Source organism: Longimicrobium sp. (assembly GCA_036377595.1).
Lineage (GTDB): Bacteria > Gemmatimonadota > Gemmatimonadetes > Longimicrobiales > Longimicrobiaceae > Longimicrobium.
The window spans coordinates 1-44,083 of the sequence record DASUYB010000018.1 but is presented as its reverse complement, the minus strand read 5'-3'; the positions used below and the strand labels follow the sequence as shown (position 1 = coordinate 44,083).

The window sequence follows — 44,083 nt, the reverse complement described above, 5'->3', positions numbered from 1 at the left end:
GGCGCTGCCGACGGAGAGCACCCCGGGCGGCTCGGGGCCGCGTCACCCTTGTTTAAAGGGCCGCGGCGACCGCACGGCCGGCCGTCCGCCCGCTGAACAGGCAGCCGCCGAGGAACGTACCCTCCAGCGCGCGGTAGCCGTGCATCCCGCCGCCGCCGAAGCCGGCCACCTCGCCGGCGGCGTACAGGCCGGGGAGCGGGTCGCCGTCCGCGCGGAGGACGCGGGCGTCGAGGTCCGTCTCCAGTCCCCCCAGCGTTTTGCGGGTGAGGATGGAAAGGCGCACCGCGATCAGCGGCCCCGCCTTCGGGTCGAGGATGCGGTGCGGCCTGGCGACGCGGATCAGCTTGTCGCCCAGGTAGGCGCGGGCGCCGCGCAGGGCCGTCACCTGCAGGTCCTTGCCGAACGGGTTGTCGAGCTGGCGGTCGCGCGCGACGATCTCGCGCTCCAGCGCGTCGGCGTCCAGCAGCGGCTCCGGCGTCAGCGCGTTCATCCCCCGCACCAGCTCGGGGAGGGTAGCGGCGACGACGAAGTCCTCCCCCTTCTGCTTGAACGCCTCCACCGGCGGCGGCGCGCCGGGAAGGACGCGGCCGGCCACCCTGCGGATGCTCTTCCCCGTCAGGTCGGGGTTCTGCTCGCTGCCGCTGAGCGCGAACTCCTTCTCGATGATCTTCTGCGTCAGCACGAACCAGGTGTAGTCGTAGCCCGTGCGGACGATGTGCTCCAGCGTGCCCAGCGTGTCGAAGCCGGGAAAGAGCGGCGGCGGCAGTCGCCTCCCCAGCGCGTCGAACCAGAGCGACGACGGGCCGGGGAGAATGCGGATCCCGTGCAGGGGCCAGATCGGCGCCCAGTTCGCGATCCCCTCGGTGTAGTGCCACATCCGGTCGGGGTTGATGAGGTTGCCGCCCGCCTGCTGGGTGATGGCGATCATCCGCCCGTCCACGTGCGCGGGAACGCCGCTCAGCATCCGCGCCGGGGGATCGCCCATGCGCGGGGGCCAGTTGCGGCGCACCAGCTCGTGGTTGCCGCCGATCCCCCCGCTGGTGACGATCACCGCCTGCGCGCGCAGGGTGAAGTCGCCCACCGCCGTGCGCGAGCTGGACTGGCCGCGCTCGACGGCGCTCGGCTCCAGCACCGTGCCGTGGACGCCGTCCACCACGCCGCCGGTGACGGTGAGGCCGTCCACCCGGTGGCGGAAGCGGAGCGTGAGCCGTCCGCGCGCCTCGGCCTCGCGGACGCGGGCGATGAACGGCGCCAGCACCGCGGGCCCCGTCCCCCAGGTCACGTGGAAGCGGGGGACGGAGTTGCCGTGCCCCGTGGCGAGGTATCCCCCCCGCTCCGCCCAGCCGACGACCGGGAAGAAGCGGATGCCGCGCTCGTACAGCCACGCGCGCTTCTCGCCGGCGGCGAAGTCGACGTAGGCCTCGGCCCAGCGGCGCGGCCAGCGGTCCTCCTCGCGGTCGAAGCCGGCGGACCCCAGCCAGTCCTGCAGCGCCAGGTCGCGCGAGTCACGGATGCGCATCCGGCGCTGCTCGGGGCTGTCGACCAGGAAGATGCCGCCGAACGACCAGAACGCCTGCCCGCCCAGCGACTGCTCGGGCTCCTGGTCCAGCACGATCACGCGCCGGCCCGCCTCGGCCAGCTCGGCCGCGGCAACGAGCCCGGCCAGGCCGGCGCCGACGACGATCACGTCCGCGTCGTGGGTCATGGATGCGTCACGGGTTGCGGTGGGACTGCGCGGGAGATGCGGCTCGCTCGCAGACCAGAATACGGCCCGGACGCCATTCTGCCTACATCGGGAGATGATGACCGCGGGATAGGCCTGCCGCGCGTCTGTGCGGGCTGCGCTCACATCCGGCGCGTGATGACCGGCGAAGATGCGTCCGCGATATCGCTAACTGCGTCATCAGGGGGGATGGTGCGCAGGCCGCCGGGCGTGCGCGTCCCACACCCTCGGCGCGGCCGAGCCGAGGGTGATCCCTCACTCCATCCCTCGCGACCGTCGGTGGGATGACGCGCGAATGGTTGGGCGGGACCGATCCCCCCGATGACGCAGTTGACGATGGTTCGGTGTGCGCCGGGCTCGCGATGAAGAGCCGAGGAGCGGTCTGCGATCGCCGTGCAGTCGGTCAGCCAGTGCCGATCATTCCTCCGGGGGATTTGATCGGAGACGGGAGGGGATTCAATCGCAGTGATGGATTGCAATCAGTCTGGTGATCCGTTCATCGTGCCGAAAGTCTACCATTCCACGAATTCCGCCGTTCCATCGCGACAATGCGATGCGGCTCCGCTCCAAGATCTGGAGCGGGGCCGCATCACTCAGGACTTAGGACTCAGGACTCAGGACTTGGCGCTCAGCACTCAGCACTGATCAGTGCGACACCGCCACCGGCGAATTCCGGTTCGTCGTCGAGCCGTCGCCCAGCTGGCCCCAGGGGTTGCGGCCCCAGCACCAGGTCTGGCCGTTGCCGTCGAGCCCGCAGGCGCCGGCCTGCTCCGCCTTCAGGCTGGAGAAGGTGACGCCCGCCGGCTGCGAGACTGCCGTCGGCGAGGTGCGGTTGGTGTTGGTGCCGTCGCCGATCTGGCCGTACTGGTTGTTCCCCCAGCAGTACGCCTGTCCGCCCGACGTCAGCCCGCAGGAGAAGTTCGTCCCCAGCGCCAGCGTGGCGAAGGTGACGCCCACCGGCTGCGACACCGCCACCGGCGTCTTGCGCGTTGTGGTGGTGCCGTCGCCCAGCTGCGCGTTGGCGTTGTTCCCCCAGCAGTACGCCTGGCCGCCGGAGTCGAGCGCGCAGGTGTGGTCGTACTCGGTGAACACGGCCGTGTAGCTCACGCCGCCCTGCTGCACCGTCACGGGGATCCTGCTTCCCAGCAGCGAGTTGTGCCCCAGCGCGCCGCTGCCACCGTAGCCCCAGCAGTACGCTTGGCCGCTGCCGCCGTCCAGCGCGCAGGAGTGGTTGTTCCCCGCCGCGATCTGCGTGTAGGTGACGCCGCTCTGGTGCGTCGCCGTCGGAATGACGGCATAGGTCACGGTGCTGTCGCCGATCTGGCCCCACGCGTTGTTGCCCCAGCAGTACGCCTGGCCGCCGGAGTTCAGCCCGCAGGTGTGCGCGCCGCCCGCGCTGACGGTGGTGAACGCCACGCCGCCCAGCGGCAGCACCGCCACCGGGATCAGTGGCATCACCAGCGTGCTGTCGCCCAGGCGGCCATCGGCGTTGTAGCCCCAGCAGTACGCCTGGCCCGACGAGGTCAGCGCGCAGTTGTGCTGCGAGCCCGAGGAAAGGTAGGTGAAGCTCAGCCCCGGCTGGAACACGTTCACCGGGACGGACGAGTTGGCGGCCGTGCTGTCGCCCAGCGTGCCGGCGGCGTTGCGCCCCCAGCAGTGCGCCTGTCCGCCGGAATCCAGCGCGCACGCGTGCGACTGCCCGCCGTCGATGAGCGTGTACGGCGTGCTGGGGATGACGGTCAGCCGCGGCCGGTTCGGGCCGAGCGGGCCGGCGTCGCTGGTCAGCCGGTCCGCGCAGGCGGAGAGGACGGCCACCGCCGCCGCGATCGCGAGCGGGGTGGAACGGAGGATGGTTCGCGGTCTCATCGGGGCGCCTCGGGACGTGAGGGAGTGAGCCAGCCGTGGATGCTGCAGGGGACATGGAAATTGGTCCCGCCCGACGATGGGGTCAACGGAAATCATGTCCGCATTCAAAAGGATACGGAGTTGTAAATTGTTATTTCCCCATCGGGTATGAAGATCAAATGTTCAGGCGCGTGGCGGATAAGGCGCGGGGCGGAGTTGACGCGGAGAGCCCCGGCCGCGGCGCGTCGAGAGAGGATCGCGGCCGCCGGATCGAGGCGCGACCAAGGCCGTCCAATTCCGTCGGCCGTCCCGATGGCGAACATCGTTACATGGGCGGACTGGCCGGCGTTACATCGGGCGTTTATCCATTGCAACGACGCCGTAACGGCATCGTCACGCCGCCGTGAGAAGAAGGTCACGGCTAATTCCAAGGGAGATGGGAGATCGGCGATGATCTCGACGAGGTTGCGGGCGTGCAGCGCGGCGGGGCTGCTGGCGGCGGCGGGATGCGCCTCGGCCGGCGGGGGCTCGCGCGCGGAGCTGCTGGCGGGCGGGCGGCTGATCGACGGCCGCCAGTGCGCGGTGGCGGCCGATCCCGAGCGTCTTCCCGCCGCCGCCGAGCTGGTGGACGCCGGCGCCTTCGGCGCGGACGCCGCGCGGCTGTGGGTGGATGCAGGCCGGCCGGCGGGATACGTGCTCTTCGCCCTGCGCCACGACGGCGAAGGCACGCAGGTGCGGCGCGCGGTGATCGAGTCCACGCTGCCGCCCGCGCTGACGGACACGCTGCAGAAGCTCGTCTACGCCTATCGCCGCCAAGCGCCGGCGGCGCGCGGCGAGTGGGGCGTGCGCCTGCGCGTGGAGGCGGGCGAGCCGGTCGGATTCCAGGTCGCCCGGCGGATGGAGTGCACCGCGCGCCCGCGCGACGCGGCGTACCGCATCGCCGATTCGGGCTTCGACGTGCGCGACACCGGCGTGGACGCGACGCGCACCGACGGGGCGCTGGCATGGGTGCACGTGCGGCTGACCGCGCAGGGGAACGTGACCGACGCGCGCATCGAGCGCGGGGTGTGGGTTCGCGGCGCGTGGGAGCAGCAGCGCCTGCTGAGCTACGTGCGCGGGATGAGCTTCTGGCCCGCGCTGGACGACGGCGTCCCCGTGCCCAGCGAGACCACCATTCCCGTGCGGCTGTCGCAGACGCGCTGAGGGCGATGATTGGGTGACGGGCGGGTAAACCCGCAGGCCGGAACCTCGGGAAGCCTGCTGCGCAGGCTGCGCGGCAGGCTTCCACACGTCAGGCGGAGGTTCGCGCCTCCGGATCGCCCGCATGCCGTTGAATGAAGCCTCGCGCGGTTTGCGAGGCTTTCCAAGGTTCCAGCCGCGGGTTCACCCGCCCGTCGCCGGCACCGCCCGTCCGAACACCTCCCATCTCCCATCTCCCGCCCTCCCTTTTCTTTTCGCCCTGCACCGCCTATCCTGCATCGGTATCACCTGTTCCGCCGAATGCTGCTCTCCCCGTGCACCCCCCCGTGGCATGACGCACGTTCCCGCGCGCCCTCGCCCGGTTTTCCGGATGCTCGCCGCGCTCGCGATCGCGGGCGTGGCGGCGTGCGTGCCGCACGTGGGGTCGGGGCCGGGGCCGGCGGGGCGGCCCGAGGCCCGGTCGCTGATGGGGCAGCCGCTGTATCCCCCCGAGCTCCCGCTCGAGGCCCGCCAGCGCGCCGAGGCCCAGCTCGACTCGGCGCGGCAGGCGTACGACGTGAACCCCGACAACGCCGACGTCATCCTCACCTACGGCCGGCGCCTGGCCGCGCTGGGGCGCTACACCGAGGCCATCGGGATGTGGTCCGAGGGGATCGACAAGCATTCCCGCGACCCGCGCTTCTACCGCTACCGCGGGCACCGCTACATCACCGTGCGCAAGTTCGACCGCGCGGTGAGCGACCTGGAGAAGGCCGAGCGCCTGCTGCGCGGCCGCCCCGACCAGACGGAGCCCGACGGCTCGCCGGGGACCACGCTGCAGCAGAGCGTATGGTACCACCTGGGGATCGGCTGGTACCTGCGCGGCGACTTCGCGCGCGCGGCGAACGCCTTCCGCTTCGCCCTGAACGCCTCGCGCGGCGACGACCAGCGGGTGGCCAGCACCGACTGGCTGTACATGTCGCTGCGCCGCGCCGGCCGCCACGACGAGGCGCGCGCCGTGCTCGACGCCCTCCCGCGCGACGTGAAGGTGACGGAGAGCCAGTCGTACCTGCGGCGCCTGCGCCTGTACCGCGGCGAACTGCCGGCCGACTCGCTGCTGAATCCCACGGGGAAGACGAACGTCGAAGTTGCCACGCAGTCGTACGGGGCGGGGAACTGGTACCTGTACAACGGCCGCGTGGGCGACGCGGAGCAGGTGTTCTGGAAGATCACCCAGGCGGAGAACTGGGCGCCGTTCGGCTACATCGCCGCCGAGGCGGACCTGCGCCGCCTGACGCGCGCCGACGCCCGCCGCGTCCGCCGCCGCTGACGCGTGGCAGCGCGGCTCACACCGGCGTCCGATCCGCATCGGGCGCCATTTTCTTGCGACTCGATGAGAGGGGGGATGCCGATGCGTTTCTTTGCCGCGCCGCTGCTCGCGCTGGTCCTGGGGATGTCTGCCTGCACGTCGTGGCGCGCGCAGACGGCGCCCGCGCCGGAGGTGGTGTCTGCCCATGCCGATGACGCGGTGCGCCTGCGCCGTCACGACGGGAGCGTGGTGGTGCTCACGCATCCGCAGGTGGCGGGCGACAGCATCGTGGGCGAGCTCGGCGACCCGCCCCGCCGCGTGGCCGTGGCCACGGCCGACGTGGAGCGCGTGGACGTGCGGGGCCTAAACGCCGCGCGCACCGGCGGGCTCACGCTCGGCATCTTCGCCGTGGTGGTGGCGGTCGCCGCGGCTGCCACGCTGGCCGCGGTGCTGACCGACTGGCACTGACGCGCTCGAGCCCAACGCCGGGCCACGGCGACGGGTATCATCACCGCGACGGGAACTCATCGCCCCGTCGCGGTGTTCTCTTGCGCTCGCGACCAATCCCCGTTGCAACAACGAACCGCATCTCCCGAGGGCTCCCGATGGCCGCAGGCACGCTCGCTACGCTCCTCCTTGCACCCGCGCTGCTGCTGGGCGGCGGCACTCCCGCGCCCGTCGCGGCGGAGAAGCCGCCGGTCACGTGGGAGATCGACGTGACGCACTCGGAGCTGTCGTTCCGCATCCGCCACCTGGTGAGCCGGGTGAGCGGCACCTTCGGCGAGTGGAAGGGCACCATCGTGGCCGACCCGGCGAACCTGTCCGCCGGCACGGTGAACGTGGAGATCCAGACGGCCAGCATCGACACGCGCAACGCGCGGCGCGACACACACCTGCGCTCGGGCGACTTCTTCGACGCGGCGAGCCATCCCACCATCACCTTCCGCAGCACGCGCGTGCAGCCCGGCCGCAACGGCGCGCTGAAGATCTACGGCAACCTCACCATCCGCGGGGTGACGAAGCCGGTGGTGCTGGATGGTCGGATGCTGGAGGTGGGCGGCACGCCCGGGCGGCGCCGCATCGGCTTCGAGGCGTCGACCACCATCAACCGTATGGACTACAACGTGGCGTGGAACCGCGCGGCCGAGGGCGGCGGCGTGGTGCTGGGCGATGACGTGGAGATCACCATCGCCGTGGAAGCCGCCGAGCAGCCGGCGTCCTGACTCAATCCCCAAAGAATTTCTCTCACGCAGAGTCAGCAGAGAACTGCAGTTTCTCTCTGCTGACCCTGCTGACTCTGCGTGAGACTTTCAGTTTCCGGCCTGCGGCGTGGCGATGACCCCGCAGGCGATGCGCGCGCCGGAGTTGCCGGACGGGTCCGTCATCATGTCGTCGGCCGACGCGTGGACGACGAGGGCGGTGCCGTCGACGTCGTAGATCGGCGGCGTGCCGGGCGTCAGCGAGGCGACGATGGTGGCCTCCACGTGCCCGCGCCCGTCCGCGCCGACGACGAGGTTGGGCAGGTCGCCCAGGTGCGGGCCCTGCGGGTTGCGCAGGCCGTGCCTGCGCGCCAGCGGGTTCATGTGCGCGCCCGCGGTGGTGAACTGCGGCGCGTCGCAGCGCCCGGCCTCGTGCAGGTGCGTGCCGTGCGTGCCCGCGGGCAGCCGCGTGGCGTCCACGCTCAGGCGGACGCTGTCGCGGCTGGCGCGCACCAGCGTTGCCCGCGCCACCTCCTGTCCCTGCGTGTCGTACAGCGGCACGGTGAAGGTGAGTGGCGTCGGCGTGCCGCTCGCCCCCGTCCCCGCCGCGCCGCCGCACGCCGCCAGCACCGCCACCGCCGTGCCACCGAGTGCCAGCCGGATCGTCGTCTTCATCGTCCTCCTCCTCCTCCCGTTCCCGTGCGTTTCGCTGTCGATCGGCCGCACACGCGAGCAACTATCGTGCAGCCTCGGATCGGTACGGGCGCCTGAAGGCGCGGCTGGAACATTGGAAAGCCTCGCAAACCGCGCGAGGCTTCAATTCGACTGTGTGCGATCACGGCGGCGGCGCGGATGGCGGCCGATCCGCACGGCAATCGACCCGCAGCCTGCGCAGCAGGCTTCGCAATGTTCCAGCCTGCGGGTTTACCCGCCCGTCCGAATCTTGCCCGCCTCTCCTCTCTCATCCTTGCGGCCCAATCTCTCCTTCCGAAGGTCCCACTTTATCCATCTACTAAATTTCTAGTTGACAGCCTTCTTTCCGTCGATTAGCATCTACTACAACTCTAGTAGGTCGGCGGACGGGCACTCTGGATCGACGGGCCATGATCGCTTACTGGATGCTGTACTGCGCGGCGGTGGGCGTGCTGCTGGGGCTCGGGGCGATGGCGCTGGAGCGCGCGCTCCGCCCCATCGGCCGGGCCACGCGGTGGGTGTGGGCGGCCGCGCTGCTGCTCACCCTGGCCGTGCCCGCGGCGACGCGCTTCCTGCCGCAGATGCGCCCGGCCACGCCCGCGCCGTCCTCCGGCGCCTGGCAGGCGACGGTGAGCGCGACGACGGAGTCGCTGCCGCGCAAGCGTCAGCAGCCGTGGCTCGATGCCGCGCGGCTGGACGCGCCGCTGGCGGTGGTCTGGGGCGCATCGTCCGCCGGGGTCGCGCTGGCGCTGGCGGGAATGGCCGGGGTGCTGGAGCGCCGCCGCCGCCGCTGGCCGCGCACGGAGGTCGACGGCGTGCCCGTCCTCGTCTCGGGCGACACCGGGCCCGCCGTCGTGGGCCTCCTGCGCAGCCGCATCGTGCTGCCGCGCTGGGCGGTGGACGCCGACCCCGAGGCGCGCCGGCTGGTGCTGGAGCACGAGCAGGAGCACGTGCGCGCCGGCGATCCCCGTCTCCTTGCCCTGGGGCTGCTGGCGGCCGCGCTGATGCCGTGGAACCCCGCCGTGTGGTGGCAGCTGCGCCGCCTGCGCCTGGCGGTGGAGGTGGACTGCGACGCCCGCGTGCTGCGCCGCCGCCGCGACGTCCTGGCCTATGGCGCGGTGCTGCTGGAGGTGGGCCGCCGCACCGTGCATTCCCGGCTGGCCGCGGCGGCGTTCGCCGAGCCGGTATCGTCCCTCGAACGGAGAATCCGCATCATGACCGCACCCCGTGTACGCCGTCCGTTCCTGAGCGCCGCCGCGTTCGGCGCCATCGCCGCCGCGCTCGTCTTTGCCGCCTGCGAGACGCCCGCGCCCACGCAGCCCTCCGCGGGCACCTCGCGCGCGCTCTACCGTGCCCCGGGCGAGGAGATGAGCTTCGTCCGCACGCCGCTGACGCCGCAGACTGCCGTCGCCACTTTCTTCCCGCAGGTGATGCAGCACGGGATGGGTGCCAACGAGCTCCTCCTGTTCGTCATCTCCAGCGACGGCGGCGTGCTGCGCCACGAGCAGCTGGCCGGCAGCGACGACCGCCAGACGCTGGCCGCCGCCACCGCCGACATTCCCGTCTCCACCATCCGCTCCGTGGACGTGATGAAGCGCCCCGCCGGCGAGCTCGGGCCGTCGCGCGTGAACATCGTGTGGGTGCAGCTCAAGACGGCGGGGGACGATCGGTCCACCATGACCATGTCGCGCCAGGTACCCAGCGGCACCGACCGCGAAGGCTCGTGGAACGCCGTCAGAACGCGCGCGCCCGGCGTCTCGGTGGTGACGGGCGTGGAAGGTGTGGCGTCGCCGGCGGGTGCCCCGGACGCGGCCAGCCTCCGCGCCGCCATGCAGCGGTTCTACACGCCGCAGATGGCCGCGGCCGGCCTGGTCGGGCAGGCGGAAATCAGCTACGTGGTGGGTGCGGACGGGAGGGCCCGCGACGTGGAAGTCTACGCCAAGCCGGCCACGTTGGAGCCGGCTGCGCGAAGCATCGTCGCCGCGCTCACCTTTGGCCCCGAAGCCGCGAACCACGAAGGCGCGATGCGTCTCGACTTCGGGCCCGAGAAGGTGACGGACGCCCGCACTCCCGCACCCTGACGACGAGGACGGACGTGGAGATCGCATTCACCGACCGCGAGCTGGACGTGATGGGCGTGCTGTGGGACCTGGGCGGCGCGTCGGTGGCCGAGGTCCGCGACCGGCTGCCGGACGACCTGGCCTACACCACGGTGCTCACGGTGCTGCGCACGCTCGAGGAGAAGGGGTACGTCGGCCACACCGAGGCCGGGAAGGCGTACCGCTACCACCCGCTGGTCGAGCGGCAGGACGCCGGCACCAGCGTGCTGCGCCGCATCACCCGCAAGCTGTTCAAGGACTCTCCGGAGCTGCTGCTGACCCAGCTGGTGTCCGACCGCGGGCTGAGCGACGAGGAGCTGCGGCGGATGCAGAAGCTGCTGGAAGACCGCCTGCGCGGAGGAGGCGAAGGATGACCGCCTGGATGCTCTTCTCTGCGGCCGTGTCCGCGCTCGCGGGCCTCGCCGCGCTGGCGGCCGAGCGCGCGCTCCGCCTCCACCGCCTCCCCACGCGCTGGGTGTGGGCGATGGCGATCGTGGCCTCGCTCGCGCTCCCCGTCGTCCTCCCCGCGCCGCCGTCGAATCTCGCGGGTGGGGGGATGCTGGAGATGACGGGTGCGGCGCCGTCTCCCATCTCCAATCCCGATCTATCGACGGTGGAGATGCGCCCCGCCGCGGGGGCGACGCTCCGCGCGCGGATCGACGGGATGCTGCCGTGGGCGTGGGGGATGGCGAGCGCGGCGGTCGCGGGCGCCCTCGCCGTCGCGGCCCTGCGGCTGGCGCGGCGGCGGCGGACGTGGGCGCAGGACACCGTCGCCGGCGAGCGCGTGTGGGTGTCGGACGCGGTGGGTCCCGCCGTCGTGGGCTTCGTGCGGCCGCGGATCGTGCTGCCGCGCTGGACGCTGGCCTGGGCGGAGCCGCTGCAGCGCCTGATCCTGCGCCACGAGCGCGAGCACGTCCGCGCGGGCGACCCGCGGCTGCTGCTGGGCGGACTGGTCTCCGTCGCGCTGATGCCGTGGAGCCCGGCGCTCTGGTGGCAGCTGCGGCGGCTGCGGCTGGCGGTGGAGGTGGACTGCGACGCCCGCACCCTTCGCGGCGAGGCCGACGTGCTGGCCTACGGACGCCTCCTGCTGGAAGTCGGACGGCTGGGCGGCGGCTCGCCCGCGCCGCTGGTGGCCTTCTCGGAACCCCGTTCCTTTCTCGAGCAGAGGATCGACGCCATGACCTCTCGAATCCCCCGCGACCGCGCGCGCCGCGTGCTGGCGTGGACCACGCTCGGCGCCCTGGCGGCGGTGACCGGCGCCGCGCTCCCCGTCCCCACGCAGCCCAGGGTTCCCCTGATCGCCCGCCGCGCACCGGCGGCGCTTCCCGCCGCCGTCGCCCGCCGAGCGCCCGAGACGCGTCCCGCCGTCTCCCAACGCGCGTCCGCGACGCTCCCCGCCGCCCCCGCGCGGCCGGAGCGGGTGGACACCTCGCGGGTGATGGAGCTGCGCGAGGTCGACCGGCAGCCCGCGCTGTCCAACTCCGACGAGGTGCAGCAGATCCTAGAGCGCGCCTATCCCCCGCTCCTGCGCGACGCGGGCGTGCAGGGATCGGTGACGATGGACGTGATCGTCGGCGCGGACGGCGCGGTCCGCAGCGCCCGCGTCTCCACCACCTCGCACGACGGCTTCCGCGAGCCCGCGCTCTTCGCGACGAACGCGATGCGCTTCCGCCCCGCCGCGAAGGATGGGCGCGCGGTGCCGGTGCGCTTCACCCTTCCCATCGCCTTCCGGCTGCAGACCGGCCCCCCGTTCACCGGTGGTGTTGCCCGGCCCGACGAGGTGGCGGGGATGCGCCAGTCCGAGGCGTGGATCCGCCGCGAGCTGGCGGCGCGCTACCCGCGCATCGCCAGCGAGGGCACCGCCGGCCGCCAGTACGTCTGGTTCCTCGTCGACCCCGCCGGCCGCGTGCTGCAGAGCGGGACGGGGGCGAAGGCATCGGAGGGGAGCTGGGACCTGGGCGAGCTGGAGCCGCAGATCCGGCAGCGCTTTCCGGACGTGAAGGTGCAGTCCGTCTTCTGGGGCGCCGTCCACGTCGCCGGCGACGGCTCGCCCACCGCGAACGTCGCCTGGATCACCACCGAGCGCTGATCTCCGTCAAACAGAAATCTCACGCAGAGGGCGCAGAGGGCGCAGAGGAAACCGCGTGATGCGGTGAAGTCCTCCGCGGCCTCTGCGCCCTCTGCGTGAGACCTTCTCTTCATCTCCATCTCCAGCCCCAAGCCTCTGCCACCCGCGCAGTTGCGTCTGCCGGAATTTACGGCCGGTTTGTCGTTTTGACTGAAATTGGCTGGTCTGCGGCTTGCCTTTTTCACGGGGCAGCCGGCGGAGCAGGGAATGCATCCGCCAGATGCGAACCCCCCGTGTCAGCGGCCATGCAGGGCCGATGAACCGTCAACACAGGAGATGAAGACCATGGCCATCACTCCCACCACCCACCGCTGGTCCCAGGCCGATCCGTTCGGGCTGCTCGACCAGGTGTTCGGCAACGTGGGCGCCCGCACCCACGGCAACCTGATGCGCGCGCCCGAGACCGACGTGGTCGAGAACGAGCGCGAGATCCTGGTGCACGTGGAGATGCCGGGGCTGAAGCGCGAGAACATCGAGGTCGACGTCGAGAACAACGTGCTGACCATCCGCGGCGAGAAGCGCGAGGAGCGCACCGAAGGGCAGGAGGGGCGCTACCACCTGGCCGAGCGGCGCTACGGCACCTTCGCGCGCTCGTTCGTCCTCCCGCGCGACGTGGACCCCGACGGCATCCAGGCCGCGTTCGAGGACGGCGTGCTCACCGTGCGCATCCCCAAGAGCGAGAAGGCCCGCCGCCGCAAGATCGACGTGGGCAGCACCCCCAACGCCACCCAGGTCGGCGACGGCAGCGAGAACGGGCAGCAGTCCGAGGGTCACGGCGTCGGCAACGGCTGATTCTCGAACGATAGACGGTAGAACGGGGCCGGTGGCAATCGCCACCGGCCCCGTTCTCCATCCCGACACCTGTATCAAACCTGAGCCGCTCGCTGCAGCAACTCGTGGAAGTGATGCGTCCCCACCTCCCGCCGGGGTGAGTACCTCCCGCGGTGGTAAAGGCGCGACTTGACGCCCTTCTGCACCGCCTCGACCACCTCCTCGTCCTCCATCTCCACGCGGTGGAGGTCGGCGCCGGCGCCGCTGGCGCGCTTGGCCGCGTCCCACACGTAGCTGAGGAACGAGACGCGGGTGCGCTCCGGGCCCAGCGGCTGCACCAGGTTCACCGACAGTCCCCACGGATAGAAGTTCAGCATCAGGTTGGGGAAGAGCCACCAGTAGTACGCCGCCACCAGCGTCCCCTCGTCCGGGTGCCCGGGCGGAAGCGCGAACGCCTCGGCGGCGTGCTTCGTGGTGCCCAGCTGCAGGCTGCACCAGTCGAACGTCTCCGTGCGATACGTCGAGTAGTCCAGCGCGTCGCTCAGCGAGGCGTGCACGTAGGGGATGTGGAACTCCTCCAGGTAGTTGTCCACGTACAGCGCCCAGTGGGCCCCGATCAGGTAGTCGCGGCTCGTCGCCGCGTCGAAGACGAACTGGTCGAGCGGGAGGAAGCCCACGCGCTCGCGCACCGGCGCGATCCACTCTTCGAACGGGCACGCCGGGTCCAGCGCGGTGAAGTGCAGCGGCCCCCAGCGCTCCAGCGGCAGCCGCGGCAGGTCGTCGGCGGGCGAGGGGAAGTCCTGCACGCCGTCGAACTCGGGCATGAACGTCATCTTCCCGTCCAGCGCGAAACGGCGGCCGTGGTAGCGGCAGCGCAGCCCGTGCGCGTGCGTCTCGCCCTCGCAGACGACGGTGCCGCGGTGCGTGCAGACGTTACTGAGGCAGCGCAGCACAGAATCGTCGCCGCACGCCAGCACCAGCGGCTCGTCCAGGCACCCCTCCAGCAGCGTGAAGGGGAGAAGGTGACCGGGCGCCTTCACCCGCTCGGCGCCGCGCACCAGCTGCCAGCTGCGCGCGAACACCCGCTCCTTCTGCAGCGAGTACCACGCGGGGTCGTGGTACACCTCCGCCGGCAGCGTCTGCGCGCGGGTGATGTCGGGATCGATCGTGAATGGGCGCATGGGAGGATGGAGATGGGGATCAGGGAGACGTCGGCCTCGTGGCGAATGTAGGCTCCCGCGGCGCGGAGGCAAATCGGCGCGTGCGCTCCGGCATCTTCGTCGGTGATCGATGATGGGGAGATGGACGACCGTGCAGGCAAGGGCGCACCGTTCTTGCAGCCCGATTCCAGGCTGGATCAACCTCTGTGCGACCTCACCCACCTGAAGTCGGACGAATCCCCGATGCGACAGACTCGAGCCACATCGCTCCTTCTCGCGTGCGCCGTGGCGGCGTGCGCGCCGCAGCCCCGCGCCTCCGTCGAGGCCGCGCCGGGCGAGGCGGTGTCCACCGGGTCCGGGCAGGCCGCCGGACAGGAATGCCGCCCGCTGGAAACGCGCCCGCCCAACGGCGAAGGCCAGCAGCCGGCGTCCCCCGGCCAGACGCGCACCTGCGGCGTCCGCTCGAGCGTCGCCTTCGACGTGCAGGTGGTGGCGCGGGGGATCGAAAAGCCGTGGTCGGTGGAGCCGCTGCCGGACGGCCGCTTCCTCGTCACCGAGAAGGCCGGCCGCCTGCGCATCGTCAGCGCCTCGGGGGAGATCGGCGCGCCGATCGCGGGCGACGCGCGGGCAGGGCGGGTTGCTGGACGTGGCGCTCAGCCCCGGATTCGCCACCGACCGCACCGTCTTCTGGAGCTTCACCGAGCCGCGCGAGGGCGGCAACGGCACCAGCGTGGCCCGCGGCACGCTCTCGGCCGACGGCACGCGGCTGGAGCAGGTGCGCGTGATCCTCCACACGCGGCCCACCTACGGCAACAACATGCACTTCGGCTCGCGGCTGGCGTTCGGGCCCGACGGGATGCTGTACGTGACCATGGGCGAGCGCTCCGACAACGCCACGCGGCCGCAGGCGCAGGACCGGGGGAGCCACCTGGGGAAGACGCTCCGCATCGCGCCGGACGGCTCGGTGCCGCGCGACAACCCGTTCGCGGGGGAGTCGGGCGCGCTGCCGGAGATCTGGTCCATCGGCCACCGCAACATCCAGGCGTCCGCCTTCGACCCGCAGGGCCGCTTCTGGATCATCGAGCACGGCACGCGCGGCGGCGACGAGCTGAACCGCATCGAGAAGGGCAGGAACTACGGCTGGCCGGTGCAGGCGTACGGCATCGAGTACCGCGGCGGCACCATCTCCTCCGCCCTGGGCCAGGCGCAGACGCAGCGCCCGGGGATGGAGCAGCCGGTCTACTACTGGGACCCGGTGATCGCGCCGTCGGGCGCGCAGTTCTACACGGGGAGCGCGTTCCCCGCGTGGCGCGGGAGCCTGTTCGTGGGCGGGCTGGCCAGCCAGCGCCTGGTGCGGCTGGTGATCCGCGACAACCGCGTCACCGGCGAGGAGCACCTGCTGACGGACCGCGGCAAGCGTATCCGCGACGTGCGCCAGGGGCCCGACGGCAACCTCTACCTGGTGACCGACGAGCAGAACGGCGAGCTCTGGCGCATCGCCCCGTCGCGGTAGCGCAGGGGCGGGTGGAAACAACGGCGGGCGCGGCTACAGTCCCGCGCCCGCCGTCGTTCCGCGGTGATGCGGCGTGCTCAGCAGGCGAGCGGGCAGCTGAGGATGCAGGAGCGGTCGTAGGTCGGCGGCACTTCCGCCATCGGGGCCTCGGCGGCGGCGGTGCCGAACGACTCCACGCACAGGCTGTCCAGGTCCAGGCGAAGCATCTTCATGGGGTCTCCTTTGAGTGAGAGATCCGAAACCGACGAAGTGATGCTCCCATTTTACGCAACAACTTGCGTTTCGTCTACTGTGAGGTGGAGGAGCGGTTTTTGAGCGCATCGCGCCGCACGTCACGTTCAGGGAATGGGGCTTCACTGCCGATCGGGCGCCCGCCCGTGCACCGGAGGTCCGCGCCGCCGGGCATGCGCGGACGGGCGCCGCCGCGTCAGCCGCGGCTCAGCAGGCGCACGGCGAGCGGGTGGTGCAGTAGGTCTTGCCGCAGTTGGTGTCCTCGCAGGTCAGCAGGCTCGACGCATACATCTCCTGGCCCTTCACGGTCCCGAGCGACTCGTCCGTATCGCTGGCCTCGAACGTCTCCACGACCAGCGTCTCCGCATCCAGCGTCAGCTTCTTCATGCGATTCCTCCAGGGTGATGCGATGTCGGCGGCGCGGCCTCCGGCACATCGAGAGTATCACAAACCGACACGAATTTCAATCACTGAATGGCGTATGCGCACCGCTGCTGGATCGACCTGACGTTCGTCAAGGCGAACGAGGGCGATGGAGGTCGTGTCCCCCACCCGAAAGGGATCGCCCGCGCGAAAGAGGCCGCCGGATCGCGGCTCTGCGTGGCCACCACAGCGCGATGACAGTCACCCGCTTGACAACCCCGTCAATCGCAACTAATCTGGTTACAGTTTCGGGAGCCCGGGAGCGAAGCAGCGAAGATGATCAGCAGCAGGGTCGCGGTCGCGGTGCACGTGCTGGCCTACATGGCGTGGAAGCGCTCCGAGGCGCAGACCTCGGAGCGCCTGGCGTCGAGCGTCAACACGCACCCCGTGGTCGTGCGCCGCATCATCGGCGCGCTGCGCAACGCGGGGATGGTGAGCGTGCAGCCCGGCGTGGGCGGCGGCGCCACCCTGGCCCGCGAGCCCGGCGAGATCACCCTGCTGGATGTGTACCGGGCGGTGGAGGACGACGAGGAGCTGTTCTCGCTGCACCCGTCGGAGCCGTCGCGTAGCTGCAACGTGGGCGGCAACATCCGCGACGTGCTGCGTCCCATCTTCTGCCGCGCGCACCGGGCCATGGAGGGCGTGCTGGCCGAGGTCACCATCGACGACGTGGGACGCGAGGTGCTGAGCCGCGCGCGGGCCGAGGGGTGCTGCGGCGAGACGTTCGCCGCGGAGGTGGAGGAAGTCGTCCGCCAGCGAGCCTGAGCGGTCACGGCGGACGCGGTTCGATCGTCATCTATCTGTAACCAAAGCAGTTGCGGTTGCCGGGAGATGCGGGAACGCGGGACCAGGGAGAGGAGGGCGCGATGCGGAAGTTCTTCGTTCGGTCTGGCGGGGCCGGGGCGGCGGTGGTGGTGGCCGGGGCCCTCCTCTCCCTCCTGGCGCTCGCCGCGCCGGCCGCGGCGCAGGCGGGGCGCGTGATCGGGCGGGTGACCGACGCGGCGGGGAACGCCGTCGCCAACGCGCAGGTGATTCTGGTCGCGGCCGACAGCGCCGCCGCGCCGCGCACCGCGGTCACGGGGGAGACGGGCGGCTTCGACTTCGCCGCCGTGCCGCCGGGGCGCTACACGCTGCGGGCGGCCGCCCAGGGGTTCCGTGCCCGCGAGCTGCGCGTCGAGCTGGCGCCGGCGGAGCTGGAGACGCTGATCGCGCGCCTGGGGACGCAGCGCGGGGTCCCGCGCCTGGTCTCCCAGCGGCGGGTGCCCACGCCGCAGCCGGCGCCTTCACCGTAATCCGGACGCAGGCGGTGTGAAGCAGTATCTCCCGTGAGAATCGGGAGAGGGGGATCGGTGTGTCCGTATCTGCAACTGTAACGATTACGGTTGCGCTTTTGACAACGTGGGGATGGGGAAAGGACGAGGAGCGAATGAGCAGCAACAGCGAGCGGAACCTGTTCGCGCCGTTTCAGCTCGGGCCGTACGAGCTGCGCAACCGGCTGGTGATGGCGCCCATGACCCGCAGCCGCGCGGCCGAGGGGAACGTGGTGACGGACCTGACCGTGGAGTACTACCGCCAGCGCTCGACCGCCGGGCTGATCGTGAGCGAGGGGACGCAGGTGTCGCCGCAGGGGGTGGGCTACACCAGCACGCCGGGGATCCACGCCGACGCGCAGGTGGCGGCGTGGCGCAGGGTGACGGATGCGGTGCACGAGGAGGGCGGGCGGATCTTCGCGCAGCTGTGGCACACGGGCCGGGTGTCGCACCCGTCCTTCCACGGCGGCGAGCTCCCCGTCGCCCCGTCGGCCATCGGCTTCGAGGGGCAGGTGCTGACCTACGAGGGCATGCAGCCGTACGTCACCCCGCGCGCGCTGGAGACGGACGAGATCGCGGGCGTCGTCGAGCAGTTCGCCGAGGGCGCGCGGCGCGCGTACGACGCCGGGTTCGACGGGGTCGAGCTGCACGGCGCCAACGGCTACCTCATCGACCAGTTCCTGCGCGACGGCTCCAACCGGCGCACCGACCGCTACGGCGGCAGCCTCAACAACCGCGTGCGCTTCCTGCTCGAGGCCACGCAGGCCGCGGTGGACGTCTGGGGCGGCGACCGCGTGGGCGTGCGGCTGTCGCCGAAGGTGGCGGCGAACGGGATGTCCGACTCGGACCCCGGGTCGACGTTCTCCTACGCGGCGTCGGCGCTGAGCCCGTTCGGGCTGGCGTACCTGCACGTGATCGAGGCCGTCGGCGGCCCGTTCGCCGCGCCCGGGCCGCGGGTGACGCCCGCGATGCGCGCCGCCTTCCGCGGCCCGCTGATCGCCAACGGCGGCTACGACGCGGACGCCGCCAACGCGGCCCTCGCACGCGGCGAGGCGGACCTGGTGTCGTTCGCGGTGGCGTTCCTGGCCAACCCGGACCTGCCGCGCCGCCTCCGCGAGGGCGCGCCGCTGAACGCGCCCGACCGCGCCACCTTCTACGGCGGCGACGCGCGTGGCTACACCGACTATCCCACGCTGGACGAGGTGGCCGCGCGCTGAGGCGGCCGGCGGGCCGCCCCGGCCTCCCGCGCCGGGGCGGCGTTCCTTCAATCGTGGACGGATGACCGATGTACTCGCTGCTCACCCTTCCCCGCGGGGCGCCGGACGGCCCCGATCTCCCCGCCCGCGCCGGCGCGGCCGATCTCCCCGCGGGGATCGTGATCCGCCCCGGCCCGGTGCCCGCGCGCGTGCCGCTGCGCGACCTGTTCGCCGGCGCGCGGGCCGCCGCGGCGGCGTGACCCCGGGCCGGGCGCGCGGCGGATTTCTCGCCGAGGGGAGCGGATCGGGCGATGCGGTGTATCCATCTCCTTCCCACCCTTCCACTGGCGACGGATTCCGCCCGGCGCGGCTTCCCGCGCCCCCCGAGCTGCGACGAACGCCGGCCCCCGCGCGGGCCCGCGCACGAGAGGATTGGCATTCTTGGCGACCGTGACGAAGACGGACGAAACGGCGAAGAAAAAGAAGAAGGCGATGGGCTCGCCCGAGGCGTGGCGCGAGGCGCGCAGGCTGGTGTGGCACCATCGGCGCTACCTGGCGCTGGGGCTGCTGCTGACGGTGCTGAGCCGCGTGTCGGGGCTGGTGCTGCCCGCCGCGCCCAAGTTCGTCATCGACCGCGTGATCGACGGCGGCGAGACGCGGCTGCTGGTGCCGCTGGCGCTGGCGGTGGCCGGCGCCACGCTCATCCAGGCGGCGGGCTCGTTCGCGCTCGGACAGATCATCAGCATCACGGCGCAGCGCGCCATCACGGACATGCGCCGCCGGGTGATGGAGCACATCACCCGGCTGCCGGTGCGCTACTACGACTCCACGCAGACCGGCATCCTCATCTCCCGCATCATGACCGACGCGGAGGGGATCCGGAACCTGGTGGGCACCGGGCTGGTGCAGCTGGTGGGCGGCGCCATCACCGCCGTGTTCGCCGTGGCCGCGCTGCTGTACCTCAACTGGCAGCTCACGCTGTGGATCGTGGGCATCCTGATCGCCTTCGGCGCGGTGATGGGCTACACCTTCACCCGGCTGCGGCCGATCTTCCGCGAGCGCGGCCAGATCACCGCCGAGGTCACCGGCCGGCTGAACGAGACGCTGGGCGGGATCCGCGTGGTGAAGGCGTACAGCACCGAGAAGCGCGAGCAGCGCGTGTTCACCCGCGGCGCGCACCGGCTGTTCCGCAACGTGGCGCGCTCCATCACCGGCATCTCGTCGGTCCAGTCCATCGCCACGGTGGTGATCGGGCTGGTCGCGGTGGTCGTGATCCTGGTCGGCGGGCGGGCCATCCTGGGCGGGCGGATGACGGTGGGCGACCTGTTCAGCTACCTGGCCTTCACCGCCGTGCTGGCGGCGCCAGTGATGTCCATCGCCAGCGTCGGCACGCAGCTCACCGAGGCGTTCGCGGGGCTGGACCGCATCCGCGAGATCCTGGGGATGAAGACCGAGGACCAGGAGGACGCGCTGCGCGACCACCTGGGCGTGATCCGCGGCGACGTGCGGCTGGAGCAGGTCTGGTACGAGTACAACGAGGGCCAGCCCGTGCTGCGCGAGGTGACGGTCGACGCGCCCGCGGGATCGACCACGGCGCTGGTCGGCTCCAGCGGCTCGGGAAAGAGCACGCTGGCCAGCCTGGTGATGGCCTTCAACCGCCCCACCCGGGGGCGCGTGCTGGTGGACGGCCGCGACCTGGAAGAGGTGAAGCTGGCCGACTACCGCGCGCAACTGGGCGTGGTGCTGCAGGAGAACTTCCTGTTCGACGGCACCGTGGCCGACAACATCCGGTTCGCGCGGCCCGACGCCACGCGCGCCGAGATCGAGGAGGTGGCGGAGCTGGCCAACGCCGACGAGTTCATCCGCGGCCTCCCCGAGGGCTACGACACCATCGTGGGCGAGCGGGGGATCAAGCTCTCGGGCGGGCAGCGGCAGCGCATCGCCATCGCCCGCGCGCTCCTGGCCGACCCGCGCATCCTGATCCTCGACGAGGCCACTTCGAGCCTGGACAGCGAGAGCGAGTACAAGATCCAGGAAGGGCTCCGGCTCCTGCGCCAGGGGCGCACCGCGTTCGTCATCGCGCACCGCCTGTCCACCATCCGCAGCGCCGACCAGATCCTGGTGCTGGAGAAGGGCGAGGTGGTGGAGCGCGGCACGCACGCCGAGCTGATGGCGCTCCGCGGCCGCTACCGCGAGCTGCACGACCGCCAGTACGCGCTCGAGAGCGACCGCTTCATCAACCCCGGCGAGGACTTCACCCCCGAGCCCGAGCTCCCCACGCCGAAGGTGCAGGTCGCGGCGACCTGAGCGTTTTCGCACCGATGACCTAACATGATCCGGAGGCGCCCCGAAAGGAGCGCCTCCGTTCACGTTGGGAAGCGTTTGCACCTCTTGTGAGCGGCGGCGTCCATGTTTACCATGTGCGCCGCCGCTGTTTTCTCCGCTCACCCGGGAGCAGGGGCAAAAAAAGACCCCGGGATCATGCTTGCGCAGAGGATTAACCCGGGGACAGTGCCACCATGATAACCCCGGCCGACCCATGAGTCAACCCCTTCTCTACCTGCCCGCGGTCTCGCGCGCCCTCTCGGCCGAGCGCCTGGGCGCGTACCGCTACCGTGGCGACGACGACGTCGGCGCGGTCTCCACCTACCTGTGGAGCATGCGCCTGTGCGAGACGCTGTATCCCGCGCTGCACGGGCTGGAGGTGGCGCTGCGCAACAGCCTGTTCAACGCGGGCCAGCAGCGCTTCGCCGGGGTGGCGTGCCGCGACGTGCCCTGCTGGCTCGACGCGCACCCGCCGATCCTGGCGCCCGACGAGTGGAGCCGCGTGCAGGAGGCCAAGGCGCGGCTGCGCGGGCGGGGGAAGCCGCTGGACCCGCCGCACCTGGTGGCCGAGCTCACCTTCGGCTTCTGGACGGCGCTGCTGGACGTGCGCTACGAGCACCGGCAGGTCCTCTGGCCGCGCCTGCTCTCCGCCGTCTTCCCGGCCATCCCGCCGCAGCTGCGCAAGCGGAAGGTGATCTCCGGGCGGCTGAACCGCGTGCGGCTGCTGCGGAACCGCGCCTTCTACCACGAGCCGATCTGGCACTGGGGCAACCTGAAGGCGCAGCACGCGGAGATCCGCGAGCTGCTGGCGTGGATCGACCCGTCGTTCGACGCCACCGTGTCGCTCGTCGACCGCTTCCCCGAGACGTACGCAGCGGGGAGGTCCGCCTTCCGCGCCGAGGTCGCGGAGCTGCAGGCGGAGAGGGACGGAAAGGTGCGCGTGGTGCGGATCGCGCCCGCCTCGCCGCCGGAGACGAATTGAGAAACGCGGGAGGCGAGGCGCCTCCCGCGTTCGTGCTCGATCGATCCGCTCGCGCTCAGCCGGCGTCTCCCTGTGGCGGGGGTGGAGGCTGCGGCTGCGGCGGCTGCGGCGGCTGCGGTTGCGGGGGCTGGCCCTGGTCCCGGACGGCGCCCAGGTGCGGCGGAGGGGTGCCGCCGCCGCGCGGCTGCCGGTCTTCCGAGCCCTCCTCGGGGCTCTTCTCGTGCGGCTTCACCGTGGAGCGCACCACGATGAACTTGTTCAGCACGTCGAACCAGAACGGCGCGCCCAGCGTCACCGCGAACGCGGTCAGCAGCCACCCCAGGATCGGCGACGCCCAGTCCCACCACGCCACGCCCGACCGGCCCTCGATGGGCCCTCGCATCCCCTCGGCCCAGCCGATGGGCAGGTCGAGGCTGTTGATGGCCGCCACCTGCCGCCGGATGTTCGTGGTGACGAGCGAGTCGGCGGTGCGGCTGGTGTCGGCGGCCAGCCGCTGCGCGAGCGCCGTGTCGGCCGCGAGCGTCTGCGCCTGGGCCACCACCGCGTCGCGCAGTGCCGGGCTGCGGATGAGCGCGGTGGCGATGCCGATGCTGTTGACGTTCATCACCACCGTCACGCCCAGCCCGACGAAGAAGAGGATGCTCTGCGTGCGCCGCTTGTACCAGCCCGAGACGCGGTCCATGCTGCCGTTGAACCACGCCTCCACGTTCTTCTGCGCCGCAGCGAGCTCGCCGTTGGCGGTGTCGAGCGCCGTCAGCAGCGCGCGCTGCACGTAGATGTTGCCGATGTTGGCGATCCCCGCGCGCATGCTGTCGAGCGACAGCCGGGTGCTGTCGGCGGAGGCGGAGCTCGCGTCCGTGGCTTTCCCGCGCGCGGCCACGTCCATCAGCGCCAGCGCGAAGTTGGCCGCGGGGATGTAGGACGGGAGCTTCACGTCCTTGTGCACCTGTCCCGCGTCCTTCCCCCCGGTCTGCAGCTTGTAGTCGCCGTGGTAGAGGCTGGAGATCAGCGGATGCTTGTAGACCGCCTCGACCAGGCCAGGGCTCTCGCGCTCGTGCAGCAGCTCGCGGATGCCGCGCTCCAGGTCGCTGGCGCGGGTCTTCATGAAGGACTCGATCCCCTCGCGGATGGCCGAGCACAGCAGGCTCATCAGCAGGTAGACCATGATCAGGCCGATGGCCACGTCGATGATGGTGGAGCCGAACACGGTCGCGCTTCCTGTGGGGGGTGGGGGATGATTTTGATGTCGGATTCAGCGGGCCGCCGCACCGGGAGGAGGAGATCGGCGGGCGGGCGGACGGGGTGGTGCCCCGTGCCGGGTGGGTGGCCGCCCGGGATGGACAGACGCTCTCCGGGGCGTATGATTGATTCGCGGACGGTGGCGTGTAAAGGATTTCGTGCGCCGCGCGGCGAGTGGCGCGGAAGGTGCTGCGATTCACCTCCTGCACCGGCGCGCGACGGACATCTCCGCGCCCCGCCAACCCTTCCTCCCCAGCCTGTCATGGCACATCGCAACCACATCTCCCGCAAGCTGTTGATCACCCTTCTCCCCGTGCTTTCGGTGATCGCCGGCGCGGTGCCGGCGAAGGCGCAGGGGGCGGAGCGCGTCGTCGTGCGGGGACAGCTGCTCGACCGCGCGAACGGACACCCGCTGGCCGCCGCGCGCGTGGCCATCCCCTCGCGGCGGATCGTGGTGTACACCGACGCGCAGGGCGGCTTCGTCCTTCCCGCCATCCCCCCAGGGACGTACGACGTGGAGATGGAGCGGCTGGGCTACCGCGCCGTCCGCGCGAACCTGACGCTGGAGAAGGACGACTCGGTGGTGGTGCGGCTGGCGCCGGAGCCGGTGATGCTCGACGAGCTGGTGGTGTTCGGCAACAGCCTGCTCGCGCGCACCGAGCGTGCATCGGTGAGCGCGCGCTCGTTCGACGTGAAGATGTTCGACACCTTCTCCGGCGGGAACGCGCTGGCGTTCCTGGAGGAGTATGCCCAGCTGCATCCGATGCCCTGCAGCAGCACCACGGCGTCGGCCGACTGCGCCACGGTGCGCGGGCTGCCGGAGTACGTGGGCGTGTGGATCGACGGCCTGCCGTCGACGATGGGGCTGGAGGAGCTGCGCATCATGCCCGCGCAGGAGATCTTCCATATCAACGTCTACCAGGGCGGAACGATGGTGGAGGTCATCACCAAGGACTACGCCCGCCAGGAGGCGCACCACGTCATCAAGCACCCGCTGCCGCCCTTCACCACCATGCGGGCGGTGCAGTACCAGGGGCTGATCCAGACCATGTCGCAGTGACGCGCTGAGCGGGGGCGGAACATCCGCCCGCGGAGACGCGCCGTTGGCGTCGACGATCAGAGGGAATGGTCTCACGCAGAGGCCGCAGAGGTCGCAGAGGAGCCGAGTGACGGTCCTCTGCGGCCTCTGCGGCCTCTGCGTGAGAAATCCTGGATGTTTGCCGCGCGTCCCGACCCCGTCCACCGCGTGAGCGCAACTGGCGGAAACACGCGCGGGAGCATAGGTTGCCCGGTCCCTCACGCGCGCACGCGCACGGGCACGAAGCCCTCCCTCCGGGGTACTATTCCGGTCCCGCGCAACCGCGCCGGACGCAGGCACATCCGACGCTCCCAGACCCGCTGAATGGCCGACGAAACCACGCCTCCCGAGACGCCCGAGAACGGCGACGAAGGCAACGTCCCCGGACCGGTCGCCAAGGTCCTGCCGCGCCTGATCGAAGACGAGATGCGCGAGTCGTTCATCGACTACTCGATGAGCGTGATCGTGCAGCGCGCCCTTCCCGACGTGCGCGACGGGCTGAAGCCGGTGCACCGGCGCATCCTCTTCGCCATGCACGAGGCGGGGCTGGCCCCCAACCGCGCCTACAAGAAGAGCGCGACCGTGGTCGGCGACGTGCTGGGCAAGTACCACCCGCACGGCGACAGCGCGGTGTACGACTCGCTCGTGCGCATGGTGCAGGACTTCTCGCTGCGCTACCCGCTGGTCGACGGGCAGGGGAACTTCGGCTCCATCGACGGCGACAGCGCGGCCGCCTACCGCTACACCGAGGCCAGGCTCGCGCCGCTGGCCACGGAGATGCTGGCCGACATCGACAAGGCCACCGTCGACTTCTCGCCCAACTTCGACGACCGGCTGCAGGAGCCGCGCGTCCTTCCCGCGCGCGCGCCCAACCTCCTGGTCAACGGCTCCAGCGGGATCGCGGTGGGGATGGCCACCAACATCCCGCCGCACAACCTGCGGGAAGTCGTCGCCGCATGCGTCCACCTGGTCGACCATCCGGAGGCGGAGACCGAGACGCTGATGCAGTTCGTGCGCGGGCCCGACTTCCCCACCGGCGGGGTGATCTACGGGCGCGACGGGATCCGCGAGGCGTACGAGACCGGCCGCGGGCGCGTGATCGTGCGCGCGCGGGCCGAGATCGAAGAGAAGGAGGGGGGGAAGGGCGAGCGGATCATCGTCACCGAGATCCCCTTCATGGTCAACAAGTCGCGCCTGATCGAGCACATCGCCGAGCTGGTGCGCGACCGCAAGCTCGAGGGGATCAGCGACCTGCGCGACGAGAGCGACAAGAAGATCCGCATCGTCATCGACCTCAAGCGCGACGCCATCCCCCACATCGTGCTGAACCAGCTGTTCAAGCACACGCAGATGCAGAGCACCTTCGGCGTGATCATGCTGGCGCTGCACAACGGTGAGCCGAAGGTGATGGGGCTGAAGGAGATGCTGAAGCACTTCGTGGCGCACCGCCACGACGTGGTGGTGCGGCGGACCGAGTTCGAGCTGGGGAAGGCCCGCGAGCGCGAGCACATCCTGGAAGGGCTCAAGATCGCCGTCGACAACATCGACGAGGTGATCGGCATCATCCGCTCCTCGGCCACGACGGACGAGGCGGGCGAGCGGCTGCGCGGGCGCTTCGCGCTGTCGCAGCGGCAGAGCGACGCCATCCTCAACATGCGGCTGGCGCGCCTCACCGGGCTGGAGATCGAGCAGCTCGAGGCCGAGCTGGCCGAGATCCGCGCGCAGATCGCCGACCTGCAGGACATCCTCGACAGCCTCGAGCGGCGGAACACCATCGTCAAGGAAGAGCTGCTCGAGGTGGCCGACAAGTACGGCGACGAGCGGCGCACCGACATCCTGGGCGACACGGCGGGGCTCTCCATCGAGGACCTGATCCCCGACGAGGAGATGGTGATCACCGTCTCCCACGCCGGCTACATCAAGCGCATCCCCGCCGACACCTACCGGGCGCAGGCGCGCGGCGGGCGGGGGATCAGCGGGATGGCCACGAAGGAGGAGGACTGGGTGGAGCAGGTGTTCCTGGCGAGCACCCACGACTACCTGATGTTCTTCACCCAGCAGGGGCAGTGCTACTGGCTGAAGGTGCACGAGATCCCGCAGGGGACGCGGATCAGCCGGGGGAAGCCGGTGGTGAACCTCATCAACATCGACTCCGACGACAAGATCGCGGCGCTGGTGCCGGTGCGCGAGTTCAGCCACGACCGCTTCCTGATCTTCGCCACGCGCAACGGCACGGTGAAGAAGACGGTGCTCAGCGCCTACGGCAACCCGCGGCGCGTGGGGCTGAACGCCATCAACGTGCTGGAGGGCGACGCGCTGATCGACGTGCAGCTCTCCGACGGGGGGTGCCAGGTGGTCCTGGCCACGCACGACGGGATGGCCATCCGCTTCCCCGAGCAGCACGTGCGCGAGATGGGCCGGGCCACCACCGGCGTGCGCGGGATCACGCTGGAAGAGGGCGACTACGTGGTGGGGATGGTGGTGGTGAAGGAGGCCAACCACCTCCTCGTGGTGACGGAGCAGGGGCTGGGCAAGCGCTCGCTGGTGGAGAGCTACCGGCTGCAGCGGCGCGGCGGCAAGGGCGTGATCAACGTGAAGATGACGGATCGTACCGGCCACGTGGTCGCCATCAAGGACGTGCATCCCAACGACGAGCTGGTGCTGATCACCCGGCAGGGGATCGTGAACCGGCAGGCGGTGGACAGCATCCGCATCATCGGCCGCAACACCCAGGGGGTGAAGCTGATCAACCTGGGCGAGGGCGACTGCGTGATGGACGTGGCGCGCGTGGCCAACGAGGACGAGGAGCCGCGCCCGATCGAGACGGGCGACATCGATGGCGTGCAGGAGATCGTCGATTCCACCGCGCTGGAGGAGATGCTGGACGTGGACGGTGACGATGGCGACGAGCTGGACGACGTGCCGCCGCCGGTGGAGGACATCGTCGACGAGCTGACCGACGACGACGGCCCCGAGCCGTTCGACGTGGACGACCAGTATCGCGGCGAGGACGAAAGCTGATCCTTTGGGCTCACGCAGAGTCAGCAGGGTCAGCAGTTGAACCGCAGAAGAGCGGAGCGCCGCGAGGTGCTCCGCCCTTCCTGCATTTATCTGAACAGATAATCTCATATCACGCAGAGCAGCGGAGGAAGCAGAGGACTACGGTGAGTTCTCTGCTTCCTCTGCTGCTCTGCGTGAGGTTGCCGTTTAGATTGACTGCCTCACGCAGATGAAGGGGAGGTGGGGGATGCCGGTGGATCTGATTCTGGTGCCGTACGATTCTGGCCACCGCGGGGTGCGGATGGGCGCGGGGCCGATGCACTTCCGCGACGCGGGCGCGGCGGAGCGGCTGCGCGTGGTCGCCGGGAGCGTGCGCGAGACGACTGTGGGCGTGGAGCCGGAGCTGGCGACGGAGATCGCGACCGCGTTCGACGTGGCGCGCGCGACGGCGTTCGCGGTGAGGGCGGCGCTCGGGCGCAGCTCGTTCCCGCTGGTGCTGGCGGGGAACTGCATCACCTCGCTGGGGATCCTGGCGTCGCTGGGGCCGGGCACCGGCGTGGTGTGGCTGGACGCGCACGGCGACCTGAACACGCCGGAGACGACGGTCAGCGGAATGCTGGACGGGATGGCGCTGGCGGTGGCGCTCGGCCGCTGCTGGAGCGAGCTGTCGCGCCGCGTGGACGGCTTCGAGCCGGTGCCCGAGGAGCACGTGCTGCTCGCCGGCGCGCGCGACCTCGATCCCGCGGAGCAGTACTACCTCGACCGCTCGCGCATCCTGGCGCTCACGCCCGATGCCGTGCGCGATCCGGCCGAGCTGGCGTGGCGGCTGGATGCGCTCGCGGGGCGCGTGCAGCGCATCTATCTGCACGTGGATCTCGACGTGCACGACCCGGACGACGGCCGCGCCAACACCTTACAGCCACCCGCCGGCCTCACCGCGGACGAGGTGCGCGCGCTCATCGGCGAAGTCGCCGCGCGGATGCCCATCGCCGCCGCCGCCATCACCGCGTACGACCCGGCGGTGGATGCGGACGGGCGGATGCTCGCCGTCGGGCTGGAGTTGATGGAGCACATCGCCGCGCTTGCCGCGCCGCTGCAGGACGAATCCTGAGGGAGCCATCCTGCGATGCCTCTCGATGTCATCCTGAGGGAGGCGCCGCGCCCAACTCGCGTCTGGACTGAAGGCGGGCGCCGACCGAAGGATCTACTCATCCCCGCGGAGATGCCGGCTCGTCCGGCCTGACCTCCAGCCGCGTCGAGTAGATCCTTCGGGCGCGCAGACATCTGCGCGGACGACGCTCCGGTCGCCGCGCCCTCAGGATGACATCTCGGGGTGTCGCCGACCGCTCTACGCTTGCCGCGGCGCGCATCCTGCTTTGCGGCGCGCGCATGACCGACGCCCCACCGCCGCCGATCGCTCCGCCGTCCGCGCCGCGCCCCATCGTGCGCGTCGTCCTGCTCGGCTACATGACGTCGGGGAAGAGCACCGTGGGGCAGGCGCTGGCACGGCGGCTGGAGTGGCGGTTCCTGGACTTCGACGTGGAGATCGAGCGGCGGGAGGGGCGCACCATCGGCGACCTGGTGCTCGACGACGGGCAGGAGCGGCTGCGCGAGCTGGAGGCGGCGCTCACCGCGGAGGTGGCGGAGACGCCGTTCGTGGTGCTGGCGCCGGGCGGCGGCTGGATCACCCGCCCCGAGCTGCTGCGGATGCTGGGCGGCGACACGCTGGCGGTATGGCTGAAGGTGTCGCCCGAGGAGACGGCGCGGCGGCTCAAGGCCGACATCATCGACCGCCCGTTCCGCGAGCTGGACGATCCCGTGCCGCGCATCGCGGAGATGATCGCCGCGCGCGAGGATCTTTATCGTCTCGCCGATCTCTCCATCCCCACCGACGGGCGCTCGACCGAGTCCATCGCGTACGAGATCGAGACGATCGTGCGGATGCGCGCGCTGGCGGCGTTCGCGCCGCCGTGAGCAAGTGCGAGAGTGCGAGAGTGCGAGAGTGCGAAAGTGCGAAAGTGCGAAAGCATGGAGCGCACTCCTGGCACTCTCGCACCTTCGCACTCTCGCACTTTCGCACCTCGCTCAGTCCCACTCCTCCAGCACGTCCTCGAACTCGCCCGCCATGGTGGGATGGCCGTGACGGTAGGCGGCGTCGACGCCCTGGCGGTACGCCTCCCTGGCCTCGTCGTCGCGGCCGAGCTGGCGCAGCGCCTTCCCCAGGCGGCCGTACGCGTTCCCCTCGTCGTCGGTGAGGGCCAGGTACGCGCGCAACTCGGCGACGGCCTCCTCCCATCGCTCCGCCTTCTCGAATTCCATCGCCAGCCCGAAGCGCGGCCGCGGGTCGTCCGGCTTCGACTCCGCCATCTTCCGCAGCGCCGCGATGCGCGCGTCTTCCTGCACGTCCGATCTCCTGTCGATCCGTGAAGCAGAGTCCGCGGTGAGCTCTCCGCGTCCTCCGCGCCTCCGCGTGAGGCCATCCGTCGGCGGAATCTGCCGACGGCGCGGCGCGTTGTCACTCCCGCGGCGCGGGTGGTATCTTCCCGCCTTTCCCGAACGCCCGCCGCGAGTGGAGGAGACGCCGCCGTGCCGCGACCGCGCGAGCACCTGATCGCCAACCTGGAAGCGCTCTACCGCGAGCACTACGCCCGAGCGCAGGCCGCCGGCGACGAGCGCGAGATGGCGCGGCTGGACCTGGACTTCCGCCGCGACCAGCTCTACCTGGAAGCGATCCTGGACGTGCGCGACGCCCTGGGCGGCCTGCGCGCTCCGGCCGAGGCACAACCGAAGGGTGAGAAGTCCGTCATCGAGCAGATCGGCGACCTCCGCAGCCTTGCCCGGCTCCCGTTCGGGCGCTGACGTGGGTGCCGACGTGCGTCCCCCGGCCGCGGGGAAGTCGCCGCTGGGGATCGTCTTCCTCACCGTGTTCCTGGACCTGGTGGGGTTCGGGATCGTCATCCCCCTTCTTCCGCTATACGCGCAGCGCTTCGGCGCCGGGCCGGTCACGGTCACCTGGCTGCTGGCCGTGTACTCGCTGATGCAGTTCCTCTTCGCGCCGATGTGGGGGCGGATCTCGGATCGCGTCGGCCGGCGGCCCGTGCTCCTGCTCGGCCTCTTCGGCTCCGCGGCGACGTACCTCGCGTTCGGCCTCGCGGGATCGCTCCCGGTGCTCTTCGCGGCGCGCGCGGCCAACGGGCTGGCGGGCGCGAACATCGGCGTGGCGCAGGCGTACGTGGCCGACGTCACCGGGCCGGAGGAGCGCGCTCGGGGGATGGGGATCATCGGCGCGGCGTTCGGCCTCGGCTTCATCATCGGCCCCGCGGTGGGCGGGATGATGTCGCGCTGGGGATTCGCGGCGCCGTTCCTGGCCGCCGCCGCGGTGACACTGGCGAACGCGCTGCTCGCCGTCGTCCTGCTCCCCGAATCGCTTCCGCCCGAGCGGCGGCAGGCGCACCCGCGCGGCTTCGGGTTGGGCGACCGCCTGCGCGCGCTGGTGGGGCGGGGGATGCCCGGCCGGCTGCGCGCGCTCTACGCGGCCGGCTTCCTCGTCACCCTGGCCATCGCAGCCATGGAGGCCACCTTCAGCCTGTGGGCCGACGCGCGCTGGCACTTCACCCGCCACGGCATCGCCTACGTGTTCGCGTTCATCGGCATCGTCTCCGCGCTGGCGCAGGGCGCGCTCGTCGGCCGCGTCGTCAAGCGGACGGGAGAGACGAGGACGGCGCTGCTGGGGATCGCGCTGATCGCGGCGGGGCTTGCGGCGACGGCGCTCGCGCCGGGGCTGGCGCTGCTCCTGGCCGCGCTCGCGCTGGTGGCGCTGGGGCAGGGGATGGCGTCGCCGTCGATGTCGTCGCTGATCTCGCACCAGGGCGGCGCGGGCGAGCAGGGGCGGCTGCTGGGGATCTACCAGTCGCTCTCGGCGCTCGGGCGCGTGGCGGGGCCGATGCTGGGCGGCGTGGCGCTGGCGCACGTGGGGCTCGCCGCGCCGTGGCTCGCCGCGTCGGGGATCGCCGTCGCCGCGGGCGCGGTGCTGCTGGCGCTCGCGGGAGGCGCGGCGTGATCCGGCCGCCCGCCCTGCGGCCCGGTGCGCGCATCGCCCTGGTGGCGCCCGCGGGGCCGCTGGCGGAGGGCGCCGTCGACCGCGCGGAGGAACGCCTGCGGGGATGGGGATTCGAGCCCGTCGTCGGCCGTTGCGCGCGGGACCGCCACGGCTACCTCTCCGCGCCCGATGCGCAGCGCGTGGACGACCTGAACGACGCGCTGCGCGACGATTCGGTCGACGCGATCTGGTGCCTGCGCGGTGGCTACGGGGTGATGCGCATCCTCGACGCCATCGACTGGCGCGCGCTGGCGGCCCGCCCGCGCCCGGTGATCGGCTTCAGCGACAACACCGCGCTGCACCTGGGCATCCAGCGGCTGGGGATCGTCTCCTTCCACGGCCCGCATCCGGCGACGCAGACGCTGACCGCGTTCTCGGAAGATGGATTGCTCCGCGCGCTCACGGTCGCCGAGCCTGCGGGCGTGCTCCCGTTCCCCGACGGCGCCGCGCGCGCGGAGACGCTGGTGCCCGGCGCGGCGGAGGGGCGGCTGGTCGGCGGCAACCTGGCGCTCGTCGCCGCGACGCTGGGGACGCCGTACGCCATCCGCGCGGAGGGCGCGATCCTCTTCCTCGAGGAGGTCGGGGAGCACATGTACCGCCTGGACCGCCTCCTCACGCAGCTGCGGCTCGCGGGCGTGCTGGACGGCGTCGCGGGGATCGCGCTGGGTGGCATCACCGAGATCCCCGACGCGGACGAACCCGGCGTCCCCGCGCTCGTGGACGTGCTGCGCGACCGCCTGGGGGAGATGGGCGTGCCTGTGGCGTACGGATTCCCCTTCGGCCACGTCGACGAGAGCTGGACGCTCCCCGAAGGCGTCCGCGCGCGGCTGGACGCGGATGCGGGCACGCTGGAGCTGCTGGAGCCGGCGGTGAGTTGAGCGAGGGGTTGAGATCTGTCCCGTCCAATGGTGATTGCGCGGCCGCGGGCAGGCCCCCTCCCCCGGCCCCTCCCCCGCTGCGCAGGGGAGGGGAGAACTGCGGCTAGGAGCGCGACTTGGGTCGTGGCCGCGCTGTTGTTCGCATTTAGCGCGAGATGTGTCCGGGCTACCTCTCCCGGTACGGGAGAGGTCGCGAGCCTAAGCGAGCCGGAGAGGGCGCGATGCCGGAGCGGCGAAATATTGGAGCATGCTGTAGATGACAGTCTCATCCCCACCCCGCATCGCCATCGGCCTCGAAGAGGGGGCGGACGGGCATCTGTGGGCGCACCCGCTGGAGCCGGCGGGATGCGCGGGCGCCGGCCCGTCGCCTGCCGACGCCGTGGCCGAGTTCGAGCGCGACCTGGTGGAGTGGCTGCGCTTCCTGGCCTCGGTCGGCGAGCCCGTCCCGCCGCTCGAGGCGGAGGTGGAGCTCGCGGTCGACGAATGGATCGAGACCGACGCGCGCGCCGGCGCCGGCGAGAGCGCCGCGCTCTTCGCCGCCGACCTGCGGCCGCTCACCGACGACGAGCTGCGGCGCGGCGTGCGGCTGCTGGGCGACCTGCGCGGGACGCTGCTCGCGCGCATCCGCGCCATCCCCCGCCGCGAGGTGGAGGCCGCGCTCGACACCCCCGCCGAGGGCGGCTGGACGGTGCGGCAGGTGCTGGAGGAGCTGGCCCGCGCGCAGTGGTGGACGCTCGGCCGCCTGGGCGCGTCGCCGATGGCGGAGACGCCGGATTCCGCCATCGGGCGGCTGGACACGGCGATGGCGCTGGTCGTTCAGCACCTGGGCCATCTCGATCCCGAGCGCCGCGGCACCCGCATCGAGCTCGACGGCGAGGAGTGGACGCCGCGCAAGGTGCTGCGGCGCCTGCTCTGGCTCGAGTGGACGCTCGGCCGCGCCGCGGGAGCCGCGCTCGACAACCGGACCGCATCCCCATGACGATGAAGATCTACACGAAGACCGGCGACCGCGGCGAGACGGGGTTGTTCGGCGGCGGCCGTGTGCCCAAGGACCACGTGCGCGTGGACGCCTACGGCGAGGTCGACGAGCTGAACTCCACGCTCGGCCTCGTCGTGCTGCACCTGGAGGCGGCGGGGCTGGGGGATTTCGGGCTGCGGCAGGTGCAGGCGGACCTGTTCACCCTCGGCGCCAACCTGGCCACCCCCGCGCCCGAGGACGGAGGCCGCGAGAACGCCTACATCCCCGCGCTGCACGCCGCGCGGATCGAGGAGCTGGAGCGCGCCATCGACGCCGCGGAGGGCGAGCTGGAGCCGCTCAACAGCTTCATCCTCCCCGGCGGCTCGCCGGCGGGCGCGGCGCTGCACCTCGCGCGCACCGTCTGCCGGCGGGCGGAGCGCCGCGTGGTCGCCCTCTCGCACGAGGCCACGGTCCGCGCGGAGTACATCATGTACCTCAACCGGCTCTCCGACCTGCTGTTCACGCTCGCGCGCCTCGCCAACCGCCGCTCCGGCGTCCTCGACACGCCGTGGGTGCCGAACGCGCGGTGACCGAGTGCGGGAGTGCGTGAGTGCGGGCGGATCCTTGGCGCCAGCGGTCACTGGAGACGACAGAATTCGCGTCCAGTGTCCACGGGTGTACGCGCCTTGCGGGGGAGCTTAGATTGGGTATGGTACAGCAGTGAACCAATCGGCCACGGGCCGATGCGAGCAACATAACCGGAGGTGGACGGATGCCTTACGACGAGCGGTTCATCACCCCGATGCGGCAGGAGCTGACGCGGCTGGGCGTGCAGGAGCTGAAGACCGCGGACGAGGTCGATGCCGAGCTGGCCGACGCCAGGGAGCCCACGCTGCTGGTGGTGAACAGCATGTGCGGCTGCGCGGCCCGCAACGCGCGCCCGGGGATCGCCATGGCGCTGCAGCAGGCGCAGAAGAAGCCGGCCAGGATGACGACGGTGTTCGCCGGGCAGGACCTGGAGGCCACCGCGCGCGCCCGCGAGTACATCCACGGCTATCCGCCCTCGTCCCCCTCCATCGCGCTGCTGAAGGACGGCGACGTGGCCTACATGATGGAGCGCCACCAGATCGAGGGCCGCACCGCCGACGCCATCGCCCGCGACCTCGTCGGCGCGTTCGAGCAGTACTGCTAAGACGGCGACAAATCCATCCGGATCGCCCACGCGCCCCGCGGCCAGCCAGTCGCGGGGCGCGTTTGCGTCGTGCGATCAAGATCGTGTGGACATCGTGTCGTGCGGACATCGCGTCGTGTGGACAATGCGACTGAAGTCGCGGCTACAACTACACACAGTCCGCCTTCGCGGACTTCGCTTCGGTGCAGTCGACGCACCGGTGCTCGGGGTCGCGCCAATGGTGGCGGGCTACCTCTCCCGGTACGGGAGAGGTGGCGAGCCCCAGCGAGCCGGAGAGGGCGCAAAGCCGCGTCCCGCGCGAAATCCCAATCCCCACGCGTCTTGAGGTCTTTCCGCTCCCACGCACAGCGCGTCAGGAAAATCTCGATCCCGTCGGCACCCATACGATAGGGCGTCTCACTACCGGCGACGTATCCGCACCCATCCAAATCACTACGCACGTTTCCGGGTCCCGCTGACGGATGGGCGCCCTCTGGACCGCCATCTTCAGGGCAGCAAGAACGCGGGCGACAAGGCGCCCGCCTGAACCCGGGGAGACGACGATGAACGCGAACAGGATCGGAATGGCGGCGGTGGCGGGCGCGCTGGCGATGGGGCTCGGCGGGTGGGCGATGGCCTCGAACGGCGGCAAGGCGGTGGAGCGCGTGGACTTCGGCGTCACCCGCACGGCCACGGCGCCCGCGTACGACGCCCGGGTGCGGCCCGCGACGGACGCGCCGGTGAAGGAGTTCCGCATCCCCATCACCGACGACACGGTGGAGATCGCGGACGGCGTGAAGTACGAAGGGTGGACGTTCGGCGGCACCGTGCCCGGCCCGGTTATCCGCGTCACCGAGGGCGACCTGGTGCGCGTGGAGCTGGTCAACCGGTCGAAGATCCCGCACTCGATCGACTTCCACGCCGCGCGCATCCCCATGAACGAGGCGTTCAAGACGATCATGCCGGGGCAGGTGATCCGCTTCCAGTTCCGCGCCGACGACCCGGGCGTGTTCATGGTGCACTGCGGCACGCCGCCGGTCCTGCTGCACATCATGCAGGGGATGTATCTCCCCATCATCGTCGACCCGAAGGACGGGTGGGGGACGAAGGCGGACAAGGAGTTCGTGCTGGTGCAGAGCGAGTTCTACGCGAAGCCGAGCCACCTCTCGCACGGCGCGATGGAGCCCGACTTCGAGGCGGCCAAGCAGCAGCAGGCCAGCTACGTGGTGTTCAACGGCCGCGCCGGGCAGTACCAGAAGGCGCCGCTCAAGGCCGACGTGGGCGACCGGGTGCGCATCTTCGTGGTGAACGCCGGGCCCAGCGAGAACAGCGACTTCCATATCGTCGGCGCCATCTTCGACCGGGTGTATCCCGACGGCAACCCGGCCAACCGGCTGGAGCACGTGCAGACCTGGGGGATCCCGGCGGGCGGCGGCGCGGTGTTCGAGACGGTGTTCGACGAGGGTCGCAGCGGCGAGGGGATGTACGCCTTCGTGACCCACTCCTTCGCCGACGCCAGCAAGGGCGCCGTGGGGATGATCCAGGTGGGCAACCCGCACGTCGCCGGCCCGATGGGCCACTGAGCGGGACGGATCGGCAGATGAAGAAGCGCCCCGCGGCGAGCCGGCCGCGGGGCGCTTCTTCATTGTGGTGCTGTAGATACGATGCGACTGAAGTCGCGGCTACAACAACACGCAGTCCGCCTTCGCGGACTACATCGGCGCGGCGGCCACACCGGTGCCGGCGAGATGCGCAGAGGGTGGCGGGCTACCTCTCCCGGTACGGGCCCCGGTACGGGAGAGGTGGCGAGCCTGGGCGAGCCGGAGAGGGCGAGATGCGGCGGCCCGCGCGAAATCCCGGTCGACGATGTACCAAAATCTCCCGTTCTCCGATTCCGTGGTCAGATGCGATCGCCCGCGCGCGTTCAACTACGGCGCGCGGGGATCAGCGACCCGCCGCCGCGAGTCTTCGCATGGTGCCGTCCCCGCCCCGATGCATGGGGCGGGGACGTCGTCTTTTGCTCGCGCAAATTGCGGGTGACGGTGCGGTCTGCAAGCGGCGGCGGTGATGCACGGGGACCGTCATCTTCGCTGAAATCCAGCAGTCGCGCGGAATCGGGCGGGATCGGTGCGTCCGGAACGGAAATTCCTTTCGCTCACGGCGACGTCAGCACGCGTCGAAGGTTCCCACTCACCTGTCGCAACGTCGCCGTGGTGCCGAACATCGCGGCTTGCGGCGTGACCGGCCCGTCCCGCCCCGGGAGCACGGGGGAGCAGGCGCCAGCCCGCTCCCCCGTGCTCGTGTTTGGCGTCCGCGGCATCCCCGCAAATCGCCCGTGCGGGTGCGGATTGCAAGCGGGGTGGAAACATATGATCTAATCCCATCCCCAGAAAACCCAAGCAGTTGCGCGGCATCCGCCGGTGCGGGCGCCTCGGAACGGATATTTCCTTGCGCGGATGGTGAGTTCCGGCGACGCGCCCATTCGTCGCCTGCCAGTGATGGACGGCAAACCCGCCGAAAGGCGGCGACGCAAAGCTACGAGGCTACCGCGGTCCCCGGCCCCGCCACGCCAGTCGAGCCGTACACCCACGAGACGCGAGCAGATATCTCCGTCGCCCCGCTCAGGCGACTTCGGAAGGCAGACAGCCGAACACCGCCCTCCCGCCCACGCGCGGGAGCCAAGGGTTCAGAGGCCGCAGCGGGACGTGCACGGGCGCCCGCCACGCCGGTCCAGCCCCGAGACCCAGTTGGAAGACGTAATCCTCAGATGAAGCACGCATCGTTCGCCGCCCTGGCGGCCTTCTGCACCCTGCTGGCCGCCTGCGAGCGCGGGCAGCAGCTCCCCTTCGAGCAGTCCGGCGACCCCGTCACCCGCACCGTGGGCGACCAGGGCGCCACCGTCAGCACCCCCGCGGGCGCGTCGGTGGCCATCCCCGCCGGCGCGGTGAGCGCGGGAACGCAGGTCACCCTCACCCCGACCGTGGCCCCGGCCACCACCGCCAGCGGCAGCGCGGCGGGGACCAACGCCTTCCGCCTCGAGCCCGCCGGCCTGGCGCTGGCGAAGGCGGCGGACGTCGACCTCACCATCCATCGCGGCGAGGGCGCCTGGCTGGCCTCCGTCGTGGTCCAGACGCCCAGCGGCCTCGTCGAGAGCGGCGACGGCGGGATCGATCTCGCGACGGGCGTGCTGCGCGGCCAGATCGCCTCGCTCGGCACCGTGCAGGCGGTGATCCCCGAGGCGGCCGCCGTCCTCCGCGCGCAGCCGCTGGGCACCGCCGTCTCCCCGGTCCGCGCCCCGTCGTTCGAGACCACCACCGCGCCGACGCGCTCGCTGAAGGGCGACTGCGGCGCGCCGGGGAAGCGCTGCACCGGCCTCGCCGTCGAGGTCAGCCGCAACCTGCTGGAGCTGGTCGACACCGCGGCGGTCGTCTATCCCCGTCTCTCCGGCGAAATCCGCATCAATGGCGCGGCGGCGTCGGGCGAGCTGGTGATGGAGGCGCCGGTGCGCGTGCGCCTGCAGTCGCGCGCCAACGCCGCCACCGTCCCCGTGCGCATCACCGCCGCGGCCACGGCGCAGACGGTGGTTACCGAGACGGCCGGCCGCGTCACGCTGACGAACATGAAGGTGACGGGCGAGAGCGGCTCGACGAAGGGCACGACCACGTACACGCTCACCGTCGATTACAGCGGCGCGCAGGCGTGGATCCGCCTGAGCCACGATTTCGAGACGACGGTCGCGAACGGGAACCGCGAGCCGGTGACGGTGGCCGCGCAGATCCCGCTGGCGCGGGGCGAGTGAGGCGGAAATGACACGAATCACCGCATCTCGCGCGCTGGCCGCCGCCGCGCTCGCCGTCGCAGCGCCGGCGGCCGCGCAGGCGCCGGTCACCGCGCGCTCGCTGGGGATGGCGGGGAGCTACGTCGCCGACGCGCGCGGCGTGGACGCGCTCTTCTTCAACCCCGCCAACCTGGGGCTGGGGGGCACGCCCACCTGGTCCGTCTCCATCCCCCAGCTGGCCGTGGGGACGCGCTTCGTGGGGACGAGCCTGGGCGAGCTGCCGTCGTTCATGCACTTCAACCGCTGGTCGCAGGGCGAGAAGGACGCGTTCCTGGGCGGCATCCCCGACGAGGGGGCGAACGCGCGCGTGGGGGTGACGCTTCCCATCGCCGCCGTGCAGTACCGGCGCGTGGCCGTCGGTGTGAGCTACGTCGCCCGCTACGAGGAGAATGTCGGCCGCGACGTGATGGACCTGCTGGTGAACGGCTACCAGGCGGGGCGCACCGACTACGCGGTGGGGAACACCGGCGGCCGCAACGCCAGCTGGCTGGACTTCAGCGCCGGCACCGGCCGCCGCTTCGGCAAGGTGAGCGTGGGCGTGGCCGGGCACTACGTGATCGGCCGCGCGATGGCGCAGAACCGCCTGTTCGAGCCGGAGTTCGACGTGGAGGCGGAGGACCTGAGCGCCGAGCTGCGCGAGGTCTCCGTGCGCGGCGGCTACGGCTGGGGCGTGGACGTCGGCGTCGCCGCGCAGCCGCGCGAGCGGCTGACGGTGAGCGCCGCGGTCAGCAACGCGCTGTCGGGGATGAAGTGGTCGGACGACTTCCGCACCAAGTCGATCACCCTGACGCGGAGCGACTTCGGGAAGAACGCCGCCGAGGCCGCGCTGACCCGCTTCGACGAGAGCGAGACGGCGGTCGATCCCACCGCCGTGCCGGTGACCGTCTACGAGACGGCGGCCGGGCTGTATGACCGCGCCTGGCTGCCGCCCACGCTGCGGCTGGGCGCCGCGTACGCGCTCCCGGGCGAGCGGACGCGGGTGAGCGCGTCGTACCAGGGCGCGCTGGACGAGGGCGCGCTGGCGGGGGGATGGCGGCGCCAGCTCTCCGCCGGAGTGGAGCACCGGCTCGGTCTGGTCTCCGTCCGCGCGGGCGCGGGGACGGACGCGGGCGGCGCGTGGATGGCGGCCGGCGGCGCGTCCGTCGGACCCGTGCAATTGGGCGTCGCGCGCACCAGCGAGCCCGCGGGAAGCGCGCGGGCGTCGGGATGGACGCTCTCCTTCGGCCTCACCGCACGCGACCTCACCGTGATACCCTGACGCCGCGGGGCCCTCACCCGAAAAAACGAGCCGTGACGGCAGTACCGTCACGGCTCGTTTTTTCGAAACTCTCCCATAACCGACTGGGAGAGGTGATAACTCAGCTCACACCGATGATTCTGTTCTCCCCTCCCCTGCGGAGCGGGGGATGGGCCGGGGGGAGGGGGCCACCCCGCGGCCGCGCGAATCTCCGCCGCCCGCGCTGGCGTCCTCGCCCCTACCCCTCCCGGTACGGGAGGGGTGGCGAGCCTAGGCGAGCCGGGGAGGGCGCGATGCGGTGTCGCGCCGCCAACTCTTCCCCGCGCTGAGGTCTCCCCCTCCCCCAGTCGGTTTTGGGGGAGGGGCCGGGGGAGAGGGCCGGCCCCCGCCTTGTGCGCCGCGCGGCGATTCCGGCATATTCGCGGGACGCGCCACCGCGGCGGCGAAACCGCATCCGCGGCAGTCGAGCGAACGTCCGTCCATCCCACCCGACACGGCCGCCATGCCCAGGACCGCCACCGCGCTGAAGGCCCGCAACCAGCCCGTTCCGCTCGCGCCCGTGGAGCGCGACACCCTGCTCAAGCTCTTCCTGGGCGCGGTGGACCGCTACGGCCGGCCCGACGCCATGCAGCACAAGGCCGGCGGTGCGTGGCGCACCATCTCGCACCACGAGCTGGAGGCGCGCGTCGCCCGGCTGGCCGCGGGGCTGGCCGACGCGGGCGTCGGCGCGGGCGACCGCGTGGCCATCCTCTCCGAGAACCGCCCCGAGTGGATGATGGCCGACTTCGCGGTGCTCGGCATCGGCGGCGTCGACGTCCCCCTCTATCCCACCCTGCCGGCGAACCAGGCCGCGTACATCCTCAAGGACTGCGGCGCGAAGGCCGTCTTCGTCTCCACCGCGGCGCAGCTGGCCAAGGTGCAGGAGATCCGCGGCGACCTTCCCGACCTCCGCCTGGTCGTGTCGTTCGACGACCCCGCGGGCGCGGAGGGCGTGCGGCGGTTCGACGAGGTGATGGACGCGGGGCAGCGCTCGATCGACGCGGGCCGCTTCACCCCCGGCTACCGCGAGCGCGCCGCGCAGGTCACCCGCGACGACGTGGCCACGCTCATCTACACCTCGGGGACCACGGGCGCGCCCAAGGGGGTGATGCTGACGCACTGGAATCTCTGCTCGAACGTCGCCGCCTGCCGCCAGCACGACGTGCTCGACCCCCAGCCGGGCGACGTGGCCCTCTCCTTCCTCCCGCTCTCGCACGTCTTCGAGCGGATGGTGGACTACTGGTACTTCGATTCGGGGATCGGCATCGCCTACGCCGAGTCGATCGAGAAGGTGGCCGACAACCTGGGCGAGGTGCGTCCCACCGTGGCCGTCTCCGTCCCCCGCGTGTTCGAGAAGATCTACGCCAAGGTGATGGGCGCCACGGGGGTGAAGAAGGCGATCGTCGGCTGGGCGCGGAAGACGGGCGAGGCGGTGGTCGACGCGCGGCTGGCGGGGCGCGAGCCCGGCGGCGCGCTGGCGTTCCAGCACCGCCTCGCGGACAGGCTGGTCTTCTCCAAGCTGCGCGCGCGGACGGGCGGGCGGCTGCGCACCTTCATCTCCGGCGGCGCGCCGCTGGCGCCGGGGATCGCCAAGTTCTTCTGGGCCGCCGGGCTCCCCATCTACGAGGGCTACGGGCTGACCGAGACGTCGCCGGTGATCGCCGTCAACAAGCCGGCGAAGTGGAGGATCGGGACGGTCGGACCCATCGTCCCCGGCGTGGAGGCGGCGATCGACGAGGAGGGCGAGATCCTTACCCGCGGGCCGCACGTGATGAAGGGGTACTGGAACAACCCGGATGCGACGGCCGAGGTGATCGACGACGACGGCTGGTTCCACACCGGCGACATCGGCGAGCTGCAGGACGGCTTCCTGCGCATCACCGACCGGCTGAAGAATATCATCGTCACGGCCGGCGGGAAGAACGTGGCCCCCGCGCCGATGGAGAACCTGGCGGCGATGTCGCCCTTCGTGGCGCAGGTGGTGATGATCGGCGACCGGCGCGCCTTCCCCAGCCTCCTCGTGGTCCCCGACTACGAGCACCTGGACGCGTGGGCCGCCGCGCAGGGGATCGCCACGGGCGACCACGCGGCGCTGGCGCGCGAGCCGAAGGTGCGCGAGCTGTTCGAGCGCGAGACGCTGGGGCGGCTGACCGGGTTCGCGCGCTACGAGGTGCCCAAGAAGGTGCTGGTGATCCCCGACGAGTTCACCATCGACAACGGCCTGCTGACCCCCAAGCTCAGCATCAAGCGCCACCTGGTCGAGAAGAAGTACGCCGACGAGATCGAGGCGCTCTACGCCGGCCACTCGGCGGATTGAGGGAGGTCGAGACGGCCGTTGGGGACGGGCGGCGCGACCGGTCACCCCGGGCGCGCCGCCCGTCCTTTTCCGTCCAGGACTCTGCGCTGCCGGTCAGCCTTCGATCACCACCGCGTCGCCGACGGATACGCGGCCGGGGTGCACCGTCGTTCCGTACACGCCCAGGCACGCCTGGCGCTGTTGGGCGACGGTCCGCAGCACGGCCGCGTTCCGCTCGGTGGTGGCGGGATCGACGTTGATCACCACGCACCGCTCGTCGCGCTTGTCCACGCGCATGCGGAGGCTGCCCACCTCCAGCACGGCGCCGACCCACGCATCTTCCGCGAACGGCTCACCGCCGGCCGCTTCCACGAGCAGGTTCGGGCGAAAGCGCAGCGGGTCGAGCGGCGCACCGACCATCCCGCCCAGCGCCCGCACCGTCTGCGTGGTGATGAGCGACAGGGGAAAGGTGTCGAAGATCCCGCGGCTCTGCCGCATCACGCGCGCGCCGTGGCCCAGCTCCTCCGCGAGCGCCGGATCGGTCACGTCCAGCTCGGCGCCCGACGGGGTGCGGACCAGGGTGGTGCACGCGTCCGGCCGATCGGGATCGGCCAGCCTGGGCCGGTAGCCCCACATCCGCGGGTTCTCGCGGAGGGTGAGCCACGGAAACCCGCTGCGCGCCATCCCCTCACGGACGAACGCCCACCGCCGGTCTCCCTCCAGGCCGTGCCAGCCGACGTCGGCCCGTTCCAGCGCCTCGGCCGCCATCGACTTCACCGGATAGCGCCACAGGCCGGCGACGCGGCCCACCTCACGCGCGGGCATGGCGCACCTCCCGCTCCATCTCCAGATACGACACAGGGCACCCTCCTCGAGATGAAGAGGGCGCCCTTGCGTTCATCGGCCGGCTGCCGAGCGTGGCGGACCCGTGGTCCGTCGCAGCGCCCCTCGGCACCGGCTGCGCCGCGCGTGCGGCGCTGTTCCGGCAAACCTGGCCGCGGCCGTGAAGGCTGTCAATCCGCACCTAGAGATTCGCGCGTGACCCGCGAGAGCTTTCCGAACGTCCGGCCGCTGCCTGCGCGTCGCGGCAACTTCTTTGCGTAGCGTCAGATACCTGATGTCGGTCCCCACCGCCGGCGTTGCGGGCGACGGCAGGAGATGGAGACTCGAGTCGAGGTGGGGGCGATGATGATCGATCGATGGATGGCGGCGCTCGCGGCGGCCTGGCTCGCGGCGGCGCCCGCCGCCGCGCAGAAGCTGGATGCGCCCGACACGGCCGCGCACCGCTCGGCGCGGCTGTTCACGCGGCGCGACCTGTACATCGCGGGCGGCTTCGCGGCGGGCGCGCTGGTGATGGCGCCGCTCGACCGCTCGCTGGCCAACGCGCTGCAGGACTCGTCGGTGCAGGCCAACCAGATCCTGGAGCACAGCGCCACCGGCGTGCGGGTGCTGGGGATGCCCGGCTCGATGATCATCTCCGGCGGGATGTTCGCGGCGGGGCGGGCGCTGAAGTGGCCGCGCATGACGGACATCGGGCTGCACACCTTCGAATCCATCGTCCTGGCCGAGGGCATCACCTTCACGGCCAAGGGCTTCGCGGGGCGCGCGCGGCCGTTCGTGCGGCCGGACAACCCGGTGGACTACGCCTTCTCGCGCGGCTTCAGCGACGACGACCACCAGTCCATGCCCAGCGGCCACACCAGCGCCGCCTTCGCCGCCGCGTCGGCGGCGACGAGCGAGGTGGGATACTGGTGGCCCAAGCGGAAGACGCTGGCGGCGGTCACGCTGTACACGGCGGCGGGGCTGGTGGGCGTCTCGCGGATGTACAACAACCGCCACTGGGCGAGCGACGTGGTGGTCGGCGCGGGCGTCGGCGCGTTCAGCGGCTGGAAGGTCGTCGGCTACACGCACGCGCACCCCGACAACCCGTTCGACCGCGTCCTCCTCGGCACCCGCGTCACCCCCGCGGGCAACGGCGGGATGGCGATCACGTGGTCGTCGCAGGCGCACTGATCGCCGTCTCATACGAAATCCGGGAATTTGGTTGATGCACCCCGATCGGTTCCACGATGACGTCATCCTGAGGCCGGCCAGACTGTAATCAGCGTCTGCGCAAGTGGTTGCAGGCCGAAGGATCTATCATCGCGGCAGCACGAGATTCGGG

At 71.4% G+C, this 44,083-nt stretch carries 38 protein-coding genes, 1 pseudogene and 2 riboswitches; of the genes and pseudogenes, 30 read left to right on the top strand and 9 right to left on the bottom strand.

Annotated elements, in window-relative coordinates; translation table 11 throughout:
• Nucleotides 1-52: 52 nt before the first annotated feature.
• Both VF092_03365 and VF092_03360 read right to left on the bottom strand, forming a co-directional pair.
• Nucleotides 53-1,705 carry an FAD-binding dehydrogenase gene (locus VF092_03365; protein ID HEX6746329.1) on the bottom strand — a complete coding sequence of 551 codons (1,653 nt, stop codon included), beginning with the start codon at nt 1,703-1,705 and terminating at the stop codon, nt 53-55.
• Nucleotides 1,706-2,368: 663 nt separating this feature from the next.
• Complete coding sequence (locus tag VF092_03360) at nt 2,369-3,589, bottom strand: hypothetical protein (protein ID HEX6746328.1); 1,221 nt, start codon at nt 3,587-3,589, stop codon at nt 2,369-2,371.
• Between the two features lie 429 nt (nt 3,590-4,018).
• Here VF092_03360 and VF092_03355 point away from each other — a divergent pair, with 429 nt between their 5' ends.
• From VF092_03355 to VF092_03340, 4 genes are all read left to right on the top strand, one after another.
• Entirely contained in the window at nt 4,019-4,771 is a 753-nt protein-coding gene (locus VF092_03355; GenBank protein ID HEX6746327.1) for a hypothetical protein, read from the top strand.
• A gap of 367 nt (nt 4,772-5,138) precedes the next feature.
• Nucleotides 5,139-6,077, top strand: coding sequence for a hypothetical protein (locus VF092_03350; protein HEX6746326.1), 939 nt, complete (start codon nt 5,139-5,141; stop codon nt 6,075-6,077).
• A 75-nt stretch (nt 6,078-6,152) separates the two neighbouring features.
• Nucleotides 6,153-6,524 carry a hypothetical protein gene (locus VF092_03345; protein HEX6746325.1) on the top strand — a complete coding sequence of 124 codons (372 nt, stop codon included), beginning with the start codon at nt 6,153-6,155 and terminating at the stop codon, nt 6,522-6,524.
• 137 nt (nt 6,525-6,661) lie between these two features.
• Nucleotides 6,662-7,279 carry a YceI family protein gene (locus VF092_03340; protein HEX6746324.1) on the top strand — a complete coding sequence of 206 codons (618 nt, stop codon included), beginning with the start codon at nt 6,662-6,664 and terminating at the stop codon, nt 7,277-7,279.
• A gap of 87 nt (nt 7,280-7,366) precedes the next feature.
• Here the strand turns inward: VF092_03340 and VF092_03335 are convergent, their stop codons facing one another.
• Nucleotides 7,367-7,930 carry a superoxide dismutase family protein gene (locus tag VF092_03335; protein ID HEX6746323.1) on the bottom strand — a complete coding sequence of 188 codons (564 nt, stop codon included), beginning with the start codon at nt 7,928-7,930 and terminating at the stop codon, nt 7,367-7,369.
• A 428-nt stretch (nt 7,931-8,358) separates the two neighbouring features.
• Between VF092_03335 and VF092_03330 the strand changes: the two genes are divergently transcribed.
• From VF092_03330 to VF092_03315, 4 genes are all read left to right on the top strand, one after another.
• On the top strand, nt 8,359-10,029 hold the full coding sequence (locus tag VF092_03330) for a M56 family metallopeptidase (GenBank protein ID HEX6746322.1): 1,671 nt from the start codon (nt 8,359-8,361) through the stop codon (nt 10,027-10,029).
• Between the two features lie 14 nt (nt 10,030-10,043).
• Entirely contained in the window at nt 10,044-10,421 is a 378-nt protein-coding gene (locus tag VF092_03325; GenBank protein ID HEX6746321.1) for a BlaI/MecI/CopY family transcriptional regulator, read from the top strand.
• A complete protein-coding gene (locus VF092_03320) occupies nt 10,418-12,136 on the top strand; it encodes a M56 family metallopeptidase (GenBank protein HEX6746320.1) in 1,719 nt (572 codons plus the stop codon). Before VF092_03325 ends, VF092_03320 begins: the two co-directional genes overlap by 4 nt.
• 324 nt (nt 12,137-12,460) lie before the next feature.
• Complete coding sequence (locus VF092_03315) at nt 12,461-12,967, top strand: Hsp20/alpha crystallin family protein (protein ID HEX6746319.1); 507 nt, start codon at nt 12,461-12,463, stop codon at nt 12,965-12,967.
• Nucleotides 12,968-13,041: 74 nt separating this feature from the next.
• Here the strand turns inward: VF092_03315 and VF092_03310 are convergent, their stop codons facing one another.
• A complete protein-coding gene (locus VF092_03310; protein HEX6746318.1) occupies nt 13,042-14,127 on the bottom strand; it encodes an SRPBCC family protein in 1,086 nt (361 codons plus the stop codon).
• 120 nt (nt 14,128-14,247) lie between these two features.
• Here VF092_03310 and VF092_03305 point away from each other — a divergent pair.
• Nucleotides 14,248-15,619 (top strand): annotated as a pseudogene (locus tag VF092_03305) (PQQ-dependent sugar dehydrogenase).
• A 77-nt stretch (nt 15,620-15,696) separates the two neighbouring features.
• On the opposite strand, the gene VF092_03300 reads toward VF092_03305, so the two are convergent.
• Both VF092_03300 and VF092_03295 read right to left on the bottom strand, forming a co-directional pair.
• Nucleotides 15,697-15,831 (bottom strand): hypothetical protein, encoded by a 135-nt coding sequence (locus VF092_03300; protein HEX6746317.1) that lies wholly within the window; start codon nt 15,829-15,831, stop codon nt 15,697-15,699.
• A 226-nt stretch (nt 15,832-16,057) separates the two neighbouring features.
• Nucleotides 16,058-16,237, bottom strand: a complete 180-nt coding sequence (locus tag VF092_03295; protein ID HEX6746316.1) for a hypothetical protein — start codon at nt 16,235-16,237, stop codon at nt 16,058-16,060.
• A gap of 312 nt (nt 16,238-16,549) precedes the next feature.
• Between VF092_03295 and VF092_03290 the strand changes: the two genes are divergently transcribed.
• From VF092_03290 to VF092_03265, 6 genes are all read left to right on the top strand, one after another.
• Nucleotides 16,550-17,038, top strand: a complete 489-nt coding sequence (locus tag VF092_03290) for an Rrf2 family transcriptional regulator (protein HEX6746315.1) — start codon at nt 16,550-16,552, stop codon at nt 17,036-17,038.
• 101 nt (nt 17,039-17,139) lie between these two features.
• Complete coding sequence (locus VF092_03285) at nt 17,140-17,565, top strand: carboxypeptidase-like regulatory domain-containing protein (protein HEX6746314.1); 426 nt, start codon at nt 17,140-17,142, stop codon at nt 17,563-17,565.
• Between the two features lie 134 nt (nt 17,566-17,699).
• Nucleotides 17,700-18,800 carry an alkene reductase gene (locus VF092_03280; GenBank protein ID HEX6746313.1) on the top strand — a complete coding sequence of 367 codons (1,101 nt, stop codon included), beginning with the start codon at nt 17,700-17,702 and terminating at the stop codon, nt 18,798-18,800.
• Nucleotides 18,801-18,868: 68 nt separating this feature from the next.
• On the top strand, nt 18,869-19,039 hold the full coding sequence (locus VF092_03275; GenBank protein HEX6746312.1) for a hypothetical protein: 171 nt from the start codon (nt 18,869-18,871) through the stop codon (nt 19,037-19,039).
• Between the two features lie 190 nt (nt 19,040-19,229).
• Nucleotides 19,230-21,086 carry an ABC transporter ATP-binding protein gene (locus VF092_03270; GenBank protein HEX6746311.1) on the top strand — a complete coding sequence of 619 codons (1,857 nt, stop codon included), beginning with the start codon at nt 19,230-19,232 and terminating at the stop codon, nt 21,084-21,086.
• A 232-nt stretch (nt 21,087-21,318) separates the two neighbouring features.
• Complete coding sequence (locus tag VF092_03265) at nt 21,319-22,086, top strand: hypothetical protein (GenBank protein ID HEX6746310.1); 768 nt, start codon at nt 21,319-21,321, stop codon at nt 22,084-22,086.
• Between the two features lie 55 nt (nt 22,087-22,141).
• Here VF092_03265 and VF092_03260 read toward each other — a convergent pair whose 3' ends face one another.
• The gene (locus VF092_03260; protein ID HEX6746309.1) at nt 22,142-23,293 is read right to left on the bottom strand and encodes a hypothetical protein; all 1,152 of its coding nucleotides are present in this window, start codon (nt 23,291-23,293) and stop codon (nt 22,142-22,144) included.
• Nucleotides 23,294-23,587: 294 nt separating this feature from the next.
• Between VF092_03260 and VF092_03255 the strand changes: the two genes are divergently transcribed.
• The 4 genes from VF092_03255 (at nt 23,588) to VF092_03240 (ending at nt 29,377) form a co-directional block, all read left to right on the top strand.
• Nucleotides 23,588-24,385 carry a carboxypeptidase-like regulatory domain-containing protein gene (locus VF092_03255; GenBank protein HEX6746308.1) on the top strand — a complete coding sequence of 266 codons (798 nt, stop codon included), beginning with the start codon at nt 23,588-23,590 and terminating at the stop codon, nt 24,383-24,385.
• Between the two features lie 342 nt (nt 24,386-24,727).
• Nucleotides 24,728-27,424: a DNA gyrase subunit A gene (gene gyrA, locus VF092_03250; protein ID HEX6746307.1), complete on the top strand. Its 2,697-nt coding sequence runs from the start codon at nt 24,728-24,730 to the stop codon at nt 27,422-27,424.
• A gap of 226 nt (nt 27,425-27,650) precedes the next feature.
• A complete protein-coding gene (locus VF092_03245; protein HEX6746306.1) occupies nt 27,651-28,514 on the top strand; it encodes an arginase family protein in 864 nt (287 codons plus the stop codon).
• A 278-nt stretch (nt 28,515-28,792) separates the two neighbouring features.
• Nucleotides 28,793-29,377, top strand: coding sequence for a shikimate kinase (locus VF092_03240; GenBank protein ID HEX6746305.1), 585 nt, complete (start codon nt 28,793-28,795; stop codon nt 29,375-29,377).
• Nucleotides 29,378-29,488: 111 nt separating this feature from the next.
• Here the strand turns inward: VF092_03240 and VF092_03235 are convergent, their stop codons facing one another.
• Nucleotides 29,489-29,806 carry a tetratricopeptide repeat protein gene (locus VF092_03235; GenBank protein HEX6746304.1) on the bottom strand — a complete coding sequence of 106 codons (318 nt, stop codon included), beginning with the start codon at nt 29,804-29,806 and terminating at the stop codon, nt 29,489-29,491.
• Nucleotides 29,807-29,989: 183 nt separating this feature from the next.
• Here VF092_03235 and VF092_03230 point away from each other — a divergent pair, with 183 nt between their 5' ends.
• The 10 genes from VF092_03230 to VF092_03185 all read left to right on the top strand — a co-directional run bounded on the left by VF092_03230 (nt 29,990) and on the right by VF092_03185 (nt 41,940).
• Entirely contained in the window at nt 29,990-30,262 is a 273-nt protein-coding gene (locus VF092_03230; protein HEX6746303.1) for a hypothetical protein, read from the top strand.
• A 13-nt stretch (nt 30,263-30,275) separates the two neighbouring features.
• Nucleotides 30,276-31,463: an MFS transporter gene (locus tag VF092_03225; GenBank protein HEX6746302.1), complete on the top strand. Its 1,188-nt coding sequence runs from the start codon at nt 30,276-30,278 to the stop codon at nt 31,461-31,463.
• Nucleotides 31,460-32,380 carry an LD-carboxypeptidase gene (locus VF092_03220; GenBank protein HEX6746301.1) on the top strand — a complete coding sequence of 307 codons (921 nt, stop codon included), beginning with the start codon at nt 31,460-31,462 and terminating at the stop codon, nt 32,378-32,380. Before VF092_03225 ends, VF092_03220 begins: the two co-directional genes overlap by 4 nt.
• A gap of 256 nt (nt 32,381-32,636) precedes the next feature.
• Entirely contained in the window at nt 32,637-33,359 is a 723-nt protein-coding gene (locus tag VF092_03215; protein ID HEX6746300.1) for a hypothetical protein, read from the top strand.
• 2 nt (nt 33,360-33,361) lie between these two features.
• Nucleotides 33,362-33,928 carry a cob(I)yrinic acid a,c-diamide adenosyltransferase gene (locus VF092_03210; GenBank protein HEX6746299.1) on the top strand — a complete coding sequence of 189 codons (567 nt, stop codon included), beginning with the start codon at nt 33,362-33,364 and terminating at the stop codon, nt 33,926-33,928.
• Nucleotides 33,929-34,110: 182 nt separating this feature from the next.
• On the top strand, nt 34,111-34,530 hold the full coding sequence (locus tag VF092_03205; GenBank protein ID HEX6746298.1) for a BrxA/BrxB family bacilliredoxin: 420 nt from the start codon (nt 34,111-34,113) through the stop codon (nt 34,528-34,530).
• Between the two features lie 542 nt (nt 34,531-35,072).
• A complete protein-coding gene (locus VF092_03200; GenBank protein HEX6746297.1) occupies nt 35,073-36,092 on the top strand; it encodes a multicopper oxidase domain-containing protein in 1,020 nt (339 codons plus the stop codon).
• Between the two features lie 911 nt (nt 36,093-37,003).
• Nucleotides 37,004-37,095, top strand: a riboswitch (cyclic di-GMP riboswitch).
• A gap of 181 nt (nt 37,096-37,276) precedes the next feature.
• Nucleotides 37,277-38,308 (top strand): hypothetical protein, encoded by a 1,032-nt coding sequence (locus VF092_03195; GenBank protein HEX6746296.1) that lies wholly within the window; start codon nt 37,277-37,279, stop codon nt 38,306-38,308.
• Nucleotides 38,309-38,315: 7 nt separating this feature from the next.
• The gene (locus VF092_03190; protein ID HEX6746295.1) at nt 38,316-39,605 is read left to right on the top strand and encodes a DUF5723 family protein; all 1,290 of its coding nucleotides are present in this window, start codon (nt 38,316-38,318) and stop codon (nt 39,603-39,605) included.
• Between the two features lie 481 nt (nt 39,606-40,086).
• Nucleotides 40,087-41,940, top strand: a complete 1,854-nt coding sequence (locus VF092_03185) for a long-chain fatty acid--CoA ligase (GenBank protein HEX6746294.1) — start codon at nt 40,087-40,089, stop codon at nt 41,938-41,940.
• Between the two features lie 93 nt (nt 41,941-42,033).
• Here VF092_03185 and VF092_03180 read toward each other — a convergent pair whose 3' ends face one another.
• A complete protein-coding gene (locus tag VF092_03180) occupies nt 42,034-42,744 on the bottom strand; it encodes an MOSC N-terminal beta barrel domain-containing protein (GenBank protein HEX6746293.1) in 711 nt (236 codons plus the stop codon).
• Between the two features lie 51 nt (nt 42,745-42,795).
• Nucleotides 42,796-42,875: riboswitch (S-adenosyl-L-homocysteine riboswitch) on the bottom strand.
• A 202-nt stretch (nt 42,876-43,077) separates the two neighbouring features.
• Here VF092_03180 and VF092_03175 point away from each other — a divergent pair.
• Entirely contained in the window at nt 43,078-43,932 is an 855-nt protein-coding gene (locus VF092_03175) for a phosphatase PAP2 family protein (GenBank protein ID HEX6746292.1), read from the top strand.
• The last annotated feature ends 151 nt before the right edge of the window (nt 43,933-44,083 follow it).

Coding starts and splice junctions, on each gene's coding strand:
- VF092_03365 (HEX6746329.1), bottom strand. CDS start 1,705: ATGACCCACGACGCGGACGTGATCGTCGTCGGCGCCGGCCTGGCCGGG.
- VF092_03360 (HEX6746328.1), bottom strand. CDS start 3,589: ATGAGACCGCGAACCATCCTCCGTTCCACCCCGCTCGCGATCGCGGCG.
- VF092_03355 (HEX6746327.1), top strand. CDS start 4,019: ATGATCTCGACGAGGTTGCGGGCGTGCAGCGCGGCGGGGCTGCTGGCG.
- VF092_03350 (HEX6746326.1), top strand. CDS start 5,139: ATGCTCGCCGCGCTCGCGATCGCGGGCGTGGCGGCGTGCGTGCCGCAC.
- VF092_03345 (HEX6746325.1), top strand. CDS start 6,153: ATGCCGATGCGTTTCTTTGCCGCGCCGCTGCTCGCGCTGGTCCTGGGG.
- VF092_03340 (HEX6746324.1), top strand. CDS start 6,662: ATGGCCGCAGGCACGCTCGCTACGCTCCTCCTTGCACCCGCGCTGCTG.
- VF092_03335 (HEX6746323.1), bottom strand. CDS start 7,930: ATGAAGACGACGATCCGGCTGGCACTCGGTGGCACGGCGGTGGCGGTG.
- VF092_03330 (HEX6746322.1), top strand. CDS start 8,359: ATGATCGCTTACTGGATGCTGTACTGCGCGGCGGTGGGCGTGCTGCTG.
- VF092_03320 (HEX6746320.1), top strand. CDS start 10,418: ATGACCGCCTGGATGCTCTTCTCTGCGGCCGTGTCCGCGCTCGCGGGC.
- VF092_03315 (HEX6746319.1), top strand. CDS start 12,461: ATGGCCATCACTCCCACCACCCACCGCTGGTCCCAGGCCGATCCGTTC.
- VF092_03310 (HEX6746318.1), bottom strand. CDS start 14,127: ATGCGCCCATTCACGATCGATCCCGACATCACCCGCGCGCAGACGCTG.
- VF092_03300 (HEX6746317.1), bottom strand. CDS start 15,831: ATGAAGATGCTTCGCCTGGACCTGGACAGCCTGTGCGTGGAGTCGTTC.
- VF092_03295 (HEX6746316.1), bottom strand. CDS start 16,237: ATGAAGAAGCTGACGCTGGATGCGGAGACGCTGGTCGTGGAGACGTTC.
- VF092_03290 (HEX6746315.1), top strand. CDS start 16,550: ATGATCAGCAGCAGGGTCGCGGTCGCGGTGCACGTGCTGGCCTACATG.
- VF092_03285 (HEX6746314.1), top strand. CDS start 17,140: ATGCGGAAGTTCTTCGTTCGGTCTGGCGGGGCCGGGGCGGCGGTGGTG.
- VF092_03280 (HEX6746313.1), top strand. CDS start 17,700: ATGAGCAGCAACAGCGAGCGGAACCTGTTCGCGCCGTTTCAGCTCGGG.
- VF092_03275 (HEX6746312.1), top strand. CDS start 18,869: ATGTACTCGCTGCTCACCCTTCCCCGCGGGGCGCCGGACGGCCCCGAT.
- VF092_03265 (HEX6746310.1), top strand. CDS start 21,319: ATGAGTCAACCCCTTCTCTACCTGCCCGCGGTCTCGCGCGCCCTCTCG.
- VF092_03255 (HEX6746308.1), top strand. CDS start 23,588: ATGGCACATCGCAACCACATCTCCCGCAAGCTGTTGATCACCCTTCTC.
- gyrA (HEX6746307.1), top strand. CDS start 24,728: ATGGCCGACGAAACCACGCCTCCCGAGACGCCCGAGAACGGCGACGAA.
- VF092_03245 (HEX6746306.1), top strand. CDS start 27,651: ATGCCGGTGGATCTGATTCTGGTGCCGTACGATTCTGGCCACCGCGGG.
- VF092_03240 (HEX6746305.1), top strand. CDS start 28,793: ATGACCGACGCCCCACCGCCGCCGATCGCTCCGCCGTCCGCGCCGCGC.
- VF092_03215 (HEX6746300.1), top strand. CDS start 32,637: ATGACAGTCTCATCCCCACCCCGCATCGCCATCGGCCTCGAAGAGGGG.
- VF092_03210 (HEX6746299.1), top strand. CDS start 33,362: ATGAAGATCTACACGAAGACCGGCGACCGCGGCGAGACGGGGTTGTTC.
- VF092_03205 (HEX6746298.1), top strand. CDS start 34,111: ATGCCTTACGACGAGCGGTTCATCACCCCGATGCGGCAGGAGCTGACG.
- VF092_03200 (HEX6746297.1), top strand. CDS start 35,073: ATGAACGCGAACAGGATCGGAATGGCGGCGGTGGCGGGCGCGCTGGCG.
- VF092_03195 (HEX6746296.1), top strand. CDS start 37,277: ATGAAGCACGCATCGTTCGCCGCCCTGGCGGCCTTCTGCACCCTGCTG.
- VF092_03190 (HEX6746295.1), top strand. CDS start 38,316: ATGACACGAATCACCGCATCTCGCGCGCTGGCCGCCGCCGCGCTCGCC.
- VF092_03185 (HEX6746294.1), top strand. CDS start 40,087: ATGCCCAGGACCGCCACCGCGCTGAAGGCCCGCAACCAGCCCGTTCCG.
- VF092_03180 (HEX6746293.1), bottom strand. CDS start 42,744: ATGCCCGCGCGTGAGGTGGGCCGCGTCGCCGGCCTGTGGCGCTATCCG.
- VF092_03175 (HEX6746292.1), top strand. CDS start 43,078: ATGGAGACTCGAGTCGAGGTGGGGGCGATGATGATCGATCGATGGATG.